The sequence below is a fragment of the Uliginosibacterium sp. sgz301328 genome, from assembly GCF_041807905.1.
In the GTDB taxonomy this organism is placed as follows: Bacteria; Pseudomonadota; Gammaproteobacteria; order Burkholderiales; family Rhodocyclaceae; genus JBGVSA01.
Genome location: NZ_JBGVSA010000008.1, coordinates 1 through 57,671, shown reverse-complemented (window position 1 = coordinate 57,671; position 57,671 = coordinate 1). Strand labels below are relative to the sequence as shown.

At 62.9% G+C, this 57,671-nt stretch carries 46 protein-coding genes, 1 tRNA gene, 1 pseudogene and 1 CRISPR repeat array (1 of these 49 running past the window's edge); of the genes and pseudogenes, 24 read left to right on the top strand and 24 right to left on the bottom strand.

Annotated elements, in window-relative coordinates; all coding sequences use genetic code 11:
• Positions 1-1,225, top strand: the 3' portion of a protein-coding gene (locus tag ACDA63_RS08005) for an amidohydrolase family protein (protein ID WP_373662697.1). 335 nt of this gene lie to the left of the window's left edge; the window shows 1,225 of its 1,560 coding nt (coding positions 336-1,560); the start codon falls outside the window, past its left edge; the stop codon is at positions 1,223-1,225.
• Positions 1,226-1,562: 337 nt separating this feature from the next.
• Here ACDA63_RS08005 and ACDA63_RS08000 read toward each other — a convergent pair.
• The 6 genes from ACDA63_RS08000 to tig form a co-directional block, all read right to left on the bottom strand.
• Positions 1,563-1,638 (bottom strand) — tRNA-Val (locus tag ACDA63_RS08000).
• Between the two features lie 52 nt (positions 1,639-1,690).
• Positions 1,691-1,963 carry an HU family DNA-binding protein gene (locus tag ACDA63_RS07995; protein ID WP_373662696.1) on the bottom strand — a complete coding sequence of 91 codons (273 nt, stop codon included), beginning with the start codon at positions 1,961-1,963 and terminating at the stop codon, positions 1,691-1,693.
• 233 nt (positions 1,964-2,196) lie between these two features.
• Complete coding sequence (gene lon / locus ACDA63_RS07990) at positions 2,197-4,611, bottom strand: endopeptidase La (protein WP_373662695.1); 2,415 nt, start codon at positions 4,609-4,611, stop codon at positions 2,197-2,199.
• Positions 4,612-4,705: 94 nt separating this feature from the next.
• Positions 4,706-5,977 (bottom strand): ATP-dependent Clp protease ATP-binding subunit ClpX, encoded by a 1,272-nt coding sequence (gene clpX / locus ACDA63_RS07985; protein WP_373662694.1) that lies wholly within the window; start codon positions 5,975-5,977, stop codon positions 4,706-4,708.
• A 43-nt stretch (positions 5,978-6,020) separates the two neighbouring features.
• Entirely contained in the window at positions 6,021-6,650 is a 630-nt protein-coding gene (gene clpP, locus ACDA63_RS07980) for an ATP-dependent Clp endopeptidase proteolytic subunit ClpP (protein ID WP_373662693.1), read from the bottom strand.
• Positions 6,651-6,704: 54 nt separating this feature from the next.
• Complete coding sequence (gene tig, locus ACDA63_RS07975; protein WP_373662692.1) at positions 6,705-8,015, bottom strand: trigger factor; 1,311 nt, start codon at positions 8,013-8,015, stop codon at positions 6,705-6,707.
• Between the two features lie 471 nt (positions 8,016-8,486).
• Between tig and ACDA63_RS07970 the strand changes: the two genes are divergently transcribed.
• The 6 genes from ACDA63_RS07970 (at position 8,487) to ACDA63_RS07945 (ending at position 18,625) form a co-directional block, all read left to right on the top strand.
• Positions 8,487-10,409: a PrkA family serine protein kinase gene (locus tag ACDA63_RS07970; RefSeq protein WP_373662691.1), complete on the top strand. Its 1,923-nt coding sequence runs from the start codon at positions 8,487-8,489 to the stop codon at positions 10,407-10,409.
• A gap of 108 nt (positions 10,410-10,517) precedes the next feature.
• Positions 10,518-11,783: a YeaH/YhbH family protein gene (locus ACDA63_RS07965; RefSeq protein WP_373662690.1), complete on the top strand. Its 1,266-nt coding sequence runs from the start codon at positions 10,518-10,520 to the stop codon at positions 11,781-11,783.
• 34 nt (positions 11,784-11,817) lie between these two features.
• Positions 11,818-13,350 (top strand): SpoVR family protein, encoded by a 1,533-nt coding sequence (locus ACDA63_RS07960; RefSeq protein WP_373662689.1) that lies wholly within the window; start codon positions 11,818-11,820, stop codon positions 13,348-13,350.
• Positions 13,351-13,448: 98 nt separating this feature from the next.
• Positions 13,449-14,276 (top strand): S1/P1 nuclease, encoded by an 828-nt coding sequence (locus tag ACDA63_RS07955; protein ID WP_373662688.1) that lies wholly within the window; start codon positions 13,449-13,451, stop codon positions 14,274-14,276.
• Between the two features lie 193 nt (positions 14,277-14,469).
• Complete coding sequence (locus ACDA63_RS07950; RefSeq protein WP_373662687.1) at positions 14,470-16,119, top strand: methyl-accepting chemotaxis protein; 1,650 nt, start codon at positions 14,470-14,472, stop codon at positions 16,117-16,119.
• Positions 16,120-16,201: 82 nt separating this feature from the next.
• Positions 16,202-18,625: a hypothetical protein gene (locus ACDA63_RS07945; RefSeq protein ID WP_373662686.1), complete on the top strand. Its 2,424-nt coding sequence runs from the start codon at positions 16,202-16,204 to the stop codon at positions 18,623-18,625.
• Between the two features lie 53 nt (positions 18,626-18,678).
• Here the strand turns inward: ACDA63_RS07945 and ACDA63_RS07940 are convergent, their stop codons facing one another.
• A complete protein-coding gene (locus ACDA63_RS07940) occupies positions 18,679-19,188 on the bottom strand; it encodes a phasin family protein (protein ID WP_373662685.1) in 510 nt (169 codons plus the stop codon).
• A 238-nt stretch (positions 19,189-19,426) separates the two neighbouring features.
• Between ACDA63_RS07940 and clpB the strand changes: the two genes are divergently transcribed.
• Positions 19,427-22,009, top strand: a complete 2,583-nt coding sequence (gene clpB, locus ACDA63_RS07935) for an ATP-dependent chaperone ClpB (protein WP_373662684.1) — start codon at positions 19,427-19,429, stop codon at positions 22,007-22,009.
• 93 nt (positions 22,010-22,102) lie between these two features.
• Here clpB and ACDA63_RS07930 read toward each other — a convergent pair whose 3' ends face one another.
• Positions 22,103-23,182 carry a LacI family DNA-binding transcriptional regulator gene (locus tag ACDA63_RS07930; RefSeq protein WP_373662683.1) on the bottom strand — a complete coding sequence of 360 codons (1,080 nt, stop codon included), beginning with the start codon at positions 23,180-23,182 and terminating at the stop codon, positions 22,103-22,105.
• A gap of 231 nt (positions 23,183-23,413) precedes the next feature.
• Here ACDA63_RS07930 and ACDA63_RS07925 point away from each other — a divergent pair, with 231 nt between their 5' ends.
• The 4 genes from ACDA63_RS07925 (at position 23,414) to ACDA63_RS07910 (ending at position 28,828) form a co-directional block, all read left to right on the top strand.
• Entirely contained in the window at positions 23,414-24,400 is a 987-nt protein-coding gene (locus tag ACDA63_RS07925) for a TRAP transporter substrate-binding protein (RefSeq protein WP_373662682.1), read from the top strand.
• Between the two features lie 56 nt (positions 24,401-24,456).
• Positions 24,457-24,987, top strand: a complete 531-nt coding sequence (locus ACDA63_RS07920; protein ID WP_373662681.1) for a TRAP transporter small permease — start codon at positions 24,457-24,459, stop codon at positions 24,985-24,987.
• On the top strand, positions 24,984-26,294 hold the full coding sequence (locus ACDA63_RS07915) for a TRAP transporter large permease (RefSeq protein WP_373662680.1): 1,311 nt from the start codon (positions 24,984-24,986) through the stop codon (positions 26,292-26,294). Before ACDA63_RS07920 ends, ACDA63_RS07915 begins: the two co-directional genes overlap by 4 nt.
• Positions 26,295-26,428: 134 nt before the next feature.
• The gene (locus ACDA63_RS07910; RefSeq protein WP_373662679.1) at positions 26,429-28,828 is read left to right on the top strand and encodes a TIM-barrel domain-containing protein; all 2,400 of its coding nucleotides are present in this window, start codon (positions 26,429-26,431) and stop codon (positions 28,826-28,828) included.
• Between the two features lie 89 nt (positions 28,829-28,917).
• Here the strand turns inward: ACDA63_RS07910 and ACDA63_RS07905 are convergent, their stop codons facing one another.
• The 9 genes from ACDA63_RS07905 to gspG are packed head-to-tail and all read right to left on the bottom strand — an operon-like array spanning position 28,918 to position 36,963.
• Positions 28,918-29,319 carry a type II secretion system protein gene (locus ACDA63_RS07905; RefSeq protein ID WP_373662678.1) on the bottom strand — a complete coding sequence of 134 codons (402 nt, stop codon included), beginning with the start codon at positions 29,317-29,319 and terminating at the stop codon, positions 28,918-28,920.
• Entirely contained in the window at positions 29,316-31,139 is a 1,824-nt protein-coding gene (locus ACDA63_RS07900; protein ID WP_373662677.1) for a secretin N-terminal domain-containing protein, read from the bottom strand. The genes ACDA63_RS07905 and ACDA63_RS07900 overlap by 4 nt, the downstream gene beginning before the upstream one ends.
• Before the next feature lie 11 nt (positions 31,140-31,150).
• Entirely contained in the window at positions 31,151-31,675 is a 525-nt protein-coding gene (locus ACDA63_RS07895; protein ID WP_373662676.1) for a hypothetical protein, read from the bottom strand.
• Positions 31,672-32,247: a hypothetical protein gene (locus ACDA63_RS07890; protein WP_373662675.1), complete on the bottom strand. Its 576-nt coding sequence runs from the start codon at positions 32,245-32,247 to the stop codon at positions 31,672-31,674. Before ACDA63_RS07890 ends, ACDA63_RS07895 begins: the two co-directional genes overlap by 4 nt.
• Positions 32,244-32,828 carry a hypothetical protein gene (locus ACDA63_RS07885; RefSeq protein ID WP_373662674.1) on the bottom strand — a complete coding sequence of 195 codons (585 nt, stop codon included), beginning with the start codon at positions 32,826-32,828 and terminating at the stop codon, positions 32,244-32,246. Before ACDA63_RS07885 ends, ACDA63_RS07890 begins: the two co-directional genes overlap by 4 nt.
• Complete coding sequence (locus ACDA63_RS07880; RefSeq protein WP_373662673.1) at positions 32,825-33,646, bottom strand: hypothetical protein; 822 nt, start codon at positions 33,644-33,646, stop codon at positions 32,825-32,827. Before ACDA63_RS07880 ends, ACDA63_RS07885 begins: the two co-directional genes overlap by 4 nt.
• Complete coding sequence (locus tag ACDA63_RS07875; RefSeq protein WP_373662672.1) at positions 33,627-35,321, bottom strand: GspE/PulE family protein; 1,695 nt, start codon at positions 35,319-35,321, stop codon at positions 33,627-33,629. Before ACDA63_RS07875 ends, ACDA63_RS07880 begins: the two co-directional genes overlap by 20 nt.
• A complete protein-coding gene (locus ACDA63_RS07870) occupies positions 35,318-36,505 on the bottom strand; it encodes a type II secretion system F family protein (protein WP_373662671.1) in 1,188 nt (395 codons plus the stop codon). Before ACDA63_RS07870 ends, ACDA63_RS07875 begins: the two co-directional genes overlap by 4 nt.
• Before the next feature lie 20 nt (positions 36,506-36,525).
• The gene (gene gspG, locus ACDA63_RS07865; protein WP_373662670.1) at positions 36,526-36,963 is read right to left on the bottom strand and encodes a type II secretion system major pseudopilin GspG; all 438 of its coding nucleotides are present in this window, start codon (positions 36,961-36,963) and stop codon (positions 36,526-36,528) included.
• Positions 36,964-37,290: 327 nt separating this feature from the next.
• Here gspG and ACDA63_RS07860 point away from each other — a divergent pair, with 327 nt between their 5' ends.
• The 4 genes from ACDA63_RS07860 (at position 37,291) to ACDA63_RS07845 (ending at position 40,783) form a co-directional block, all read left to right on the top strand.
• Positions 37,291-37,896, top strand: a complete 606-nt coding sequence (locus tag ACDA63_RS07860; RefSeq protein WP_373662669.1) for a TIGR00645 family protein — start codon at positions 37,291-37,293, stop codon at positions 37,894-37,896.
• Between the two features lie 12 nt (positions 37,897-37,908).
• The gene (locus tag ACDA63_RS07855) at positions 37,909-39,426 is read left to right on the top strand and encodes a fumarate hydratase (protein WP_373662668.1); all 1,518 of its coding nucleotides are present in this window, start codon (positions 37,909-37,911) and stop codon (positions 39,424-39,426) included.
• 173 nt (positions 39,427-39,599) lie between these two features.
• On the top strand, positions 39,600-40,271 hold the full coding sequence (locus ACDA63_RS07850; RefSeq protein WP_373662667.1) for an MmcQ/YjbR family DNA-binding protein: 672 nt from the start codon (positions 39,600-39,602) through the stop codon (positions 40,269-40,271).
• A gap of 47 nt (positions 40,272-40,318) precedes the next feature.
• Entirely contained in the window at positions 40,319-40,783 is a 465-nt protein-coding gene (locus tag ACDA63_RS07845; RefSeq protein WP_373662666.1) for a DUF1697 domain-containing protein, read from the top strand.
• Between the two features lie 82 nt (positions 40,784-40,865).
• Here ACDA63_RS07845 and ACDA63_RS07840 read toward each other — a convergent pair whose 3' ends face one another.
• From ACDA63_RS07840 to ACDA63_RS07825, 4 genes are all read right to left on the bottom strand, one after another.
• Positions 40,866-41,297 (bottom strand): VOC family protein, encoded by a 432-nt coding sequence (locus ACDA63_RS07840; protein WP_373662665.1) that lies wholly within the window; start codon positions 41,295-41,297, stop codon positions 40,866-40,868.
• A gap of 151 nt (positions 41,298-41,448) precedes the next feature.
• A complete protein-coding gene (gene gltX, locus ACDA63_RS07835) occupies positions 41,449-42,834 on the bottom strand; it encodes a glutamate--tRNA ligase (protein WP_373662664.1) in 1,386 nt (461 codons plus the stop codon).
• Positions 42,835-42,914: 80 nt separating this feature from the next.
• Complete coding sequence (recQ, locus tag ACDA63_RS07830; RefSeq protein ID WP_373662663.1) at positions 42,915-44,732, bottom strand: DNA helicase RecQ; 1,818 nt, start codon at positions 44,730-44,732, stop codon at positions 42,915-42,917.
• Between the two features lie 73 nt (positions 44,733-44,805).
• Positions 44,806-46,077: a threonine/serine exporter ThrE family protein gene (locus ACDA63_RS07825; RefSeq protein WP_373662662.1), complete on the bottom strand. Its 1,272-nt coding sequence runs from the start codon at positions 46,075-46,077 to the stop codon at positions 44,806-44,808.
• A 171-nt stretch (positions 46,078-46,248) separates the two neighbouring features.
• Here ACDA63_RS07825 and ACDA63_RS07820 point away from each other — a divergent pair, with 171 nt between their 5' ends.
• The 5 genes from ACDA63_RS07820 to ACDA63_RS07800 are packed head-to-tail and all read left to right on the top strand — an operon-like array spanning position 46,249 to position 51,641.
• Positions 46,249-47,220, top strand: coding sequence for a lysylphosphatidylglycerol synthase transmembrane domain-containing protein (locus ACDA63_RS07820; protein WP_373662661.1), 972 nt, complete (start codon positions 46,249-46,251; stop codon positions 47,218-47,220).
• Positions 47,217-48,263, top strand: coding sequence for a glycosyltransferase family 2 protein (locus tag ACDA63_RS07815; protein WP_373662660.1), 1,047 nt, complete (start codon positions 47,217-47,219; stop codon positions 48,261-48,263). The genes ACDA63_RS07820 and ACDA63_RS07815 overlap by 4 nt, the downstream gene beginning before the upstream one ends.
• Positions 48,260-49,810 (top strand): ArnT family glycosyltransferase, encoded by a 1,551-nt coding sequence (locus tag ACDA63_RS07810; protein WP_373662659.1) that lies wholly within the window; start codon positions 48,260-48,262, stop codon positions 49,808-49,810. Before ACDA63_RS07815 ends, ACDA63_RS07810 begins: the two co-directional genes overlap by 4 nt.
• On the top strand, positions 49,810-51,297 hold the full coding sequence (locus ACDA63_RS07805) for a glycosyltransferase family 39 protein (protein WP_373662658.1): 1,488 nt from the start codon (positions 49,810-49,812) through the stop codon (positions 51,295-51,297). The genes ACDA63_RS07810 and ACDA63_RS07805 overlap by 1 nt, the downstream gene beginning before the upstream one ends.
• The gene (locus ACDA63_RS07800) at positions 51,294-51,641 is read left to right on the top strand and encodes a nucleotide pyrophosphohydrolase (RefSeq protein WP_373662657.1); all 348 of its coding nucleotides are present in this window, start codon (positions 51,294-51,296) and stop codon (positions 51,639-51,641) included. Before ACDA63_RS07805 ends, ACDA63_RS07800 begins: the two co-directional genes overlap by 4 nt.
• Before the next feature lie 11 nt (positions 51,642-51,652).
• On the opposite strand, the gene ACDA63_RS07795 is transcribed toward ACDA63_RS07800, so the two are convergent.
• Positions 51,653-53,530, bottom strand: a complete 1,878-nt coding sequence (locus ACDA63_RS07795) for a hypothetical protein (protein ID WP_373662656.1) — start codon at positions 53,528-53,530, stop codon at positions 51,653-51,655.
• A 366-nt stretch (positions 53,531-53,896) separates the two neighbouring features.
• On the opposite strand from ACDA63_RS07795, the gene ACDA63_RS07790 reads away from it, so the two are divergent.
• From ACDA63_RS07790 to ACDA63_RS07780, 3 genes are all read left to right on the top strand, one after another.
• Positions 53,897-54,097, top strand: a complete 201-nt coding sequence (locus tag ACDA63_RS07790; protein WP_373662655.1) for a hypothetical protein — start codon at positions 53,897-53,899, stop codon at positions 54,095-54,097.
• 118 nt (positions 54,098-54,215) lie between these two features.
• Positions 54,216-54,737, top strand: a complete 522-nt coding sequence (locus tag ACDA63_RS07785; protein WP_373662654.1) for a nucleoside deaminase — start codon at positions 54,216-54,218, stop codon at positions 54,735-54,737.
• Positions 54,738-54,849: 112 nt separating this feature from the next.
• A complete protein-coding gene (locus ACDA63_RS07780) occupies positions 54,850-55,335 on the top strand; it encodes a hypothetical protein (protein WP_373662653.1) in 486 nt (161 codons plus the stop codon).
• A gap of 227 nt (positions 55,336-55,562) precedes the next feature.
• Here ACDA63_RS07780 and ACDA63_RS07775 read toward each other — a convergent pair whose 3' ends face one another.
• Together ACDA63_RS07775 and ACDA63_RS07770 are read right to left on the bottom strand one after the other, a co-directional pair.
• Positions 55,563-56,048, bottom strand: coding sequence for a GNAT family N-acetyltransferase (locus ACDA63_RS07775; protein WP_373662652.1), 486 nt, complete (start codon positions 56,046-56,048; stop codon positions 55,563-55,565).
• A 109-nt stretch (positions 56,049-56,157) separates the two neighbouring features.
• Positions 56,158-56,430, bottom strand: a pseudogene (locus ACDA63_RS07770) (transposase); the annotation flags it as partial.
• Between the two features lie 38 nt (positions 56,431-56,468).
• Positions 56,469-57,636: a CRISPR direct-repeat array (repeat unit 28 nt; unit sequence TTTCTGAGCTGCCTATACGGCAGTGAAG).
• Positions 57,637-57,671: the final 35 nt, after the last annotated feature.

The following is a 57,671-nucleotide window of genomic DNA, read 5'->3' as shown; positions in this document are numbered from 1 at the left end:
CGGGCAGATATCCGCACCGCGCGACGTACTCGTTCGCGGAAACAAGATCGAACGTATTGCGACCCAGGTTCCAGTCGAGCCAGCCACGCTAGTCATCGACGGAACGAATCGGGTCCTGATGCCGGGTCTGTCGGACGTGCATTGGCACATGATGTTTGCCGCGGTTTCTTTTGCCACGGCCATGAATGGCGACAGGGCCTACCTTGCCCTGGCGGCGGGCGCCGAAGCGACACGTACCCTGATGCGCGGCTTCACCACCGTCCGCGACATGGGTGGTTCCACCTTCGGATTGAAAGAGGCGATCGACCAGGGGCTCTTGCCTGGCCCGCGCGTTTTTCCGTCGGGAGCGATGATCAGCGTCACCGGCGGCCATGGCGACTTTCGCAGCTTCTCGGACTTACCGCGCCAGTACGGAGCTCCGGGCTCTCGTCACGATATCGACGGTGACAGCACGATCGCAGACGGGCCCGACGAAGTGCGCATGCGCGCGCGCGAACAACTCATGCGCGGGGCCTCGCAGATCAAGCTGACCGCAGGAGGTGGCGTTACCTCGCCACATAGTCCGCTGGACGTCGTCACCTTTACAGAGGCGGAGCTCCGGGCAGCCGTCGAAGCAGCAGGAAATTGGGGAACCTATGTGGCCGCCCACGCATTTACCTCCACCGCGGTTGCACAGGCCATATCCGCGGGCGTCAAATGCATCGAACACGGCTTCCTCATGGATGAAGAAACCGCTCAGCTCATGGCACGCAAGGGAATCTGGCTCAGCACCCAGCCCATACCGGAAGAGTTGGCCTATGCCTTCCCGCGCGATTCAGATCAGTGGAACAAGGCACAGGAAGTCTTTACAGGCGTAGACCGTACCTACACGCTGGCGAAGAAGTACAAGCTCAAGACCGCATTTGGTACGGATGTCCTGTTTTCCGCTGCGTTGGCCAGTCAGCAAGGAGGCATTCTGGCCAGTCTCACAAAGTGGTACACCCCGGCCCAGGTGCTCGTGATGGCCACGGGCACCAACGGCGAGTTGCTCGCACTTTCGGGCAAGAGGAGTCCCTACCCCGGAACCATCGGCGTCGTACGCGAGGGCGCGTTGGCCGATCTGCTGCTTGTCAATGGTGATCCGGTCGCCGACATCAGCCTGATCACCAAACCCGATGAGAGCTTCGCTGTCATCATGAAGGATGGCGTCATATACAAGAACCAGCTCTCGCAGCCAAAGCACTGACAGCGAAGGGGGAATTTGCAGCCGAAGATTCCGTTGCAGTGGAGCATTTCCCAGAGAACGGGGCCCGGTCCCAATGGATGCAGACCCAGCCCAGCCGAGAGCACACTGGCCTGACGCCAAGCGCCCCGTATTGGCAACGCTCGTCTGCCCCGCTTCCTGTGATCATTCAACCTTGCCAGCCGAAGCGACGCCCTTTTGGGGGTTCTAGCGGCTGGCAAACGGCTTTTTCGGCTGGTAGACGCCCTGTCTGGCTGTTGTTCCGGCAGACAGCCGCCCAAAGAAAAAGGGCCTAGATTTCTCTAAGCCCTTGTTTCGTCGTTGCTGCAAACCGGGATCGTGGTGGGTGCTGAGGGGCTCGAACCCCCGACATTCGCCTTGTAAGGGCGACGCTCTACCAACTGAGCTAAGCACCCGTTCCCGCCTGGCGCCGCCCTTGAAGAGCATAAGCACCGCAACGTCAGCCCGCTAGTTTACTGCATCTTTCAGCGCTTTGCCAGGGCGGAACTTCGGAACCTTGGCAGCCTTGATCTTGATGGCATCCCCCGTGCGCGGGTTCCGGCCGGTACGCGCTGCACGCTTGCCCACCGAGAAAGTGCCAAAGCCGACCAGTGTCACGTCATTCCCCTTTTTCAGGGACTGTTTGATCGCCGCGACCGCGGCATCCAGCGCTCGCCCGGCGGCTGCCTTTGAAACATCAGCTTGCTTGGCGATTACTTCAATCAATTCAGATTTATTCACGTAATACCCCCTCAGCGTTGATAAGGACAGCGGCTGTAATCAAGCTCTGGTGCGGCTTTCGGCCACGTTTGAATACCCAAAGCCCGCAGCAAGTTATATAACAAGGCAAAAATGAGAATGTCAAGCCGCTATGCACGGCAAGCGCCGCACGGTCGACGTTCGGCTTAATCGGCAAGAAAAAAAGGGAAACACCTTTTGGATGTTTCCCTTTCTACTTTCTGCATCGACCGCGATCAGTGCGTCATGACGTTTCCACTTGTCTCGTCAGTATTGGCGACGGGTCGCGCCTCTTCCGGCACTTGTTCCGGCAAGGCTTCCGGCAAGCGCTCGAGCGTATGTTCGAGCACCTGATCGATCCACTTGACGGGCACGATCTCGATGCGATCCCTGATACCGGGAGGCAGTTCCTGCAGATCCTTGACGTTCTCTTCAGGAATCAGCGCCTTGCGGATACCGCCACGCACCGCTGCGAGCAGCTTTTCTTTCAGCCCACCAATCGGCAGCACTTCGCCGCGCAAGGTGATTTCGCCCGTCATCGCCACGTCAGCACGCACCGGGATACCCGTCAGCACCGACACGAGTGCCGAGCAGATCGCGATACCGGCTGACGGACCGTCCTTGGGTGTCGCGCCTTCGGGCAAGTGAATGTGGATGTCGCTCTTTTGATAGAACTCGTCCTGAATGCCCAACTGGCGCGCGCGCTTGCGCACGACCGACAGCGCCGCCTGGATCGACTCCTGCATCACCTCGCCCAGCTTGCCGGTGGTGGTGATCTTGCCCTTGCCAGGCAATACCACCGCTTCGATCGTCAGCAGTTCGCCGCCAACCTCGGTCCACGCAAGGCCCGTGACCTGCCCCACCTGGTTGTCTTTCTCGGCCACACCGAAGGTAAAGCGACGCACGCCCAGATACTTGTCGAGGTTCTTGGCGTTGACGACGATCTTGCTCGTACGCGAACGCATCACCAGCGACTTGATCACCTTGCGGCAGATCTTCGAGATCTCGCGCTCGAGGCTCCGCACACCGGCTTCACGGGTGTAGTAACGGATGATGTCGCGCAGTGCGTCTTCAGTCACCGTCAATTCCGTCTGCTTCACGCCATTGTTCTTCATCTGCTTGGGCAGCAGATAACGCTGAGCGATGCTGACCTTTTCTTCTTCGGTGTAACCCGAAAGACGAATGATCTCCATCCGGTCGAGCAACGGAGCCGGGATGTTGAGCGAGTTGGCCGTCGCCACGAACATCACATCCGACAAGTCGTATTCGACTTCGATGTAGTGATCGACGAAGGTCGAGTTCTGTTCCGGATCGAGCACTTCAAGCAGCGCCGAACTCGGGTCACCCCGGAAGTCCTGCCCCATCTTGTCGACTTCATCGAGCAGGAACAGCGGGTTGCGGACGGCAACCTTGGTCATGTTCTGCAGGATCTTGCCGGGCATCGAACCGATGTACGTGCGACGGTGACCACGGATTTCGGCCTCGTCGCGCACGCCACCCAGGCTCATCCGCACGAACTTGCGGTTGGTCGCCTTGGCGATCGATTGACCCAGCGAGGTCTTGCCCACGCCAGGAGGACCGACCAGGCACAGGATCGGCGCCTTGAGCTTATCGACACGTTGCTGAACCGCCAGATATTCAAGGATGCGTTCCTTGACTTTTTCCAGGCCGAAGTGATCCTTGTCCAGCACCTTCTGGGCTTCGCCCAGATCCTTGCTGATACGGGATTTCTTCTTCCAGGGCAGGCCCGTCAGCGTCTCGATGTAGTTGCGCACGACGGTCGCTTCCGCCGACATTGGCGACATCAGGCGAAGCTTTTTCATTTCCGCCTGGGCCTTGGCCAAGGCTTCCTTGGTCATGCCGACGGACTTGATCTTCTTGTCGATCTCTTCGAGGTCCGCGCCCTCTTCACCTTCGCCGAGTTCCTTCTGGATCGCCTTGACCTGTTCGTTCAGGTAGTACTCACGCTGCGATTTTTCCATCTGGCGCTTGACGCGGCCACGGATGCGCTTTTCGACCTGCAGGATGTCGAGTTCGGTTTCCAGTTGCGACAGCAGACGCTCAAGGCGCTGACCGACGTCGAACAGTTCGAGTACGGTCTGCTTCTGCTCGAGCTTGAGCGGCAGGTGTGCTGCAATGGTGTCGGCCAGGCGGCCGGCCTCGTCGATCCCCGCCAGCGAAGTCAGAATCTCGGGCGGAATCTTCTTGTTCAGTTTCACGTACTGATCGAACTGGCCAATGATCGCGCGACGCATCGCCTCGATCTCATGCGTGCCCATGTCGTCGCTCGGCACGGGAGTGACGCTGGCCATGAACACGGAGTGCAGATCGCTGACGTGTTCGACTTCGGCGCGTTGAGTGCCCTCGACCAGTACCTTCACCGTGCCGTCGGGCAACTTCAGCATCTGCAGGATATTGGCCACGCAACCCACGCTGTAGAGATCGTCGGCAGACGGCTCGTCCTTGGCGGCGGATTTCTGGGCCACCAGCAGGATGCTCTTGCCGGACTCCATGGACGTCTCAAGCGCCTTGATGGATTTGGGGCGCCCGACGAACAGCGGGATGACCATGTGCGGGAACACCACCACGTCGCGCAAGGGCAACAGCGGGAGTTCGATGGTCTCAGGGGGGAGCTCAGGCTTACTTGACATGTTTGTATCCTTCAAAGGCACCCAATGGATGTTGGGGCACGGGAGTGCAATTCAAGAAGCGATGCGCGGGCAATTTCGCCCGCGCCTGGTGCACTCAGTTGGAACCTGAGACTTTGGGTTGATCAGCGTAGATCAGGATTGGCTTGGCGTTCGACTCGATGGTGTTCTCTTCGATCACCACTTTGCTTACGTTTTCCAGACTCGGCAGTTCGTACATGACGTCCAGCAGCGCCGCCTCGATGATCGAACGCAGACCGCGAGCGCCGGTACGGCGCTTGATTGCGCGGCGGGCAATCGCCTGCAGCGCGGCCGGGCGCACCTCGAGCTCCACGCCCTCCATGGCGAAGAGCTTCTGATACTGCTTGATCAGTGCGTTCTTGGGCTCGATGAGGATCTGGATCAGCGCCTCTTCCGAAAGTTCATGCAGTGTTGCCACGACCGGCAGGCGACCGATGAATTCGGGGATCAGGCCGAACTTGATGAGATCCTCCGGCTCGACCTGCTCGAAGGCCTCGGAGAGGCCCCCTTCGCTGCGGCTCTTGACCTGAGCACCAAAGCCGATGCCGACGTGCTCCGTGCGGTCACGGATGACCTTTTCCAGACCATCGAACGCGCCGCCGCAGATGAACAACATGTTGGTCGTATCGACCTGCACGAAGTCCTGGTTGGGATGCTTGCGGCCACCTTGCGGTGGCACGGCGGCGATGGTGCCCTCGACGATCTTGAGCAGCGCCTGCTGCACGCCTTCGCCCGACACGTCGCGCGTGATCGACGGATTGTCGGACTTGCGCGAAATCTTATCGATTTCGTCAATGTAAACAATGCCCTGTTGCGCACGTTCGACATCGTAGTCGCACTTCTGCAACAGCTTCTGGATGATGTTCTCGACGTCTTCGCCCACGTAACCGGCTTCGGTCAGAGTGGTCGCATCTGCCATCACGAACGGCACGTTCAGCAGGCGGGCCAGCGTCTGGGCTAGCAGCGTCTTGCCCGAGCCTGTCGGTCCGATCAGCAGGATGTTGCTCTTGGAAAGCTCGACATCGTCGGCCGACTTCGACGCGTGCCGCAGACGCTTGTAGTGGTTGTACACCGCCACCGACAGAATGCGCTTGGCGCCCGTCTGGCCAATGACGTATTGATCGAGGATCTCGCCGATCTCGCGCGGGGTGGGCAGATCGGAACGCTCAAGGCGAGCCGTGCCGTCGCTACCCATCTCGTCGCGGATGATGTCGTTGCACAGCTCGATGCACTCGTCGCAGATGAACACCGAAGGACCGGCGATCAGCTTGCGAACTTCGTGCTGGCTCTTGCCGCAGAACGAGCAATAAAGCAGCTTGTCCCCGCTACCGGGTTTCTTGTCGGTCATATCGAGCCTATGTGTTGTTTTCTGTCGTCGCCGGTTCCGGAACTCACGCCACGTCCATGCGGCTGTTCAGGACCCTGTCGACGAGACCGTACTCCGCTGCCTCCGTGGCAGACATGAAATTGTCACGGTCGGTGTCTTTTTCAATACGCTCTACGGGCTGGCCGGTGTGTTCGGACAGCATGTTGTTCAGTTTGGCGCGCAGCGTGAGGATTTCGCGGGCATGGATTTCGATGTCCGAAGCCTGGCCCTGGAAGCCGCCCAGCGGCTGGTGAATCATCACGCGCGAGTTGGGCAGGCAGAAGCGCTTGCCCTTTGCGCCGGCTGCCAGCAGGAAGGCGCCCATGCTGGCCGCCTGCCCCACGCACAGCGTGCTCACCGCCGGCTTGATGAACTGCATGGTGTCGTAGATCGCCATGCCAGCCGTCACCGAACCGCCCGGCGAGTTGATATAGAAGTAGATGTCCTTGTCCGGATTCTCGGACTCAAGGAACAGCAGTTGAGCCACGATCAGGTTGGCCGTCTGGTCGTTGACCGGGCCTACCAGGAACACGACGCGCTCGCGCAGCAGGCGCGAGTAGATGTCGTAGGAGCGCTCACCCCGGCCGCTCTGCTCGACGACGATGGGCACGAGGCCCAGGCCCTGCGGGTCCCAGTCGGATTGCGCGTTTGTCATGGCGTTATGCAGAAACATTCCTTGAGTCCGTTGGTTGAATCAGGAGGGGGCTCGTCAGGCTTGGGGGGCGTTGCCCATCAGCTCTTCGAACGTCACCACTTTATCGCTGGCCTTGGCCTGGCTCAATACCCATTCGACTACGTTGGCCTCAACGACCATGTCTTCGATGCCGCGCAGGTTTTCGGGCTTGGCGTAATACCATTTCACGAATTCGGCCGGCTGTTCGTAGCTCTGGGCCAGCTCTTCGACCTGGGCGCGCACCTGCTCAGGCTTGGCCTGCAACTTGTGCTCGGCTACGACCTCCGCAACGATCAGGCCCAGCTTCACACGACGGGCGGCCTGTTCGGTGAACCACTCGGGCTGCACCGGCACGTTCTTGGGGTCGACGCCACGCTGCACCAGATCCTGCTTGGCCTGTTCGGCCATGCGCTGCGATTCGCCTTCGACCAGCGCGCGCGGCACTTCGAACGAGGTGCTGTCAACGAGAGCTTCCAGAACCTGGTCGCGCGTACGGCCGAACAGGCGACGCTTCACTTCGCGTTCCAGGTTGCCGCGGATTTCGGCGCGCATCTTTTCGATGTCGCCGTCGGCAACGCCCAGCGCCTTGGCAAACGTTGCATCCAGCTCAGGCAGACGCGGCGCTTCGACCGACTTCACGACAATCTCGAACTGCACCGTGGCACCCGCCAGGTTCTTGGCGTGGTAGTCCTCCGGGAAGGTCAGATCGAAGGTCTTGGTGTCGCCGTTCTTGACACCGACCAGTTGGGCGTCGAACTCGGGCAGCATCTGACCGCCGCCGACGAGCACGGGGAAGTCGCTGGCGACGCCGCCTTCGAACACTTCGCCGTCACGGCGGCCGGTGAAGTCCACGACCACGCGGTCGTCCTTTTCGGACGCACGATCGACCGCTTCATACACGGCGCGTTGCTTGCGCAGCACGTCGAGGGTATGGGCGACTTCCGCATCGGTCACCGTGAAGACGGCGCGCTCGATGGGGCGCTCGGACAGATCGCCCAGTTTCACTTCCGGGTACACCTCGAAGGTGGCGGAGAAAGCGACTTCACCTTCGACACCGTCTTCCTTCGGTTCGATGCGGGGATAACCCGCAACGCGCAGATTCTGTTCGCGGACCTTTTCGCCGAAAGCGCGTTCGACGGATTCGCCGAGCACTTCGGAACGGACTTGCGGGCCATATTGCTGGCTCACCAGCTTGAGCGGCACCTTGCCGGGGCGGAAACCGGCCATCTTCACGGTACGCGCCAGACGGGCCAGGCGGGCTTCGACGTCTTTCTCGATGTCGGCCAGCGAAACCGACAGATCAATACGGCGCTCGAGCGGGCTCGGCGTCACTTCGTTCGTTTGCATGCGGAAAAATCCCTGGACAGAAATAAAGCGGGTGCCAGTGCGTGGCCGAACCATGCCCGCACCAAAACGGAGCAGGAGTGCGATTCCACCAGCGCGGAGGCACCCCCGGCTTTTGAGCGCCACGGAAGATGTTCCGGCGCTCGCACTTGAAACGCTAACTTTGGGATTCTAGCACAACGAGCCAGCCGTCCCCGCTGCGCCGCGCGCGCCTTGGCGCTGCCCCATCCTGGCACGGTCCATGCATCGTTTTTTTCGTCATTCGAGCCTGTTGCATCCTGCTCCGGAAGGCGCAGAATTTTCTCACTTCCGGCCACTCCAACGTGGCAGCGGCGATGACTTGTTCGGAAGGCATTCTTCCGGACAGTCGGCGCCAAGCTGGTGCGGCGAAAAGGCCGAAGGACGACTCATCGTCGGCGTGACGATCCGCAAAGCCCTGCGTGTGGCCGCGCCGTCGCTCAAAGGAGGTGTTGCATGAGTATCTTCAGCGCGTATCAAGCCCGCTTCGAAACCAGCAAGGAAGAGGAATACTCGCTGCAGGAATATCTGGAAATCTGCAAGACGGATCCTTCTGCCTACGCCACCGCAGCCGAACGGATGCTGATGGCGATCGGCGAGCCCGAGATGGTCGACACGCGGCTGGACCCGCGCGCCTCGCGCATCTTCTCGAACAAGGTCATCAAGGTGTATCCGGCCTTTCGGGAGTTCTACGGTATGGAAGAGGCCATCGAGAACATCGTGGCGTACTTCCGGCATGCAGCCCAGGGGCTGGAGGAAAAGAAACAGATCCTGTACCTGCTGGGCCCGGTAGGCGGCGGCAAGAGCTCGCTGGCCGAAAAGCTCAAGCAACTCATCGAACACGTCCCCTTCTACGCCATCAAGGATTCGCCGGTCCACGAGTCGCCGCTCGGGCTGTTCGATCCGGGCGAGGACGGCAAGATTCTGTCCGACGACTACGGCATCCCGTCCCGCTATCTCAACAACATCATGTCGCCGTGGGCCGTCAAGCGGCTGCACGAGTACAACGGCGACGTCACGAAATTCCGGGTCGTCAAGCTGCGGCCGTCCACCTTGCGGCAAATCGCGGTGGCCAAGACCGAACCCGGCGACGAGAACAATCAGGACATTTCTTCACTCGTCGGCAAGATCGACATACGCATGCTCGAGCAGTACTCGCAGAACGACCCGGATGCCTACTCATACTCCGGCGGACTGTGCCTGGCCAACCGCGGCCTGCTCGAATTCGTCGAAATGTTCAAGGCACCGATCAAGGTGCTGCACCCACTCCTGACGGCGACGCAGGAGGGCAACTACAAAGGCACGGAAGGCTTCGGCGCGATCCCCTTCGACGGCGTCATCCTGGCCCACTCCAACGAATCAGAATGGCAGCAATTCAAGAACAACAAGAACAACGAGGCTTTCCTCGATCGCATCTTCACCGTCAAGGTGCCCTATTGCCTGCGTGTGTCTGAAGAAATCCGCATCTACGAGAAGCTGCTGATCCACAGCTCGCTCTCGAACGCGCCTTGCGCGCCCGACACGCTGAAGATGCTGGCCCAGTTCGCCGTGCTGTCGCGCCTGAAGGAGCCGGAAAATTCCAGCATCTTCAGCAAGATGCGCGTCTACGACGGTGAAAACCTCAAAGACACCGACCCGAAGGCCAAGAGCTACCAGGAATACCGTGACTACGCGGGCGTCGACGAGGGCATGACGGGGTTGTCCACCCGCTTTGCCTTCAAGGTGTTGTCGCGGGTGTTCAATTTCGACCACCGCGAAGTCGCCGCCAACCCGGTGCACCTGATGTATGTGCTGGAACAACAGATCGAGCAGGAGCAATACCAGCCCGAGGTTGACCAGAAGTACACCGCGTTCATCAAGGAATACCTGGCGCCGCGCTACGCTGAGTTCATCGGCAAGGAGATCCAGACGGCCTATCTCGAATCGTATTCCGAGTACGGCCAGAACATCTTCGACCGCTACGTCACGTACGCCGACTTCTGGATACAGGACCAGGAATACCGTGATCCGAACACGGGAGAGATCTTCGACCGATCGGCCCTGAACGACGAACTCGAAAAGATCGAGAAACCCGCCGGCATCAGCAACCCCAAGGATTTCCGCAACGAAGTCGTCAACTTCGTACTGCGGGCGCGGGCCAAGAACGCCGGCAAGAACCCGAGCTGGACTTCGTATGAAAAGCTGCGAGCGGTGATCGAGAAGAAGATGTTCTCGAACACCGAAGATCTATTGCCGGTGATTTCCTTCTCGCCCAAGGGCAGCGCCGACGAGCAGAAAAAGCATCAGGACTTCGTCAACCGCATGATCACGAAGGGCTATACCGAGAATCAGGTACGTCTGCTGTGCGACTGGTACCTGAGGGTCAGAAAATCATCCTGACCCGTGGCGTATCGCACGCGGCCGACACCGCGTGCGGCGCGCAGGCAGAGCGAGCCCGCCGCCGGCGAGCGGTCGCCCTGCCCGACCCCCAACGATCGAGAGGTTCTCATGGCTCGCATCATCGACAGACGGTTCGACAGCAAGAAGAAAAGCGCTGTGAACCGGCAGCGTTTCATGCGGCGATTCAAGCACCAGATACGCCGCGCCGTGGCCGATGCCATCGACGGCCGCAGCATCCGCGACCTCGACAATGGTGAATCCGTCACCATTCCCGCCCGCGACCTCAACGAACCGCAGTTCCAGCATGGCGAAGGCGGCGAGTGGGAGCAGGTTTATTCAGGCAACGATCAATTCTCGACCGGAGACGAAATCAGCCGCCCGATGGGTGGCGGCGCGGGAGGCGGCGGCAAGGGCGCCAGCAACGAAGGCGAATCGGAGGACGACTTCGTCTTCCAGCTCTCGCGTGAGGAATTCCTCGACATTTTCTTTGACGATCTGGCCCTGCCCAACCTCGTCAAGACGCAACTGGCGCGCATCCCCGAGTACAAGAGCCAACGCGCAGGCTTTTCCAATGACGGCGTGCCGACCAACCTGAACCTCGTGCGGTCGATGCGCGGCGCGCTGGGACGGCGGCTGGCCCTGTCCGCGCCCTATTCCGGCAAGCTGCGCGATCTGCAAAAGGAACTCACCGAACTCGAAGAAGCCGATCCGCAGGACCTGGAAGCCATCACCCGCGTGAAGGCCGATATTGGCGTACTGCGCGCCAAGATCGACGCCATCCCGTTCATCGACACGTTCGACCTGCGCTACAACAACCGCGTGCGCCTGCCCCAGCCATCGACGCAGGCCGTCATGTTCTGCCTGATGGACGTCTCGGGCTCGATGGACGAAGAGAAGAAAGCCACCGCCAAGCGGTTCTTCATGCTGCTGTACCTCTTCCTGACCCGCACCTACGAGCACATCGAAGTGGTCTTCATCCGCCACCACACCGTGGCGAAAGAAGTCGATGAAGAGGACTTTTTCCATTCGCGCGAATCCGGCGGCACGGTCGTATCCAGCGCGCTCGACATGATGCGCGACATCATCCACGAGCGCTTCGCCACCGGCCTGTGGAACATCTACGGCGCGCAAGCTTCCGACGGCGACAACTGGGAGAACGACTCGCCTCACTGCCGCGAATTGCTCGGCAGCGCGATCCTTCCGTACGTGCAGCACTTCGCCTACATCGAGATCACGCCCGGCGAACCACAGAACCTGTGGCGCGAGTACGACAAGCTCGGCGGCCACTACCCCAACTTCGCCATGCAGCGCATCGAGAGCTACGCCGACATCTACCCGGTGTTCCGCGAACTGTTCAAGAAGAATCTCGTATGAACGCGCCCGTCGCCCCCGGCCGAGAGGACAGAGCATGAAGAAACGCGCCAAGAGACACCTTCCCGCCCCATCGGAGTGGACCTTCGACCTGATCGACGAGTACCACGCGGAAATCCGCCGCGTGGCCGAAGGCTATGGCCTGGATACCTACCCCAACCAGATCGAACTGATCACGGCCGAACAGATGATGGACGCCTACGCCTCCGTCGGCATGCCGGTGAACTACCACCACTGGAGCTTCGGCAAGCAGTTCATCTCCACCGAAAAAGGCTACCGTCGCGGCCAGATGGGATTGGCGTACGAAATCGTCATCAACTCCAACCCCTGCATCTCGTATCTCATGGAAGAAAACACCATGACGATGCAGGCCCTGGTGATCGCCCACGCGGCGTACGGACACAATTCGTTCTTCAAGGGCAACTACCTGTTCCGCACGTGGACCAACGCGGACGCAATCATCGACTACCTCGTGTTCGCACGCAATTTCATCGCCGAGTGCGAAGAGCGCCATGGCGAGGAAGAAGTCGAACTCTTGCTCGACTCGTGCCATGCGCTGATGAATGTCGGCGTCGACCGCTACAAGCGGCCGCCGAAGCTGTCGCTCGAAAAAGAAAAAGTCCGCCAGAAGGAGCGCGAGGACTACCTGCAATCTCAGGTCAACGCGCTCTGGCGGACACTGCCGCAGCAGGAATCCAAGGCCGCGGCGCATGCCGAAAAGCGCTTCCCGCCGGAGCCGGAAGAAAACCTGCTGTACTTCATCGAAAAGAACGCCCCGCTGCTCGAACCGTGGCAGCGCGAAGTCGTGCGCATCGTGCGCAAGGTCAGTCAGTATTTCTTCCCGCAACGGCAGACACAGGTCATGAACGAAGGCTGGGCCACGTACTGGCACTACACGCTGCTCAATACGCTCTACGACGAAGGTCTGCTGGCGGACAGCTTCATGATGGAATTCCTGCACTCGCACACCAACGTCGTCATGCAGCCTCCGTACAAGGTGCCGTGGTATCGAGGCATCAACCCGTACGCGCTGGGCTTCGCGATGTGGACCGACATCCGCCGCATCTGCGAAGACCCCACGGATGAAGACCGCCGGTGGTTCCCGGACATTGCCGGCAGCAACTGGCGCGAGACCTTCGACTTCGCGATGCGCAACTTCAAGGACGAGAGCTTCATCGCGCAATACCTGTCCCCACGGTTGATGCGCGAGTTTCGCTTCTTCTCGATCCTGGACGACGACCGAGAGGCCCGGCTCAAGGTCGCAGCCATTCATGACGACGACGGCTACCGCCGCATCCGCGACGTGCTGTCGGAACACTACAACATCGGCTCGCGCGAGCCGAACATCCAGGTGTGGAACGTCGACTTCCGGGGCGATCGCACGCTCACGCTGCGGCACCAGACATTCAAGCGTCGCCCGCTCGGCAATGGCACGGACGAAATGCTGCGTCACGTGGCACGCTTGTGGGGGTTCAACGTGCGGCTCGAAACCGTGGATGAAGCCGGCCATGTCGAACGCGTGCGCGAATGCCGGCACGATCGCCGCGCCTCACTGGAGGCGGCCGTATAACCATTTGCGGATGAAAGGGCGGCGCATTGCCGCCCGTCCTCGGCTAACATCACGGCGCGGCGCGTCCGCCGCGCAAGAACAACACCCGGGGACATTCAATGGCTCGCGCCGCATTCATCCTGCTCGCCGTCGCGGGCATATCCGCCTGGACCACCGATGCATCGGCATGGGGCCGCAAGGGCCACGCGGCTGTCGCCGCACTCGCCCAGGCACACCTGACACCCACCGCACAGGCGCAGGTGGAAGCCCTGTTGCGGGACGATCTGGACCGCGACGGAAAACCATCCGGGCGTACGACGCTGGCCCATATCGCGTCGTGGCCAGACGAAATCCGCGACATTGCACCCAAGGGCGAATATGCCGGATGGCATACGCGTGCCAACCCGGTCTGCAGCGATGCGCTCGGCGCATGCCAGGACGGCCACTGCGTCGACGAGAACATCATCCACTACGCAGCCCTGCTCCGCGACAAGCAGCAGCCCGTTCGCGTGCGCAATGAAGCGCTCAAATGGGTCGTGCATCTGGTGGGCGACCTGCATCAGCCGCTGCACTCCGGTGTCGGCCTGGACAAGGGGCAAGTCAAGGTTGAACTGGAAGGACTCAAGGCCAAGCCCGGCACCACATTGCATCAAGCCTGGGACAGCCAGCTTGCCGAGCTTGCCCTGTCGCGCGGCCCCTTGCAGTGGCATGCCTATTCTCAGGCTCCGATTGCCGCCGAAGCGCCGACGCAGTGGATGCTGGAGACCCGGCAAATCGCACTTCGGGCGGTCTACCAGCCGCTCGAAGGATTTGCCTGCGACGCAAAACTGAAGAGTCCCGTGCTCCTCGACCGTGCCTATCAGGAGCAGGCCGTCCCCGTCATCCGCGAACAGATGGAGCGCGCCGGCTCGCGCCTCGCCCAGTTGCTCAACCAGAGCCTGGACTGACCCTGCCCTTTCGGGCCTGAACGTTATCCACTCAAGGAAACGCAGTTCGGCGTCGATATGCGTGTAGATGCGCAGTGGCGGCCTTGTGCCGCCGCAGCGCTCCCCCAAGAGTCGCCGCCAGCCCGCGCAAGAACGGTCCGCATGCCGCGCGCATCGGCAAGCCACGCGACGCCACGCCAAAGGAACGCTGGACATGAAGAGACTGTTTAGCCTGAGTATCCGCGTCAGGATTCTCGCCATCATCGTGCTGTCGGCCGCCACGGTAGCCATCGCCATCGGCGTTTCGCTGACCGGCATGTCGGTCACCAGAGGCCATACCGAAGCCATCGCCGCCAGCGCCATGCCCAGCGTGCTGCTGATCGACGATCTACGCGCCAACTACCTGACCATGCATCTGCTGGTCACGCAGTACGCCGTGGAAACGGAACTCGACCGCAAGGACAAGATCGGCGAGGCCATCGCCGACAAGCGCAAGGCAGTGCTCGATGGCGCGGCCGCCTACGACAAGCAGTTCGCCGACACGCCGGTCGAAAAGAAACTGGTCGGCGCGCTGCACGAAGACCTCTCCGCGTACCTCGACGTGATGGAGCGCGTGGTGGCCACCGCCCAGAAGAGCGACGTTGTCATGGGCGGAGAGAACCTGGCGCTGCAGCTTCTCTCCACGCAAGGCCGCCCGCTCAACCAGAAGGTTCAGGACGATTTCGTCCAGCTCGCGCGCTACAACTCGGACGCGGCCAAGGGCGAACTCAATGCGATCGACACCGCGTTCTCGACGACGATGTACATCTCCGTCGCCGCCGCAGCGGTATCCGTCGTAGTACTTGCCGTGCTCGGCCTGCTCATCGGCCGCTCCATCACCGGCGCGCTGACGCGCATGCGCGACGAGATCATCTACACGGCTGACCACCTCGACTTCACGCATGCTGTGCCGGTACGCAGCCACGACGAAATCGGCCAGACGCTGTCGGCCTACAACCGGCTGCTCGAACGGCTGCGCACGAGCTTCGGTCAGATCAAGCAAGCTGTCAGCGAAATCAGTGGCGCCGCCGGCGAGATCGACAGCAAGACCGCCGCCATCGCCGATAACTCGCGCGTCCAGTCGGATGCTTCGTCGGGCATGGCGTCGGCAATGGAAGAGGTGACGGTCAGCATCGCGCACATCGCCGATCGCTCGCACGAAGCCAACCGCCAGTCGATGGCATCTGATCAAGTCGCCGAGCGCGGGTCGGAAGTCGTGCTGGCCACGGTGGAAGAAATCAAGAGCATCGCCGAATCCGTGCGCAGTGCATCGGAGCGCATCTCGGCCCTGCGCGCCGACAGCGAGAACATCAATTCGGTGGTCGGGGTCATCAAGGAAGTGGCCGACCAGACCAACCTGCTGGCACTCAACGCCGCCATCGAAGCCGCCCGTGCCGGCGAGCAAGGGCGCGGCTTTGCCGTGGTGGCCGACGAAGTGCGCAAGCTCGCCGAGCGCACCGCCAACTCCACGCAAGAGATCGCCGGACTCATCACGCGCATGCAGACCGGTGCGGAAGAAGCCGTGGAGAGCATGAACGTGGCCGTAGCCAAGGTCGACGAGGGGGCCGCCAATGCCAGCAGCGCGGGCGAGGCGATCCAGAAGATCCGCAGCGAAACCAGCCAGGTCATGAGCATGGTCGACGAGATATCCTCGGCCATCCGCGAGCAGAACACCGCCTGCACCGAGATCTCGCGCCAGGTCGAACAGATAGCACAGATGACCGATGGCAATTTCGGCGCCGTCGCCAACACCGCCACGGCGGTGCAGGCGCTGGTCGAACGCAGCCGCGCCATCGAAGAAACGCTCTCGCAGTACCAGGTCTGACCCAGTGCCGGCCATATGGCCGGCCGACATCGGGGCGCGCTCGGCTATCATGGATGAATAGTCCACGCGCCGGCCGCCTCCGATGACCCGACCTTCGCGCAGTGCCCCCGCCCCGGCTTCCAGCCGGACACTCTCATCGATTCTCCATGCAGCCCTGTCGGTACCCATCGGCGCCGGTCTGATCGCCGGCTGGATATTGCTGTCGCGCCCGGGCTGGTTTGCGTTGCTGGTTCTCCTGCCCGTGGCGTTGTTGCTGTGGCGCCCGCGATACTGGCTCGCGCTCCTGCTCGCGCTCATTCCGATCATCGATCTCACGGCGTGGACGGGCAACGGGTACTTCGCCGAAAGCGACGCACTCATCGGCGCGGCACTCATCGCGCTCGGCCTGCGAGGACTTCACGCCAGCGAACGCGACGAAGCACACCTGCGCTGGAACGCCGGCCCGCTGATCGTCATCACACTACTGTGGGTCAGCTACATCGTCGCCCTGGCTCGCGGCCTGACGCCGCTGCCAGCGATCAACGCGGGCACTTTCGTGCTCTTCGGCGGGAACATGGAGGCGGTTCGCCTGGCTCGCGGACCGTTGCTTGCGCTGTGGTGCCTGCCCTTCCTCACCCGCACCGGATTGCGCGGGCTCGCGGCCGGAGCGGTACTGGCGATGCTTGGCGTCGCCAGCGCGGTTTTGCTGGAGCGCCTGTCCTTCACGTCGCTGACGGACTTCGCCACCGACTACCGCACCACGGGCTCGTTCTGGGAGATGCACGTCGGTGGCGCCGCACTCGACGGCGCACTCGTCCTGACCTGGCCCATCACGGTATGGGCGGCCGTGCGCGGGCGCGGCTGGCTGCGCGTCGGCGCCGGCCTGGCCAGCCTGCTCGGAGCCTACGCCATCCTGGCCGGCTTCACCCGCAGCACTTACGCCGCCGCTGGCGTGTCGCTGCTGGTTCTCCTGACGCTGTCGCTCTGGCAACCCTCCGCACGGCAACGGCGTTCGCAGCCTGTGCGCTGGCCAATCGCCCTGCTCATCACGACGGTGCTGCTGGCGGCTGCGGCGACCTTCGACAGTTCTGGTTATCGCGGACTCGTCGCCCTACTGTGCCTGGCGGTTTGCGGCTGGCTTGCCGCCGGCGCCGCGCCAGACGCCCCGGCGGCTTCGCGCGGACCGGTGCTGGTCGGCCTGGCCTGCGGCATCGTGTTGGCGGGCTTGGCGGCGATGTTGGACGCGCTGCACGAAAAGATGGTGTATCTGCAGTTCATCGGCATCGTGGTGCTGGCCGCGCTCAGCACCCAGCCCGGCCGCCCACGCCGTGCGCTCGGCACGGTGGGCGCATTCGCGGCCCTGGCATGGAGCGCCATTGGCGCAGTGCGCGTCGCCGATCACTGGGGCGGGGGCGAGGCCGGCACGCTGATGGCGGTGGCCGCTCTCGTGCTGGCGGCGCTGACCTCGGTGCCCGCATTGGCCGGGCGCGTTGCCTGGCGAATCAAACGGCGCCACATCGTGCCATTGCTCGTCGCGCTGGGCTGCACGGGCATGACCATCGCCGTCGCCAACAGCTACTATGCCGGCGCCCGCTTCTCCACCATCGGCGCCGACCTCAACACTCGCATCAACAACTGGCGCCAGGTCGTCACGCTGGTCGACAGCCCCTCGTACGCACTACTCGGCCTGGGCGCGGGGCAGTTCCCGCTGGCCTATCGCTGGAAGGTCATCGATTCGCTGTTTTCGGGCGATGTACACCTGAACTCGGATGGACAAACGACGTGGGCCACGCTCGATGCCCCGCGCCACATCCAGGGCGGCGAGGAAGTGTTCCGCCTGACACAGCGCGTCCGCGGCAACGAAGTCGTGCTGCCGGCGCGCCTGCAGTTCCGCGGTCGCGCGCGAACCGATGCCGTCATCGGCATGGAGTTGTGCCGCAAGCACCTGATCTACCCGGCGGTCTGCATCGGCCGGAACATGACGATTCCCGGCGATGGCCAATGGCACCTGCTGACCTGGGACGCGGCGGCGGATACGAATCTCGACGGCGGGCCGTGGTATGCCTATCGCCCGCTGACCTTCGCCTTCTCGCCGCAAGCCACGCAGGCTTTCGACGTCACCGGCATTTCGCTCATTGACGCCACCGGCACGGAACGTATCGACAACGGCAATTTCGCGTTCGATGGCTGGCGCTGGTTCTCCGCTTCCGATCGTCAGCACTTGCCCTGGCATGCCAAGAACGTGTTCCTCCACATGCTCGTGGAGAACGGCGCGCTTGGCGTCGTGGCGCTAGGACTGGCCTTCATCGTGGCGTTGGTCCGCCTCGTCGGATGGCCGGGCAATATGCATCCAATGGCTGCACCGATGGCGGCGAGCCTAGCGGGCTTCCTCGTGGCAGGCACGTTCGACAGCATCATCGACGCTCCGCGCGTGGCATTCATGCTGTTCCTGTGGCTGGGCATTGCACTCGGCCTGACAGGCGCCACCGCCGCCGGCAACGCGAACAGCACGCCATCATCGGGGTGAGCGTCGCAGCGCACTGCACTGCATTGCGCTGTGCGCACTCACCCGACACAGTCTTATTTGCGCGGTTTGCGCGCGCCCTGTCCGGTTGCCGCGCCGAAGGCGGCGGACGACGCCTGCACGACTTGTTCGAGCGTGCGGCGAGCGGTATCGAAACTGTCCTGCAAGGCTTTCGTCGCCGCGTCATTGCTCAGCGGTGTGTTCTTGAACATGCCCTGCATGCTGGCAATCACGTCGCTGCCGCTTTCGGCAAACTGCTGACTCACCAGCCGACCCATTTCGATCTGCAGTTCCGTGGCCACCTGTGCGATGCCGCGACTGCATGCCAGCATCTTCTCGGTGGTCTCCTGCGCATAGCGGCTGCGCAGTTGCAGGGCTTCCTGCGGCGTGCTGGCCTGTGCAACGGCCCGCGCGCTGGACACGCCGCTTTCGAATATGTCGCGGGCGGCCTGCATTTGCAGTTCGAGAATGCGTTGTGAGTTTTCGATCGACAGTTGCGCCAGTTCCATCGCGGCGTCGAGATTCTTCTTCTGTAATGCGCCAAGCGCTTCTTGGTTGCTCGCCATGACACCTACCTCCATATGGTTGGTCGAAAACGGCAGTCAGCCCGACAGTGCACCGGCCGGTTCGCGGCGCACATTCTCTCAAGCTAGCATTTGGAGAGCCGGTTCGCAGATGAAAGCGCCACGTGCCACTATCAAAGAGGCGACCGCAGCCTTTATCAATGTAGTGAGCGCATGCCTTGAAAGCGATGCGCGCAACCCCATTTGTTGAGCAATTCCAGTATTTCAGGGGGTGACCCATATGCGATTCGACAAACTGACGACCAAATTCCAGCAAGCGCTGTCCGAAGCGCAGAGCATCGCTGTCGGCAATGAGAACCAATACATCGAGCCACAGCACCTCATGCTGGCCATGCTCGATGACGATGACAGCGGCACCGGCTCGCTGCTCGCCCGCGCAGGCGTTAACGTGCCGCCGCTGCGCACCGCGCTCGATCGTGGTCTGGCGCGCCTGCCGCAAGTACAAGGCACGGGCGGCGAGGTCCAGGTCGGCCGCGACCTGAGCAACCTGCTCAACGTGACTGACCGCGAAGCGCAAAAGCGCGGCGATCAATTCATCGCCACCGAGATGTTCCTGCTCGCCGTCGTCGATGACAAAGGCGAAACCGGCCGTCTGCTGCGCGAACACGGCGCCAACCGCAAAGCGCTGGAAGCGGCCATCGAAGCGGTACGCGGCGGCGCCTCGGTCGGCAGCCAGGACGCTGAATCGCAACGCGAGGCGCTGAAGAAATACTGCCTCGACCTGACCGAACGCGCCCGTTCGGGCAAGCTCGACCCCGTCATCGGCCGCGACGACGAGATCCGCCGCGCCATCCAGATCCTGCAACGCCGCACCAAGAACAACCCGGTGCTGATCGGCGAGCCCGGCGTGGGCAAGACCGCCATCGTCGAAGGGCTGGCGCAACGCATCATTAACGATGAGGTGCCCGAAACCCTCAAGGGCAAGCGCGTTCTTTCGCTCGACATGGCCTCGCTGCTGGCAGGCGCCAAGTATCGTGGCGAGTTCGAAGAGCGCCTGAAGGCCGTGCTGGCCGACATCGCCAAGGAAGAAGGCCGCATCATCGTCTTCATCGATGAAATCCACACCATGGTCGGTGCCGGCAAGGCCGAAGGCGCCATCGATGCCGGCAACATGCTCAAGCCCGCGCTGGCGCGCGGCGAGCTGCACTGCATTGGCGCGACCACGCTGGATGAATACCGCAAGTACATCGAAAAAGACGCCGCGCTCGAACGCCGCTTCCAGAAAGTGCTGGTGGACGAGCCTTCGGTGGAGTCGACCATCGCCATCCTGCGCGGCTTGCAGGAGAAGTACGAACTCCACCACGGCGTGGACATCACCGACCCGGCCATCGTGGCGGCGGCGGAACTGTCGCACCGCTACATCACCGATCGTTTCCTGCCGGACAAGGCCATCGACCTGATCGACGAAGCAGCCGCGCGCATCAAGATGGAAATCGACTCCAAGCCGGAGTCGATGGACCGGCTCGACCGTCGCATCATCCAGCTCAAGATCGAGCGCGAAGCCGTCAAGAAAGAAAAGGACGAAGCCTCGCAGCGCCGCCTTGGCCTGATCGAAGAAGAGATCACCAAGCTCGAACGCGAATACGCCGACCTCGATGAAATCTGGAAGGCCGAAAAGGCACAGGTCGCCGGCAGCCAGCACATCAAGGAAGCCATCGAAAAGGTGCGCGTGCAGATGGAAGAAGCCAAGCGCCGCGGCGACTGGCAAAAGATGAGCGAGCTGCAATACGGCGAGCTGCCCAAGCTCGAGGCGCAACTCAAGGCAGCCGAAGCCGGCGGCAGCGAAAAGAAGGCCAACAAGCTGCTGCGCACGCAGGTCGGCGCGGAAGAAATCGCCGAGGTCGTTTCGCGCGCCACGGGCATTCCCGTGTCGAAGATGATGCAGGGCGAACGCGACAAGCTGCTCAAGATGGAAGAGCACCTGCATACGCGCGTGGTCGGTCAGGATGAGGCCGTGCGCCTCGTGTCGGACGCGATCCGCCGTTCACGCGCCGGACTCGCCGACGAGAACCGTCCGTACGGATCGTTCCTGTTCCTCGGGCCGACCGGGGTGGGCAAGACCGAACTGTGCAAGACGCTGGCCGAATTCCTGTTCGACTCGGAGGACCACCTCATCCGCATCGACATGAGCGAATTCATGGAGAAGCACTCCGTGGCGCGCCTGATCGGTGCGCCGCCGGGATACGTGGGCTACGAAGAAGGCGGCTATCTCACCGAACAGGTTCGCCGCAAGCCGTACTCGGTGATCCTCTTCGATGAGGTCGAAAAGGCGCACCCGGACGTGTTCAACGTGCTGCTGCAGGTGCTCGATGACGGCCGCATGACAGACGGACAGGGGCGCACGGTCGACTTCAAGAACACGGTGATCGTGATGACCTCGAACCTGGGCAGCCAGATGATCCAGTCGATGAGCCACGAACCGTATGACGTCATCAAGGCTGCGGTCATGAGCGAGGTGAAGACCTTCTTCCGCCCCGAGTTCATCAACCGCATCGACGAGGTCGTGGTGTTCCACGCGCTGGCGAACGAACATATCCAGTCGATTGCCCGCATTCAGCTGGAATACCTGCAGAAGCGGCTGGCACGATTGGAGATCGGCCTGATGGTGTCCGACCCGGCGTTGCTCGAAATCTCCAAGTCGGGCTTTGACCCGGTCTATGGGGCTCGACCGCTCAAGCGGGCGATCCAGGAGCACATCGAGAACCCGCTGGCGAAGGAAATCCTCGAAGGGCGCTTCGGTGCCAAGGACACCGTGGTGGTCGACGCCGAGGGCGGCGAAATCCACTTCCGCAAGCCCTCCTGAGCGTCAGCGCTACGCCGTCGAGAGAGCCACCCACGGGTGGCTCTCTTTTTGCGTTTTCCAACGGTGGCATGTCGCCGGCTTCCCGCCCGGCCCTCAATTGCCATACAGGCTGTAATCCTGCTGCGCCCCGCGCGCCTGTTCCGTGCGCCGCCCCAGGCGACGCACGGAGTCACGCACTATCAGTCGACCGTTGAGTAGCAAGGTACCGAACGGCGCCTCCGGGCGCGTGAGGCGCTGCTGAAGAATGCGGATCGCCTCGAACCCCAGCTCGCTTCGCGGTACATGCATCGATGTCAGCGCGACGTCGTCGATCTGCGCGAGATTGAAGCCGTCCATGCTCATCACCGAAATGTCTCGCGGCACCGACAGATTCAGTTCCCGCACGGCTTTCATCGCACCGGCCGCCATGAAATCCCCGCCCGCGAGAATGGCGGTCGGGTAGCGGTTCCTCGGCAGATGGGCGAAGTGGCCCAGCACTGCCTGCCGCGCCTCTTCAGCACCGAAGCCTCCCGTCGTGACCAGATTGTGTTCGTCCACGAAAGGCACGTTGGCTGCCGCGAAAGCATCGCGAATCCCGGCAAGGCGCCGTTCCATCGTCGCACGGCGCAGGCACTGCACGACAAGAATGTCGTGGTGTCCCTGCTGGATGAGCCAATCGGCACCGAACTGGCCGATCAATTGGTGATCGGGCAACACGGCGTCGAGTCGCAAGGTGGTGTCGCGACAATTGACCAGTACGCACGGCTTGCCCATGTCGGCGGCCATTTCGTGGACCAGAGGGTCGTCGATGCCAATCAAGATGGCGGCTTCGACCGACGGGTCGGCGATCTTCTTGAGGAACAACGCGACGTCGCAGTCCCGCTCTTCGAGCGGACTGTATGTCACTCGTGTGTCATAGGGGGAGACGGCCTCCCGCACCCCTTCGATCACCTTGAAATAGAAGATGTCCATGCGGACATCGAACGCCCTTGGCGGCGCAAAGATCGTGACCGTGCGGAACAACAGCCGCCCTGAAGAAAGGTCATGCAGAACGCCCTGCGTGCGGGCGCAGGCGAGCACCTTTTCCTTGGCGCGCGCGCTGACGTTGCCCTTGCCGGCCAGCACGCGCGAGACCGTGCTGATCGACAGGCCCGTCTGCTCGGCCAGTTGTCGAATCCTCAACTTACCCGGCAAGGGGAAACCCTCATGAAAATTTTTTCATACTCAACAATTATAGGCACTGCGGAGCATAGACCTCCATCAGCACCTTCCCTTGCACAGTCTCTGCAACTTTTTTCAGTAAAACCCTTTGCCTGCAATTCGGCGGGATTGCTAGCTTCCCGCCGTCGGCACATCTCGTTCCAGTGCCCGCCCCGGCCGCGATGACATCACGTGGCAAAAGATCACGCATAACAGGAGACAACCATGACCAACACGCTGAAGCGCGCGGCGCGCGGACTGCTTTCCACTTCGTTCGCCCTGGCGTTTGCCTGCGGTACGGCACAGGCAGCCGACAAGATGCGCCTGGCGCACGGCCTGCCGGAAGACAACCCCGTGCACATCGCAATGAAGCACTTTGCCGATGTGGTCAAGCAAAAGACCAATGGCGAAATCGAGATCACAGTGTTCCCCAACGGCCAGCTCGGGCAGGAACGCGAACTGCTCGAACAAGTGCAGAACGGCGTACTGGAAATGACCAAGGCCAACGCCGCGCCGCTGGAGACCTTCGTCCCCGAGTACAAAGTCTTCAACCTGCCGTATGTGTTCCGCGACAAGGACCATTTCTTCAAGGTCGTGCAGGGACCGATCGGCGAGTCGATCCTGGCGGCCTCCAAGAACAAGGGATTCGTGGGACTGACCTTTTACGATTCGGGCTCGCGCAGCTTCTACGCCAAGAAGCCGATCAACACGCCCGATGATCTCAAGGGCATGAAAATCCGCATCCAGCAAAGCCCGACGACGATCAAGATGATCCAGGCGCTGGGCGCCTCGCCGACCCCGATGCCTTGGGGCGAGGTCTATTCCGCCCTGCAAATGGGCGTGGTCGACGGTGCCGAAAACAACGTCACCGCTCTGACCAGCGGCCGCCACGGCGAAGTCACCAAGTTCTTCTCCGCAGACGAGCACCAGATCGTGCCGGATGTGCTGGTGATCTCCACCACCAAATGGGATTCGTTGAAGAAGCCGCAGCAGGACATCATCCGCGCCGCCGCCAGGGAATCGTTCGAACTCCAGAAAAAGTTGTGGGCCGAATTCGAGCAGACCGAACGCGCCAAGGCCGAAAAAATGGGCGTGAAGTTCATCACTCCCAACAAAGCGCCCTTCGTCGCCAAGGTCAAACCCATGATCGACGCCGAGCGCAAAAACGCCAAGATCGCATCCCTCCTCGACCAGATCGCCGCCGTCAAGTAAGTCACGCTGGTACCGTCGGCCCGCCCCGCGCGCGCCGACGGACAAGGAGCCATCTCATGCTGTTCACAATCAAGGCCGCGCTCGACCGCGTGCTGCAGGCGGCGCTCATCGTCTGCTTTTCGACGCTGTCGCTATGCGTACTGTGGCAGGTCATCAGTCGATACCTGCTCAACGACCCCTCGACTTTCACCGAAGAGTATTCGCGCTTCGCCGTCATCTGGCTGAGCCTGCTCGGCACCGCATACGCCTGCGGACGCATCGAGCACATGGCCTACACCATGCTCGAAGAAAAACTCACCGGCGCGGCGCTGCATGCGCACATGCGGGCGGTCGCGGTGATCGTGCTGGCCTTTGCCCTCGCGGTGCTCATCTACGGCGGCGGAAAGCTCGTGCTGCGGGCGTTCGAAGTGGAGCAACTCTCGGCGACGCTCGAAGTGCCCATGGGATACGTCTACCTGTGCATTCCCATCGCCGGCGTGGCGGCCGCTTTCTATCAGATCGTCATCATCGTGGCGCCCGGCCACGCCAGGCCGGCCGACGAGGTCGAGCAAGCCATCGAACACGTCGAAAAGGAGCTGCAGTCATGAGCACCGCCCTGTGGATCCTAACGATCGTCTTCATCGGCCTGTTGATGTTCGGCGTGCCGGTGAGCTTTTGCATCGGCATCGGCACGCTGCTGGCGTTGTTCACCGTCACGCCCACCGTCGACGCCGCGCTCATCGTCTCGGCCCAGCGCATCGCGTCGAGCCTGGACAGCTTCACGCTCGTCGCAATCCCATTGTTCATTCTTGCCGGCAGCATCATGAATACCGGCGGCATCGCGGCGCGCCTCATTGATCTGGCCAAGGTGCTGGTCGGCTGGATGCCGGGTTCGCTCGCGCAGATCACCGTGGTGGCGAATGCGCTGTTCGGTGCCATTTCGGGCTCTGCCGTGGCAAGCGCCGCGGCGGTCGGCTCGGTCATGTCGCCGTTGCAGCGCAAGGCCGGCTACAATATGCCCATCTGCGCTGCCGCCAACGTGGCCGCATCGCCCTGCGGCCTGCTGATTCCGCCGTCCGGCGCGCTCATCGTGTACTCGTTGATTTCGGGTGGAACCCCGGTCGACGTACTGTTCGTGGCCGGCTACATCCCGGGCATCCTGATGGCGCTGTCCGTCATGATCTGGCTGTGGATCGTGGCGATGCGCGGCGACCTGCCGCGCGAAGTCCATCGCTATTCGATGGGCGAATCGATGACGATCTTTCTGCGCGCCCTGCCCGCACTGGCGATGATCGTGATCGTCATGGGCGGCATCGTCGCCGGCATCTTTACGGCGACCGAGGCGGCGGGCGTCGCAGCGTTCTACACGTTCGTCCTCGGCAAGTTCTTCTACCGCAGCCTGTCGTGGCAGACGCTGGCACGCAGCATCCTCGATGCCTCCGTAGGCACCGCTGTCGTCATGCTGATGGTCGGCGTGTCGATGACAATGTCGTGGCTGCTCGCCAGCACGGGCTCGGTCCAGGCCATCGCCAACGCAATCATCGCCATCTCGGACAACCCGTACACGCTGTTGCTGATGTTCAACGTGCTGATGCTGCTGCTCGGCACCTTCCTCGACATCACGCCGGGGCTGCTGATCTTCACGCCGATCTTCCTTCCGGTGGCGGTGAAACTGGGCATATCGCCGGTGCACTTCGGCATCATCATCGTGTTCAACCTGTGTATCGGCATTGCTACGCCCCCGGTCGGCAGCACCCTGTTCGTCGCCGCACGCGTCTCGCGCGTCAGCCTCACCGAGCTGACCCGTCCGCTGCTTCCGATGTTCGCCTTCGAAATCGCCGCCCTGATGCTGGTGACCTACATCCCCGCGCTGTCGCTGTGGTTGCCCGAGGTACTGCTCGGCAAGGTCAGTTGATGCCGCGCGTCCACTCCGCCTGACCACGCCGGGCGTGCCACGCACGCCCGGCCCCGCAAAGACTCCGCAGGCGCCGATCCGGCCGCGGGCAAGACGCCTGCCGCCCCACGCTCGACGCCCCTTAGGAAAGAACCATGAACACCAATCCGCAGTTTTCGCTTCACTCCAGATCCGGCAATCACGTCACGCTGAACTCGCCGGAAGGACACGTCGCCCACATTTTCGTGCTCGAAGAGGACATCGTCCGCGTCCTGGTTCTACCGCACGGCAAGCTCAATCTGTCGCAGACGTGGGCCATCGCGCCCGGTCTGGAAGACGTTGCCGCCGAAGGCCGCGACCGCATGGATACGAGCGGCTTCTCGCTGCCCGCGTACGCGCTGGAGACGACGCGGGAATCCATCGTCGTGCAGACAGGCAAGGTCCGCCTGACCATCCGCTTCGACGGTCTGCAATGCGCGTGGGAAACGAATCGCGGTGGTCAGTGGCTACCCGCCGCGGCCGATCGCCCCACGCAGAGCTACAATTTCGGATGGTGGGACGAGCGCGTCTATCACTACCTGCGCCGGGAGCGCGACGACATGTACTTCGGACTGGGCGAGCGCGCGGGCGAAGCCAACCGGCACGGTCACAGCTATCGCATGTGCAATCTCGACCCGATGGGATATGACGCACGGCGCACCGATCCGCTGTACAAGCACATCCCCTTCTATCTGACCTACAAGCCAGGCACGGGCGCGGCCTACGGCCTGTTCTACGACACGCTGTCCGACTGCACCTTCGACATGGGACGCGAGCTGGACAACTACCACGGCCACTATCGCTACTTCGTGGCCGACCACGGCGACCTGGATCTCTACTTCATCGCCGGCGACACGCTGGCCGACGTTACGCTGCGCTACACATGGCTCACGGGACGGCCGGCCTTCACGCCACGATGGGGGCTGGGCTATTCCGGCTCGACCATGACGTACACCGATGCCCCGAATGCGCAGGAACGCATGAACGAATTCCTCGAAGGCTGCGCCGAGCACGACATCCTGTGCGATTCGTTCCACCTGTCGTCGGGCTACACCTCGATCGATGGCAAGCGCTACGTCTTTAACTGGAACCACGACAAGTTCCCGGACATCAGGCGCTTCGTACAGGACTATCTCGACAAGGGTCTCAAGCTCTGCCCGAACATCAAGCCGTGTCTCCTGCAGGACCATCCACGCTTTGCCGAAGCGCGCGATGCGGGCTTGTTCGTCCATGATCTGGACGGTGCGCCGACGGCCGTGCAATTCTGGGACGAAACCGGCGCTTACCTCGACTTCACCAATCCGGCGACCATTGCGTGGTGGAAGGCCCGCGTCACCGATGCCCTGCTCGAATACGGCATCGCCGCCACCTGGAACGACAACAACGAATTCGAAATCTGGAGCGATACGGCGCTCATCCATGGCTTTGGCGCGCCACGCCCGGCGCGCGAGTTGCGTCCGCTGCAGACGCTGCTGATGCTCAAGAGCTCGCGCGCCGCACAATCGGAGTATTCGCCCGGCAAGCGCCCCTTCCTGGTTTCGCGCTCGGGCGCGGCCGGCATGCAGCGCTATGTGCAGACATGGTCGGGCGACAACTACACGAGCTGGGACACCCTGCGCTACAACATCAAGATGGCATTGGGCCTGGCGATGTCCGGCGTCTCCAACACCGGGCACGACATCGGCGGCTTCGCCGGCCCGGCGCCATCGCCTGAACTGCTCGTGCGATGGGTGCAACATGGCATCTTTCTGCCGCGCTTCTCCATCCATTCATGGAACGATGACGGCAGCGTCAATGAGCCGTGGATGTACCCGGAGGCCACGCACCACATCCGCGAACTGATCCGCTTCCGCTACCAGCTCATCCCGTATCTGTACGACCTGCTATGGCGCTCGCACCAGCGCTATGAACCGATCCTGCGTCCCACGTTCTATGAATTCCCGGACGATGCGCGCTGCTACGTCGACAGGGACGACACCATGCTGGGCGATCGTCTGCTGGTGGCCTCCGTCGTCGAACCCGATCAGCGTGAGCGCCGCGTGTACCTGCCTGCCGGCGCAGGCTGGTACGACTTCTGGACGAAGGAACGCTATGGCGGCGGGCAGGACATCGTCCTGCCGGCGCCCATGGATCGCCCGCCCCTGCTCGTGCGCGAGGGCGCGATCCTGCCGCTGAACATCGCCGAACAACACTTCGCGCAGCCGGCGGACGAACGCGCTTTCGCGCTCTTTCCGGCGCAAGGTGTCGGCCGGCATGTCGAAACCTGCTTCGAGGACGACGGCGAAAGCGAAGCCTATCGCCAGGGACAGTACGGCGGCTGGAAAGTGACGGTGGACACGGCGAACGAACGGATCGCCGTCGAAGTCGTCGCCACGGGCGCATGCCCGCCAGCCCAGCGCGAAGTGGCGCTGTTGCTGCCGCCGCATGAAGTACGACCGATCGAAGCCGTGGCCGCGCGCATCCTGAGCGACCGCATCGAACGCGACTGGCGGCGTGTCCGCCTGGCGCTCGACTGAACCCGTCGCGCACATACCGTTCATACGCAGTCCCGGCCTCTCCCCGGGACCTTCAACGGCCGCTGCGCCATCGGTGCGGCGGCCTTTTTTTACATCGACGAGTACGCTTTCCCCTGCTTCGTGCCGCCGCGCGCGCCGCTCTTGATGTCATAGACCTGCCCGCGATACGGCGACTCGGGCGAGATGATCACCCAGGTCTGCGTGCTATCGGTGATGGGGTCGTACGGGAGGCTGCGCAGATATTTGAGCGTGACCAGTTCGCTCAGCGAGTCGGGATAACGCCCCTGATCGGCGTAGAACTTGTCGATGGTCTCGCGCGTGGTGCGCAGATTTTCCGCCAGGATGCTCTCCTTGGAGCGATCGAGGCTATTGAAGTAGCGCGGGACGGCCAGCGTGAGCAGCAACGCGATGATCGCCATGACCACCAGCAGCTCCACCAGCGTGAAGCCGCGCGATTGCATACGAACAACCAGGCGTTGCCTCAGGCTCATGGCTCGTCGCGATTGGTGCGCATGCCGCCTTGCTGCGACGAACTGTTGAAGCCGTTGTTCTGGTTATTCTGGTTGTACTGGTTGCCTTGCTGGCGTTGCGCGTTACTGTTGCCGCCTTCGTTCTCCGGCGTGGTGGTCACCACGTCCTGCCCCGTGCCGGTTTCGTTTTCTGCGCGATGGCCGCGAATGCCCGTGACCGTGCCGGCGTCGAACTGGGCCGACGCGGCCGACGGCCGATTGATGGCGCGGATCAGGTGGGGCGTGATCGAGAGCACGATTTCGGTCTTCTTCTTTTCGTCGTGCTGGCTACCGAACAAGCGTCCCAGAATCGGAATGTCACCGAGTGCGGGCACCTTGGACATCGACTTGCTGTCTTCGTCCTGGATCAGGCCGGCGAGGATCTGGTTTTCGCCATCCTTGAGCCGCAGCACCGTCGACGCGTTGCGGGTGCCGATGCGATAGGCCAGCGTTCCGCTTTTCGTCTGCGTGGTGTCGAGGATGTTGCTCACCTCCAGCGCCAGCTTGATGACGACCTGGTTGTCCGGATACACCTGCGGCTCGACGTCGAGCTTGAGGCCGACATCCACGTAGTTGATGTTCTCGCTGACAAAGCCTGTCGACGTCGCCGTCGAACTGATATTGGGCACGCGCTCGCCGATCAGGATCTTGGCCTTCTCTTTGTTCTTGGCGCGGATGCGCGGGTTTGCCAGCAGGCTGACATCGCCATCGGTGGCATGCGCGTTGATGCTCATCGGCCCCACTGTGGCGCCGATGCGTCCGGGCGTGAGCTGCATCAGGTCGCGCAAGGTGAGCGGCACCGTCGAATCAAAACTCGATCCGCTCTGTAACTGGAACGGCAGCGCATTGAGCTGCAACTGGGACGGCCATTCGACGCCGAGATCCTGCAACAGCGAACGGCTGACTTCGAGGATTTCGACGTCCAGCATCACTTCGGGCTCGGGCACGTCGTGCATGGCGACGAGTTTCTCAGCCATGCGGATGGCCTCAGGCGTGTCGCGCATGACGATCATGTTCAGCTTGTCGTCGACCACCACGTCGCGGAAGCGCAGCACCGTTTTCAAGCTGTTGGCCACAGCCTTGGCGTCGGCGTTGCCCAGGTGGAAGCTCTTCACCACCAGTTGCTGGTAGTCCTGCTGCTTGGTCGGCTGGTCCGGATATACGAGCAGCGTGTTGTCATCGAACTGGCGCGTGGCCAGTTGCGAAGTCATCACGATCTTCTTGATGGCGCTCTCGACCGTCGTGTTGTTGAGGAAAACCGTGGTCTTCAATCCGGGCGGCACATCGCGGTCGACGATGATGTTCAAGCCCGATGTCTTCGACAGCACATCGAAGATCGACCGGATCGAGGCATCGCGGAACTGCAGCGACACGCGCTTCTGCATCGCTTCGACAAACGGGTCGACCGGTGCCGGCGGCGGCACGGGCTTGGGCTTTGAAGCATCGATGGCGGCCTGCAGGCTACGCATGCGCACCAGCGCCCGATCGCCGAATCCGCTGATGACGCTGGCCTGTCCGTACAGGCTCTCGGCGTCCGCCCAACGCTGCTGGCCCATGGCCTCATCGCCGCGCGTCAGCAACGCGGTGCCCAGGCGTTCGCGTGCCGACAGGAACGCCGCGCGTACCTCGGCATTGTTGGGCGCTTGCTCGTACACGCCCTTGAGCGTGTTGTAGGCGTCCTGGTAGCGCCCCTGGTCCATGTACGTCTTGCCCTGCTCCAGTTCGGAGCGCAAAGGCTGCATGGCACAGGCGGCGAGCAGTACCAGCATCAGGCCCAGAACGGGCACATGCAAACGCTGCAAGAATCCACATCTCATTGTTGTACACCCTCTGTCGGGATGATGTGCGTCACTCGGTTCTGCTGATCGGTCACGACCACTTCGTTGTCACGGATCGCGTCGACACGGTACTCATCGAGTGTCGTCCCTTCGCGTCCAACCAGTACTTGTCCATCCCTTTCGAAGAACGCCGTCCACTTGCCGTCCGCCAGTTGTTTGCCAATGAAACTCAGCTTCAACACAGGCGGCGGTGGCGCCTGTTGCGGAGGCGGAGGCGGCGGTGGCGGCGGTTTCGGCACGAACTCCGGCGCGAACAGGTCCGACTCTTCCGCCGTCGCAGGCGCGGCGACGACCGCACTGCGCGGAACGGGTTGTTCGATCGTCGTCGCCGCATCGCCGGCCGGCGCGGTGTCGTTCGCAGCCACCGGAGGCGCGGCGGGCGCGGCACGCGCCACGGGCTCGGCGACCGTGGCGGACGGCGTTTTGTCGCCGAAGATGGCCAGCCATGCGGCCACCAGCAGCAAGGCGCCCAATATCAATAGCCGTCGATTGGCCTTCACGGGGCGTTCTCCGGCGTGCGTTCCCAGATGCTCAGGTAGAGCTGCCCGTCCACCACGTTGGACGTGGCGAACTGCCGCTTGAGTGTCATCTGGTCGATCGAAAGCGCGGGCACCTCGGTCAGCATGCCCAGCGCAAATCGCTTGATCGCCGCGTACTGCCCACGCACGGGCAGCGCAATCTGCAACTGCGCCACTGGCAGGCGGCTACCATCGGCGCTGCGATTGACGACGCGACGGTAATCGGCCTGCGACACCGACACGCCATGCTCGGCGGCCAGCGCAAAAATCCGCCGCAATGCCTGGCTGGTCTTGGCGGGATCGGACAGCCGCGTCTGGAACGCCTGGGCCGGCGGCAACACGGGGCGAGCCTCGGCCGGCTGCGTCTGCACGCGAGCCAGGCGATCCTGTTGCTGGGCAAGTTCGTGCGATGCGCGCGGCACCGACACGCCCCAGGCGAAAAGGCCGGCGACCATCGCCAGGACGGCAAGGAAAGGCAGCAAACCTTCGCGCCGCCAGGTGATCTCCAGCCACAGGCGCGCACGCGCGCCGTCGATGCGGGGTATGCGCTTCATCGAGCCACCTCCCCGCGCGGTGTCGCGGCAGGCGCGGCGGTCGGCGCTTCCAGCGTAAAGCGCATGGCTGTCACGTTGTCGCCGAGGTTGACGACCTCCTGCTTGACGAGGGTGATCTGGGCAAACATCGGGTCGTGCCGGATGCCGTCGACATACGGAATCGCATGATCGATGTCCGGTGCGTCGATGACCATCTTCACGCTTTGCCGCGCCACGCCGAGTTCGATGGAAATCATCGATACGCCCGGTGTCAGCGAGCGTTCGAGATTGCTCATGATATTGGCCCACGGATAGTTGAGCCCGGCCACCGCGCCCGCCACAAGTTCGGCGTCGTCGGGCGACAACTGCACGGCTTGCGCAGTGGCGGCCGGATCAGCGGCATCGCGGGCAGCCTGCAGACGAGCGACGGTGTCATTCACCTGCGCGGTCCTCTGCGCGAGCCTCCACGCCACCGCCGCGCCAGAAGCCAGCATCACCACGCCGATAACCAGAAAGGCGGCGGCGATGCGGTGAGCGGTGCGATGCGAATCGAGCGCCAGCGCACGCGAACGGCCGGAGAAGTCGATACGCGTCGGCGTCATGCGCGCGCGCCTTCCACCGCCAGCGCCGCACCCGGCATATTGCCGCCGGCCGCGCTGGCCAGCCCGCGCTCCAGCACCACCGCCTGCCAGTCGCTGTGCGGATCGGGCTCCACGGCAAACGGCAGCGCACCAGCGAACACTACCTTGACAGGCATCGCGTACCCGCCGCGCAGGCACTCGGTCTCCAGCCGCGACACAAGGTCGTGTGCCACATGCCCTGCCTCGTGCCGCAACTGGCGCACGAACATCGGCGCGCCACCGCTGAGCAGGATGGCGAGGTAATGGTCATGACCGAACACGACCAACCATGCCTCGTCTGGTATGCGCGCGGCATTGCGGTTCAGGGTGCGCACCGCAGCGGGCACCACGGAATCGAGCTTCCAGCCAGCGCGCGCGGCGCACGTACTCAACGCCAGCGTGAGCGACCGCGGCACGGCGGCCGCCAGGATGCGCCCCGAGGCACGCCAGTCGGCTTCGATGTGCCACTGGCTGGCGACTTCGCCAAAAAGCGCCTCGAAGCGGCCGGCGGCCAGCGCGTGGAGCTCGTTCAGGCTTGAAATGCCTGCCGGCACATCCACCAGCCAATAACGCGCCAACGCATCGGCCAGCGTCACGTTCAGCACGCCGCGCCGCACCTTGCTCTGCGCCATGGCCGCGGACAGTGCCGTTACCCAATCGAGGCCGACCGCCGTGGCACCCAGGTCATGGTCGAAAGGCAGTTGCGCCGCGGATTGCCAGCCGCCTTCGCGCCACGCGCAGATGGCGATGCCGTCGGCATCGATCCCCATGGTGAGCCGTTCAGGACGCCAGCGTGACACGCCGCACCTCCTCCAGGCTCGTCTCGCCACGCGCCACCAGCGCCAGCGCTTCTTCAAACAGACTGCGCGTGCCGCCTCGGCGTGCGGCTTCCATGATCTGCCGCACCGAACGACGCTCCACGATCAGCTCGGCGATCTCGGGATTCATCATCAGCACTTCGGCAATCGCCTTGCGGCCCCGGTAGCCGGTGCCGCGGCAATCGCCGCAACCGCGCCCGCGCATGAATCGATATCCCGTGACAGCCGAGCGTACGAGCTGTGCAGCCGCCAGTTCTTCGTCGTCCGGCTCGTACGGCGTGGCGCAGTGGCGGCAATTCAGCCGCACCAGGCGTTGCGCGGTGACGCCATTGAGCGCGGACACGAACGAGTACAGATCGACACCGATGTGGTGAAAGCGGCCGAACACGTCATAGACGTTGTTGGCGTGCACCGTCGACAGCACGAGGTGCCCGGTGAGCGCCGACTGCACGGCGATCTCGGCGGTCTCCTTGTCGCGGATCTCGCCGACCATGATCTTGTCCGGGTCGTGCCGCAGGATCGAACGCAGTCCGCGCGCGAAGGTCAGCCCCTTTTTGTCGTTGACCGGAATCTGCAGGATGCCGGGCAATTGGTACTCGACCGGATCTTCGATGGTGATGATCTTGTCGCGGCCACTGTTGATTTCGGATAGCGCGCCGTAGAGCGTGGTGGTCTTGCCCGAACCCGTCGGGCCCGTCACCAGCACCATGCCGTAGGGCTCCTGCACGAGTCGACGCAGGATGGTCAGCGTGCGGGCATCCATGCCCGTGGCATCCAGCGACAGCGAGCCGTACTGCTCCACCATGGCGCGCTTGTCGAGGATACGGATCACGGCGTCTTCGCCGTGAATGCTCGGCATGATCGACACGCGCAGGTCGATCTCGCGCCCGCGCGCCTCGACACGGAAGCTGCCGTCCTGCGGCACGCGGCGCTCGGCGATGTCCAGCTCGGACAGCACCTTGATGCGCGAGATGATCTGCTCGGCCAGCGCTACGCCCGGAATCTTGGCGATCTCGTCGAGCACGCCGTCGATGCGGTACTTCGACACCATGCCGCTTGCCGTCGATTCGAGGTGGATATCGCTCGCGCCGATCTTGAGCGCGTCGTACAGCGTGGAATTGACCAGCTTGACGGCCGGGCTGGTGGCGTCGGACACCGACGCGAAGGACAAGCTCTCCAGCGCCTTGCCGTCACGCCGGTCGGTATCGGCATCGGCGAGCAGGCTGTCCATGGCGCGCATGGATTCTTCCTGCTTCGACAGGTACGCGAGGATGTCACCCTCGAGCGCGAGCCGGTATTCAAGCGATCGATGGGCGATGCTCTCCAGCCAGACTTGCAGATCGGCGTCGAAGGGGTCCGAGATGGCCGCGATCATGGCTTCGCCCTGGCGCAGCAAGACGCAGTGGCGTTGCTGTGCGCGGGCCAACGGCAGCACGTCGAAGGCCGGCACGCAATCGAGCATGTCGGCGGTTTCGATCACCGCATAGCGCAGGCGCGTGGCCACGGCTCGCAACAGGTCGCGCGACGGCAGGCCGGTCAGGGTTTCGAGTTCGCTCATGGCACTGCGCCCGCTCGCCTGCGCAGCGGCGCGCCCACGCGCCAGGATAGCGATGTCGAGCATGGCGGCCGGGTCCGGATCGTTGAGCGGCGCGTTCATTGCAGCGACCCCGCCAGATCGAAGATCGGCATGTACAGCAACACGACGATCAGCCCGATGACGATACCGATGAAAGCCATCAGCGCCGGCTCGAACACCTTGGAGAAGCGTTCGATCCAGCGCGCGCTTTCGCCTTCGTAGAACAATGCGGAGCGCGTCAGCATGGCGCCCAGTTGGCCGGAACGCTCGCCCACGCGCAGCATGCGCAACGCGATGGGTGTCGACAGGCCATGCAGTTCGAACGCCCTGGATACCGGCTCGCCATTGGCGATCTCCCCGCGCGCGGCCACCAGCCTGGCGCGCGAATCGGGCGCCACGGTGCCGCCCACCATGTCGAGCGCGGTCAGGATCGTGATACCGCCTTCGAGCAGCATGCCCAGCGTGAGGTACATGCGCGAGAGTTCCAGGATTCGCGCGCGTTCAGCGATGCCCGGCACGCGAGCGGCCAGTTGCGACCAGCGTCCCTCACGCGTAATGCGGCGCAGCGTGTAGACAATGAGCACGATGATCGACGCCACGACAACGCCGACCGACGCCGCGTGCGCGGAAAGGAAATCGCCCCAGCCGAGCAACAGCTTGGACATCCATGGCAGATCGCGGCCGCTGTCTTTGTACACCGATGCGAACTTGGGCACGACGTACGCCATGAGGAACAGCGCCACCATGCCGCCAACCGAGAACAGCACGCAGGGATAGATCAGTGCGCTGACGATGCGGCTACGCACCTGTTCGACGCGCGTCTGGTAGTCCACGTAGCGCGCCAGGGCCTGCGGCAGATCGCTGGTGCGCTCGGCCGCTTTGACGATGCCGATGAACAGCGGCGGAAAATGCTCGGGCTGCTGGGCCACCGCGTCGGAAAAGCGCAGCCCCTCGCGCATGCGGGTAATGAGCGCAGCCATGATGGCGCGCGAGGATTCGTTGCTTTCTTTCTCGATGAGCGCTTCGAGACCTTCGACCAGGGACAGGCCGGCTTCAAGCAGGGCGAGCAGTTCCTGGCTGAACATCACCAGCGAGAAAGCCCCACGCCCGCGCCGCCGCGCCCGGCCCTGCCCCAGCGCCTTGACGGTGACCGGGGTCAGCCGCTGTGCCTCGGCCGCGCGGTGGGCGGCAGCGGCGTCTTCGGCTTCCAGCCGCACCGTCTGCATTTGCCCACCTGAGCCGAGCGCGCGAATTTCGAACTGCATGATTGCAGTCGACCGGCGGCTCAGTTGGTAATGTCGGCCGCGGTATCAGTCCCGCCGGGCTGACCGTCGCTACCGTACGAGAGAATGTCGAAATCCTTGCCGCGCGTGCCCGGGCTTTTGTAGCTGTAAGCCTTGCCCCACGGATCGAGCGGCACGTCTTTCTGAAGATAGGGTCCGTTCCAGCGATTGGCGCTGGCCGGTTTGTTGAGAAGCGCCGCCAGCCCTTCCGAGGTGGTGGGATAGCGTCCGACGTCGAGCCGGTAGGTATCCAATGCCTTGGCAAAGGCTTCGATCTGCGCCTTGGCGACGCTCTGCTCGGATTTGCCGAGCTGAGAAAAATACTTGGGACCGACATAGGCGGCCAATAGGCCGATGATCGCTACGACAACCAGCAGTTCAAGCAGGGTGAAACCGGAACGACGACCCCCTGCCCACGTGAATCTCGTGTTGGCATGCATCTGTCCACATCCTTTGGTCATTCTGCGAGACCCGTGCGCCTTGGCTGCCGGGCCTGCTAGTTATTCGGGCATCCCAGTAGGAAAGCTCCGGCAGTATGCTGCCATAAACCTGAAGGAAGTCCAACGCCGCAATGACGACCGTCCATCGGCCGGAAAGCCGCGCCACCTCGTCGTTTCGACGGATTTCCCAGCGTTTACGACAACCGGTAACATGCCACTTTTTTCATGGTGCAACGCCGCAGACCGAGTCCGGCCTTCATTGAGCCGCCTGATATACTCACGCGGTTTTCCATAACGATGCGAGCGGCAACATAGCCGCCGGAAACCATGCAACCCAACAAGCCCATGCGGCCCCTGCCGCAACTCATCTTTGCCAGCCGATGGCTGCAACTGCCCCTCTACATGGGGCTGATCCTCGCCCAGTGTGTGTACGTCGTGCACTTCTGGGTCGAACTCGTCGACCTCATCGGCGCCGCCATGGGCCACCAGGCGTCGCTCGACCACATCACCCAAGCGGTGGGCTATGGCGCGGACGCCGGCAAGCTCACCGAGACAACCATCATGCTGGTCGTGCTGGGCCTGATCGACGTGGTGATGATCTCCAACCTGCTGATCATGGTGATCGTCGGCGGCTACGAGACCTTTGTGTCGCGATTGCACATCGAAGGCCACCCGGATCAGCCGGAATGGCTCTCGCACGTGAATGCCTCGGTGCTCAAGGTCAAACTGGCCACGGCCATCATCGGTATTTCGTCGATCCACCTGCTCAAGACGTTCATCAATGCCGACGCGCACAGTGAGAAGACCCTGATTGCGCAAACGGTCATCCACGTCGTATTCCTGCTCAGCGCCATGGCCATCGCGGCAACCGACCGCCTGATGGCCCCTGCCCTGCAAGAAGACGAAACCGCCAGCAAAAAAGCCAGCCACTAAAGGTCCGATCCCATGAGTACGATTCGCCAGGCCGACCTGATCGACAGCGTCGCCAACGCACTGCAGTACATCAGCTATTACCACCCGGTCGACTACATCAAGAACCTCGCCCGCGCCTACGAGCTGGAACAGAGCCCGGCCGCCAAGGACGCGATGGCGCAGATCCTGATCAACTCGCGCATGTGCGCCGAAGGCCATCGCCCGCTGTGCCAGGACACCGGCATCGTCACCATTTTCGTCAAGGTCGGCATGGACGTGCGCTGGGAAGGCTTCAGCGGTTCGCTCGACGACGCCATCAACGAAGGCGTGCGCCGCGCCTACAACGACCCGGACAACAAGCTGCGCGCCTCGATCCTGCTGGACCCGGCCGGCGCCCGCAAGAACAGCCGCGACAACACGCCGGCCGTCATCCATTACGAAGTCGTACCCGGCGACAAGGTGGACATCACCGTGGCGGCCAAGGGTGGCGGCTCCGAGAACAAATCCAAGTTCGTCATGCTCAATCCGTCCGACTCGATCGTGGACTGGGTGCTCAAGACGGTGCCGACGATGGGTGCGGGCTGGTGCCCGCCGGGCATGCTCGGCATCGGCATCGGCGGCACGGCCGAAAAGGCCATGGTGTTGGCCAAGGAATCGCTGATGGACCCGATCGACATGCCGGAACTCATCGCGCGCGGCCCGTCGAACCGCATCCAAGAGCTGCGCATCGAACTGTGGGAAAAGGTCAACGCGCTCGGTATCGGCGCGCAGGGGCTGGGCGGCCTCACCACGGTGCTGGACGTCAAGATCCTGGATTACCCGACGCACGCCGCCAGCCTGCCGGTCGCGATGATCCCCAACTGCGCGGCCACGCGTCACGCCCACTTCACGCTGGATGGTTCTGGCCCCGTGGCGCTCGAGGCGCCCTCGCTGGATGACTGGCCCTCGCTGACCTATGACAGCTCCAAGGGTAAGCGTGTGAATCTCGACACCGTCACGCGCGAAGAAGTCGCTTCGTGGCAACCGGGCGACGTGCTGCTGCTCAACGGCAAGATGCTCACCGGCCGCGACGCCGCGCACAAGCGCATCGTCGACATGCTCAACAAGGGCGAACAACTGCCGGTCGACTTCCGCGGCCGCTTCATCTACTACGTCGGCCCGGTCGACCCGGTGCGCGACGAAGTCGTCGGCCCCGCCGGCCCCACCACTGCAACGCGCATGGACAAGTTCACCGAGCAGGTGCTGTCGCAGACCGGTTTGCTCGGCATGATCGGCAAATCCGAACGCGGCCCGGCGGCCATCGAAGCCATCAAGAAGCACAAGTCTGTGTACCTGATGGCGGTGGGCGGCGCGGCCTACCTGGTGTCCAAGGCCATCAAGAGCTCGAAGGTGCTCGGCTTTGCCGACCTCGGCATGGAAGCCATCTACGAGTTCGAGGTGAAGGACATGCCCGTCACCGTCGCGGTCGATTCCGCCGGCACTTCGGTCCACCAGACCGGCCCCAAGGAATGGCAGGCCCGGATCGGCAAGATTCCAGTCGTCACGCAGTAAACTCCACGGCGGAATCACCCGACCTTAAAAAACGCGGCAATGCCGCGTTTTTTATGCCCTGAACACCAATCTCCCTGAAGTGTTGCCAGCCATCAAGAACACGCCCGGATCTGGCCCGCCCGCCGAATACGGTGCTAGAAAATAGGGGACTGACTGTTTTCAGGGCGGCGGCAATGGATATCGAAAAATTATTTGCCAATCGAGAAGCAGACGAGGAAAAACTGCTCGCTTTCGGCTTCGTAGAAAACGATGACCGCTACACATATTCGGCCGAAATACTGAAGGGACAGTTCGAAACGCAGATTTCCGTCCTCAAAAACGGCAAGATCATTGCCGACGTTGTCGATGCCAGCAACAACGAAATATACGTTCCCTTCAAGATCGCGGGCGCCTCCGGACCGTTTGTTGGCGCTGTCCGAGCAGAGTGCGAGGAGTTGCTGACAACGATCGCCAGGCAGTGCTTTTACCTAGATGTCTTCAAGAGCAGCCAGGCAAGAGAGATCATCCGTTACGCAAAGGACCGATACGGCAGTGACCTCGAATTCCTATGGCCGAAATCCCCCAGGAACGCGATCCTCCGCAGGGGGGACAATGCCAAATGGTATGCCGCCCTCCTCACGCTCCCCCGGCACAAGATTGGACTGGCTGGCGACGAGATGGTGGAGATCATCGATTTGAGAATCGACCCATTGATCATTGATGCAACCGTCGATGGGAAGAAGTACTTCCCCGGCTACCACATGAACAAGCGCAACTGGTTCACCATCTGTCTGGATGGGTCGGTCCCGGCAAGCGAAATCTTCGGCTGGATCGATGCCAGCTACGGTCTGGCAAGAAAATCATGACTCGCTATGTGGCCTTCCTTCGCGGCGTCAGCCCGATGAATTGCAGGATGCCTGAACTGAAGCGCTGCTTCGAGGCCGCCGGTTTTTCCGACGTAAAGACCATCCTGTCGAGCGGAAACGTCGCGTTTTCCGCAGAGCCGGACATCGTCACCAAACTCGAAAGCACGGCTGAAGCAGCCATGAAAGATCACCTGGGCCGGGTCTTTTTGACCATCGTTCGGCCTTCGGCGTTTCTGCAATCCCTCATCGAACCGAACCCGTTTTCGGTATACGGACTGCCTGCCAGCGCGAAGGCCGTCATCACATTCCTGCGCAGGCCTTTCGAGGCACGCATTGGGCTTCCCATTGAACAGGAGCAGGCAAGCATCCTGAGACTCGACGGGACCGAGGTATTTTCTGCCTACGTCCCCAACGAAAAGGGGCCGGTGTTCATGGCCTTGCTGGAACGGACCTTCGGCAAGGAGATCACCACGCGGACGCTCGATACCGTACGCAAGTGCGCGCGGGCATAGCGCTACGAAATATGGGCAGGAGGGGCGCACCCTCCTGCCTCATTTGAAGCCGCGGCTCCACACACCTCGAATCGGGCAAACATCAGGCGCAGTGGTGCGGGTCCTTGGAAAGATCCCAATACATCGCCTCGATCTTGTGACCGTCCAGGTCACGTACGAAGCAGCCGTAGTAGGCCTCGCTGTAATGCGCCCGACCGCCGGGGTCGCCCTCGGCACTTGCCCCCGCCGCCAATGCGGCCGCGAAAAACGCGTCAACGGCTTCCTTCGTCGGCGCGATGAAGCCGAAGTGCGTACCGTTGCCAACGTTGGCGGGCTTGCCGTCGATGGGCGATTGCACCCAGAACTCGGGGAACTGCTTGCCGTAGGCGACGGCATTGAAGCCGGGGACCTCAAAAACGCGCCGCGCACCGATGGTCGCAAGCACGGCATCATAGAAAGCGATCGCGTCGGCAAAGCGATTGGTGCCGACAGAAACGTGCGACATGATTGCAGGAATGTCATCCATCTCGGCCATGCTTTTCTCCTCGTCAAAGTCCTGTTGATCGGCCGTCGCGCAAGCCTGCAGCAGCGTTGCATCGACGGCATGAGGACGAGCATAGAACAAAGCCTCCATTTCGGAGGCTTTGTTTTGTCATGCCACGGCGCCTATGCAGGGGCCTTTCGCATTACCTCAGGCGCGCCAGCACGCGCTCACGGCCCATGACTTCGAGCACGGCATCGATCGACGGCGTTTGCGGCACGCCAAGCAGCTTGACGCGCAGCGGAATCGCCACTTGCGGCATCTTCAGCCCGTGCTCGGTGCAGGTGTCCTTGATCGCTTGATTGAGCGCAGCACGTTCCCAGCTTGCATCCTTCAGGCGTGCGGCGAGCGACGCCAGCGCAGCGCGCGCCGTATCGGTCAGGTGTTGCGCGACCAACTCTTCGGACGGCGCCGGCGCCGTGTAATACGCAGCCGCCGCATCGGCCAGTTCAACCAACGTCGATACGCGCTCGCGATACAGCGTCACCACCTGCGCCAGATCGGGGCCGCCGTCGACCGACACGCCACGCGCGGCGAGGCGCTCGGCGCAATCGCGGGCCAACTCGGCCGGATCGGTCTGCTTGATGTAATGCGCGTTCAGCCACTTGAGTTTTTCGGTGTTGAACTGCGCGGCGGACGGCGTGATGTGGTCCAGATCGAACCACTCGACGAATTGCTCGCGCGAGAAGACTTCATCGTCGCCGTGGCTCCAGCCCAGGCGGCCGAGATAGTTGATGACGGCGTCCTTGAGATAGCCGTCTTCGTGATACTGCATGACGCTCACCGCGCCATGGCGCTTGGACAGCTTGGTGCCGTCGTCGCCGAGGATCATCGACAGGTGCGCATACTGCGGCAGCGTGGCGCCCAGTGCCTGCAGGATGTTGATCTGGCGCGGCGTGTTGTTGACGTGGTCGTCACCCCGGATGACGTGGGTGATGCCCATGTCCCAATCGTCGACCACCACGCAGAAGTTGTACGTGGGCGTGCCGTCCGGGCGCGCGATGATCAGGTCGTCCAGCTCGGTGTTGGAGATCTCGATGCGGCCCTTGACGAGGTCGTCCCACGCCACCGCGCCCGCGGTCGGATTCTTGAAACGCACCACCGGCTTCACGCCTTCGGGCACGGCAGGCAGCGTCTTGCCCGGCTCGGGGCGCCAGCGACCGTCATAGCGCGGCTTTTCACCGCGGGCGCGCTGCGCTTCGCGGATGGCGTCGAGTTCTTCCGGGGTGGTGTAGCAGTAATAGGCGGTGCCAGCGTCGAGCATCTGCGCGAGGACTTCCTTGTACCGCTCCATCCGCTGCATCTGGTAGAACGGGCCTTCGTCCCAGCCCAGGTCGAGCCAGCTCATGCCGTCGAGGATCGCCTGCACGGCGGCCGGCGTGGAGCGCTCAAGATCGGTGTCCTCGATGCGCAGCACGAACTGGCCCTTGTGATGGCGGGCAAAGGCCCACGAAAACAGCGCGGTGCGTGCGCCGCCGATATGCAGGTAACCGGTCGGGCTGGGAGCGAAACGAGTGCGGACGGTAGTCATGCTGGAGCGATCTTGAATGCGACAAAGACCGCTATTGTAGGCGATTGCGCCACGCGGCGCCCCGCGCATGCCCTGCCCGTTCAGCCGTGCTGGCGCTGGTGCGACTGGATCACTTCGAGAAAAGCCATACCGTAGGCTTCGAGCTTGCGGTCGCCGACGCCAGAGAGTTGATACATCGCATCGAGGCTCATCGGCCGTTTTTCCAGCATCAGCTTGAGCGTGGCGTCGCCGAAGATCATGTAGGCAGGCACTTCCTGCTCTTCGGCCAGCGAGCGGCGGCACTGGCGCAAGGCGGCCCAGAGGGTGCGCGCCTCATCGGATTCGAATTCGATCTCGCGCCGCACGCTGGAAGCGCCGCTCGGCGCGGATTCGCGCACACGGCGCGCCTGGAACGCCGCCTCGCCGCGCAACACCGGACGGCACTCTTCCTGCAACAGCAGTCCGCCATGTTCCGACACGCCGACCAGCCCCTGCGCCACCATCTGGCGCAGCAGCGCACTCCATTGCGTGGCGGAAATATCCTTGCCGATGCCGAACGTCGATAGATTCTCATGACCGCGCTCGGTCACCTTCGGCGTGGCCTTGCCGGTGAGGATGTCGACCAGATGGCCCGCGCCGTAGCGCTGGCCGCTGCGGTAGATGGTCGACAGCGCCTGTTGCGCGGCCACGGAGGCGTCCCAGGTCTGCGGCGGATTCAGGCACATGTCGCAGTTGCCGCAGGGTTCGGACTCCTCGCCAAAGTAGCGCAGCAATACCTGCCGCCGGCACGCCGCGGCTTCGCAGTAGCCCAGCAGCGATTCGAGCTTGCGGCGCTCGACGCGCTTGATTTCGTCCGGCGCCTGCGATTGTTCGATCATCTCCCGTTGCAGCACCATGTCCTGCAGGCCATAGGCCATCCACGCGTTCGACGGCAGCCCGTCGCGGCCCGCGCGGCCGGTTTCCTGGTAATAGGCCTCGAGGCTCTTGGGCAGGTCCATGTGCGCCACGAAACGCACATCCGGCTTGTCGATGCCCATGCCGAAAGCGATGGTCGCCACCATGACGATGCCATCGCCGCGCACGAACTGCGTCTGATGCGATTCGCGCGTACTGGCGTCGAGCCCGGCGTGGTAATGCAATGCGCGCATGCCCTCGCCGCGCAACCACGCCGCGGTTTCCTCGACCTTCTTGCGCGACAGGCAATACACGATGCCCGAGTCGCCGTCGTGGTTGGCGCGGATGAAGCGCAGCAACTGCTTGCGCGGGTTGTCCTTCTCGACCACGGTGTAGCGGATGTTCGGGCGATCGAAACTGGCCAGGAAAACGCGGGCATCCGCCAGCGCCAGGCGCTGGATGATCTCCTGCCGCGTAGCGTCGTCTGCGGTGGCGGTGAGCGCAATGCGCGGAATCTCCGGGAACCGCTCGTGCAGCACCGACAACTGGATGTACTCGGGGCGGAAGTCGTGCCCCCACTGCGACACGCAGTGCGCCTCGTCGATGGCGAACAGCGCGATATGGGCGTGGTCGAGCAGATTCTGGAAGCGCCCGGTCATCAGCCGTTCTGGCGCCACGTACAGCAGATCGAGCTCACCGCCGACGAGCGCGCGCTCGACGGCGGCGGCTTCGTCATTGCTTTGCGTGGAATTGAGGTACGCGGCCTTCACGCCCAATTGGGTGAGCGCCTGGACCTGGTCCTGCATCAGTGCGATCAGCGGCGACACCACCACGCCGCAGCCGGGCCGCAGCAACGCCGGCACCTGGTAGCACAGCGATTTGCCGCCGCCCGTGGGCATCAGCACCAGCGCATCGCCGCCTTCGGCCACATGCTCGACGATGGCCGCCTGTTCGCCGCGGAAGGCGTCGTAACCGAAGACGTGGCGGAGCGTTTCGAGCGCCCGGGAAGATGCGGCCGGATTCATAGGGGCGCAATTTTACACGGGACGGGGCCGGCGACCCGCCGCCCCTCGATCAAGCGAAGGCTCACGCGGCGATTCAATGTGCCGGTCCGCGCAGGAGTCTCGTGATGCGCTCCCCGAGCACCAGCCCGATGGCCATCGCCCCGACGACGAAAGATGCCTTGACTATGTTGTAACTGGTGAAATCGACCAACTGCGCCGTAGCGTTCCCGTGCGACAGGGCAATCTGCATCGCGCCGCCAATGCCCTGGTACATGAGCACGCCGGGCATCATCGGCACCGCGCCGGCAAAGGCCACGGCCGCGAATTGCACGCGCAGGCGCTTGACCATCACGCTGGAAATGATGCCGATCGTGAAGCAGGCGAGCAGCGTGGAGGTTTCCAGCGGCATGCCGTGCTGCAGGCACACATAGCGGATGCCGTGGCCGACCATGCCGGCGATGATCGACGTCCACAGCACATGCCAGGGCGCATTGTAGAAAGCCCCGAAACCGCAGGCGGCCACGCCGGCCAACAGCATGTCGGCCCACAACTGGATGGTCACGCCGGAGCTTCCCGCCGGGACCGTGGTCCAGCCCAGCGTCAGCCAGCCGCCCAGGAACACCCCGCTCGCCGCCGCCAGCAGGATGCCGGCCGCCAGCCCCAGCCGGGGCAAGGCGGTGTGCATGTCGTTTTCGATGGCGTCGTAGAGTGTGTTGATGAGGTGCGGCCCCGGCACCAGCATCAGCGCCGGCACGATCAGGCACATGCCGGGGGTGGCAGTCCAGCCGGCATTGATGACGATGCCGCCAAGGATCGAGCCGATGAGCGCGGCGGTAAACGGCAGCGCGAAGAGCATCACGTGGCGCTTGGCCAGTTCCTGCCGCGCCAGCAGGCCGAGGGCCGAAGACAGCGCCACCGTCAGCGTCGCGCCCAGGTCTGCCGACAGCAGGATGGCCAGCGCGGCCGCCGCGGCGCCGAAGATCCCGGCCAGCAGCCAGCGATTGTGGCGCGGCGTGGTCTTTTCGACGGTATCGAGGCGCGCCAGCGCGGTCTTGATGTCGATATGGCCGGCGATGACGTCGTCCACGACTCGCATCACAGCGGCGTTGAGCCCCACGTTGATGCGTAATTCATGCGCGTGGTGATGCAGGCTGCCGCGCGGCGTGTGCAGCGAGATCGAGCAATATCCCGTATCGACGAACAGCGGGATGCCGAGGAACTCGGCCAGCTCGTGCATGCGACGGCGCAGCAGGCCCGTGCGCAGGTTGTATTCCAGCAACAGGCTGCCTGCACGGTGCAATAGCCGCAACGCATCCTCGTCGATGGGCGGGCTCGCGGACGAGCGGTCGAACATGAGTATTGCCATGGGTCGTAACGGACGATCGAATGACGGGTTGGCGACGGCTCGCAAGGATACTTGAACGATGCCTCGCCACGGCGAACGGCATCAATCGGGACGATCCGAGCGACAGGCCCGGAAAGTCGCTCCCGCAATGGTAAACTGCGCGGCTCGCCTTTTTGAACCGCCCCGCGCGCCTTGACCCATCCTTCGCCCACCGAACCCAGCCGCAAGCCGTCCACGCTCTCGACGTGGCTGAGCAGGCTCGTTGCGCTCGTATTCACCGCAGCGTTGATGGTGTGGTTCGTGCAGGGCGCACACTGGCAAGGCGTCGGAGCCCGGCTGGCCCAGATCCACATCTGGCAGCTGGCGGTGGCGGTGGCGGCTTTTGCCGTCACGTATCTGCTGCGCGCCGGTCGTGTCTACGACGAATTCCGTCGCACGACCGAAGTCAGCTACGCCGGCATCCTGCGCATCACCCTCGTTCACAACGCTTCGGTCAACATCCTGCCCTTCCGCAGTGGCGAAGCGGCTTTCCCGTTGCTACTGTCACGCTGGTTCGGCGTGGCGCCCACCCGCGCCGTGGCGGCCCTGCTGTGGCTGCGCATCCAGGATGCCTTCGTCGTGCTGGCGCTGGCGTCGCTGGTCTGGCCGGATCTGCCCGTCTGGCTGCGCTTGCTGTGGATCGGCGCGGTGGCTGCGGCGGCGTGGGCGATTCCCGCCTGGGCACGCAACCATCCGGAAGTCCTCGACAGCCACGGCAAGCTGCAGAAGATCACCATCAAGCTGCGCGCTGCACTCGCGGAATCCACGCGCGGCTCCATGCGGAGCTGGTTGTGGACGGTCGCAAACTGGTCGGTGAAGCTTGCCGCCCAGGCCTGGCTGCTCAGCGCCGTGCTCGGCAGCACGCTGGCCACCGGCATGGCCGGTGCGATGGGCGTGGAACTGGCCGCCATCCTGCCGATCCAGGGCGTAGCAGGCTTTGGCACCTATGAGGCCGGCGGCGCCGCGCTGATGCGTCCGCACGGCATAATGCTGGCCGACGGACTGCAAGCCGCGCTGGCGCTGCATCTTTTCGTGATCAGTTGCGCCCTGGTCGGCGGCGGCCTTGCCGCCGTACTGTTGCCGGGCGCACGCACAACGACAAATTCGATATCCGACACACCATGACGACCGAACTCCCCGTCGCAGTTCCGCAGACCGACCTGGCGCTGGAAACGCTGCCGCCCCACCGCCTGTCGGTGGTGGTGCCCATGTACAACGAAAAGGACAACGTGGCGCCGATGGTGGCGCGCGTCCATGAAGGGCTGGCGCACTACCCCTGGCCGTGGGAACTGATTCTCGTCGACGACGGCAGCTCGGACGACACGCCGCTCGAGCTGCAGCGCGCCGTCAAGCAATACGGTCCGCACGTGCGCGTGCTGGAACTGATGCGCAACTTCCGTCAGACCGCGGCCATGCAGGCCGGTCTGGATGCCGCGCGCGGCGACGTGGTCGTCACGCTCGATGGCGATCTGCAGAACGATCCGGTCGACATCCCGCGCATGGTGTCGCGCCTGCTGCGCGAAGACCTCGACCTCGTGGCCGGCTGGCGCAAGAACCGGCAGGATGGCCTCTTCCTGCGCAAGATTCCGTCACGCATCGCCAACCGCCTGATCGCCCGCATCACGGGCGTGCGCCTGAACGACTACGGCTGCAGCCTGAAAGTGTTCCGCGCATCGGTCATCAAGAACGTGCGCCTGTACGGCGAAATGCACCGCTTCATCCCGGCATGGCTGGCGACGGTGACCACGCCGCGCCGCATCCGCGAAGAAGTGGTCACGCACCATCCGCGCATCCACGGCGAATCCAAGTACGGCATCTCGCGCACCTTCCGCGTGATTCTGGACCTCGTGTCGGTGTTCTATTTCATGCGCTACCGCACGCGCCCCGGCCACTTCTTCGGCGGAGTCGGGCTGGTGTTGGGAGGCCTCGGCTCGCTGATCCTGCTCTACATGGCGTTCGTCAAGCTCGTGCTCGGCCAATCGATCGGCACGCGGCCGCTGCTGTTCGTGGGTTTCTTCTCGATCATCATGGGCGTGCAGTTCGTGCTGTCGGGCGTGATCGCCGAAACGCTGGCACGCATCTACTTTGAGTCGGGCGCGGCCAAGCAGTACCAGATCCGCGATCCGCACGTACCGGCCGACGCCGAAGACTGGCATCAAGCGCAATGAGCCTGTTCGCACCCGAGGGCCTGTCACCGCGCGCCCGCCTGCTGCTCCTGCTGTTGCCGCTGTTTGTCTTTACGCTGAATCTGGCGGGCGCACCGCTGTTCGATGTCGACGAAGGCGCGTTCTCCGCCGCCACGCGCGAGATGTTCGTGCGCCACGATTTCATCTCCACGTGGCTCAACGGCTCGCCGCGCTTTGACAAGCCGATCCTGATCTACTGGTGCCAGGCTTTCTTCATGTGGCTGTTCGGCCCGAGCGAGTGGTCATTCCGCCTGCCCTCGGCCATCGCTACCGCCGTGTGGTGTCATGCCGCCGGCCTGTTCGCCGCCCAGCGCGCGGGCAAGGATGCCGGCTGGATGGCGACCATCGTCGGCATGACCAGCATCGGTGTCTTCGCCATCGGCCGCGCCGCCACCGCCGATGCGCTGCTCAACATGCTGCTGGCGCTGACTCTGTTCGACGCCTGGCGGCACCTGGAAACCGGCGCGCGCGCGCCGCTGCTGCGCAGCTATCTGTGGATCGCACTGGGCGTGCTGACCAAGGGACCGATCGCGCTGTTGGTGCCGGGCGCCACCACGATGCTGTATTGCCTATTTTCGGGCCGGCTCGGCGACTGGCTGCGCAGCGTGTTCAACCCGCTGGGCTGGGTGATCCTGATCGCCGTGGCGCTGCCGTGGTACGCCGCTGAATACCACGTGCACGGGCAGGACTTCATCGACGGTTTCTTCCTCAAGCACAACGTCGAGCGTTTCTCGGGCCCGCTCGAAGGGCATTCGGGCAGCGCCTTCTATTACGTGCTGATGGTGCCGGTGCTGCTGCTGCCCTGGCTGTCCTGGCTGGTGGCGGCCGTCGGTCATCTGGCGAGCGACCTGCGCGATCCGTTGCGCCGCTTTCTGTGGACGTGGTGCCTGTTCGTCGTGGTGTTTTTCTCGTTGTCCGGCACCAAGCTGCCGCACTACGCGCTGTATGGCTGCACGCCGCTCTTCGTGCTGATCGCCCTGCACCGCGAGACGATTCGCCGCGCCTGGGTGGGCGCATTGCCGGGGCTCGCGCTGCTGGCCTTGCTCGCCGCCTTGCCCGCCTTGTTGCAACACGCACTGGCGGCAGGCTGGATCAGGGATCAGTACTATGCGATGCAACTGGGCCGGGTGGTCAATCTCAACCTGGCGCCCTACTACAGCGTGCTGGGCGTGGCGATCTGCGTGGCGCTGTTCGTCACCATCGCCCCGCGCATCGAGGTGTGGCGCCGCCAGTGTGTCATTGCGATATTCACCGCGCTGGCGCTTGCGCTTGCCGTGACGCCCCTGGTGGGCGAACTTCTGCAGGGGCCGATCAAGCGCACCGCCATCGCGTCGCGCGACATTCCCGGCGATGCGGTGACGTGGAACTTCAATGTGCCGAGCTTCTCGGTCTATCGCGAGCAGATCACGCCCGCGCGCCAGCCGGTGTCGGGCCAGCTCGCCATCACCCGTGCCGACCGCCTGCCCCCGGACGCACCCGTCGACGTCCTGCGCCGCGAAGGCGGCGTGGTCCTGGTGCGCGTGCACTGATGCTGCCGAACACGAACAACGCAACACAACGCGCTGACGGCCTGCCGCAAGGCACGCTGCTGCTGACGTGGCTGCTGCTGCTCACGGCCTACCGCCTGTGGGTGATCCCGCGGCAGGGGATCACGCTCTACGTCGACGAGGCACAGTACTGGACCTGGGCGCAGCAACTCGATTGGGGCTACTACTCCAAACCGCCCGTCATCGCTTGGCTCATCGGCCTGACGACGGCGGTATTCGGCGACGGTCCGCTCGCCGTCAAGCTGCCCTCGCTGATCCTGTACCCGGCAACCTCGTGGCTGATCTTCCGGCTGGGCACGCGCCTGTTCGATGCGCGCATCGGTTTCCGCGCCGGCATCGCATTCTCGTTGCTGCCCATTGTGTCGGCGCTGGGCCTGTTCGTATCGACCGATGCGCCGCTGATGTTCTTCTGGGCGCTGTCCATGGCGGCCTTCGTGCGCGCGCTGGACAAGAATCGCTGGCGCGACTGGCTGTTGCTGGGCGCCGCCGTCGGGCTGGGCATCATGTCGAAGTACACGATGGCCGCCTTCGGCGCTTCGGCGCTTCTCTACGTGCTGATCGAACCTTCACGCCGCCGCACGCTGGGCAACCCGCGTCTGTGGGCCGCCGTGGCGCTGGCCGCGCTGATCGTCGCGCCCAATATCCTGTGGAATTGGTCACACGATTTCCCGACGCTGCGCCACACCGCCGACATCACGCACGTCGAGGGGCTCAACGACAAGAGCGGCAATCCGGGAGAATTCCTGCTCGCGCAGGTTGGTTCGCTCGGGCCGGGCCTGGCCGTTGCATTCGTCTGCGCACTGGTCGCGGCATGGCGCCATCGCCGCGAAGACCGCGTGCGATTGCTGGCATGCTTCTCCCTGCCCCTGCTGGCGCTGGTATTTGCGCAAGCGGCGCGTTCGGAGGCCAACGGCAACTGGGCCGCCCCCGCACTGTACGCGGCCACCCTGCTGGCCGTGGCATGGCTGTCCCGCCTACGCGCGCGCTGGTGGACCATCGCCATCGGCATCAACATCGTCCTGATGCTGGGCGTCTATCACCTTGCCGACGTGTTGCACGTGGCGGGCAAGCCGATGACGGCGAAGGTCGATCCGTACAAGCGCATGCGCGGCTGGGATTCGCTGGCGCACGCCCTGCGTCCGTATCTGGCCGAGAACCCGCACGCCATCCTGCTGGCGGACAACCGCACATTGTTGGCCCACATGCTGTACGAATTGCGCGATATCCAGCCGGACTACGTCGCCTGGGCGCCGAGCGCACATCCGCAGGACCACTACCAGTTGATCCAGCCGCTGCGCAACGAAGCACAGGGCCGGCCGATCCTGTTGTTGTCGCAGGATGATCCAACACCGATCACCTCGCGCTTCACCAGCGCCCGCCTGATCGGCCGCATCGCCGTGGAGGTCGAACCGGGTCTGCGACGCGAGCTGGATGTGATCCTGCTCGAAGGCTTCAAGGGCTACCAATGAGCGATCGCCTGATCGATACGCGAGCGCTTGAAGCCGCATTGGCCGAGTTCGCGCGCGAGCGCGACTGGGATCGTTTTCACAATCCACGCAATCTGCTGCTGGCATTGACGGGCGAAGTCGGCGAGCTGGCCGAAATTTTCCAGTGGAAGACTGACGCCGAGGCCGAAGGCGTCATGGGTACCAATGAAGCGGAGCACGTGCGGCAAGAAGTCGCCGATGTGCTGCTCTATCTCGTGCGCATCGCCATGGTGCTCGGTATCGACATCGACGCCGCCGTGCGCAACAAGATCGCCATGAACGCGCGCAAGTATCCGCCTTTGCGCGACACCGGCGACCAGACCTAACGCACGGCGCCCTATGCGGGCCCGGCTGCCAGACTCGCCTGCACGCGCTGCACGACGTCCGACCAATCACCGATGCGCGCCTGCCGGATGACGCGTACCGAGTCGTACCACGTGCGCTCGCCCTCTTCCACGCCCCACAGGTAAGCGTTGCCGCGATCGACCATCAGCAAGGTTGGCACGCCCAGCGAGCCCGCCAGATGAACCACCGACGTATCCACGCTGACCAGTTGGTCGAGCACGCATAGCAGCGACGCCGTTGCGTCGAAGTCGGGCAGCGCGTCGCTCCAGTCGACGACGTCGCAGCCGGCGGCACGCAACGCGGCGGCCTCTGCGTTGGAGGCGGGGTTGATCGAATGGAAACGCACGTTCGGCATGTCGCACAGCCGCGCGACAACGTCGACAGGCATCGAGCGCCAGTAGTCGCGCCGATGGAACCGGCTGCCGCGCCAGACCAGCCCGACTTCGCGCCGGCCCGGCCGTCGTTCGAGGCGGGCTGCCCATGCATCCACCGCCCGGCAATCGACCGGCATGTAGGGCAGAATCGGCACGGTGGCGTCGGTAAAACCGAACGCCCTGCAGCAACTCATCATGGGCAAGTGGAACCCGTCGAGTTCCTCCGCCGACTGCAAATCCAGCACCTGTATCGAGTGGTACTCGGCGCAACGCGTGAGCAGCCTGCCGTACTCGTTGCGCCAGCCGGCGAACATCACCTGGCCGCCCAATGCCTTCACGTGCTCCGCCACGGCCGGCAGGTATCGCGCCAGCCAGATACCGTCGCCGAGCTGAAGCTCCTGCCACACGAACAGCGTTTTTCCGGCCAGCGACTGACCTTGCCACAGCGGCACGCCGAGTACGTCTTCGATCCGCTGGCGGCCGGCGGGCCACCCCGGTTGCCGCCACAAGGCTTCCATGTTGGCCCAACCCGCCGCCCAGTCGCCCCGGCGCAGTTGCCCCTCGCCCAGCATCAATTGCGTCATGACGTCGTCCGCCATGCGCCGATGCTGATCTTCGAGCAGCGCCACGGATTCGTCATGACGACCACAGTCCCATAGCGCATCGGCCAGCAGGACACCGAGTTCCGCACGCGCTCCGTTGGCATGGCGATAAGCGGCATCGGCAATGGCGACGGCCTGTTCCGGCTGGTGGAAATAGCGCAGCGCCTCGGCCTGCGCGAGAGCGCGGTCCGGGTCGGTGGAATCACCTTCCATCAAGAGCTGATACGTCGCCCGCGCCTCATCGTAAAGCCCTTCGAACAGCTCGCGCTTGAGAAGGCCGAGCAACAGATAGTGATCGTCGGGATAGCGCTCGACCACCCGGCGCAGCGCGTCCAGCACCTCGGGGCTTCGCTCGGCGTGCTCGATGACCCGGCTGAGGTTGCGGCGGACGACCTCGTCGGGCGACACGTTTGCGGCCCTGAGCATCAGCCAGAACGCGTCGTTCCCTTGGTTCTGGTCCATCCAGGCGACGGCCAGATTGTTGAGTTCACTTGCCGTGCCGGCGCCGCACGGCAATACGCTCGGAAAGACATCTTCGGCCTCGGCGTATCGACCACGCTCGCGCAAGGATTTTTCCAGTTCGACACAGGCCATGAGCTCGACGCTGGCACCAAGCTGCCGCGCGCGGCGAAAGGCGCGGGCGATTTCCGGGTGACCGGCGTCCCTGCATTGCAGCGCGCGACCATAGGCGTACCAGACCCGCCCGTCATCTGTGAAACGCTCCGTGAGCCGGCGCGCCAGTGCCGCCGCAACCTGCGCGCGGTCTGGCGAGGCGCGATATTCGTCCAGCAGCGACAGCGACTGCTCGATGGTCAGCCCCTCAGCCCTCGCAACGATCGCTCGTTCGGCGGGGCCGAGTGCGTCACCAGCGCCGACAATGTCATCCGAAGTCATGATTTGCGCAGATCCTGTTCCGTAACCGGCCAAGCACAAGAGGCCAGCGCCGTGAGGCGGCGACTGTAGCAATGCGAACGCATATGCCGTCTGCTTTCGAGCAATGCATCCGTCGCCGCGCGCCACTGCGTCGGACGCCGTCGCGGCCGTATCGAAATCACCATAATCAAGGTGCGATCCATCATCGTCGCGACAAATGCTGACAATAGCCTGTCCCTTTCGGGTGGGGCCGTTTGAATTAACGCACAATAGGCTACATTTTGAATATACGGCGCCCGCGAGGCGTCGTTACCGGCCGCGTAAGGGCGATGCAAAGCGTCCGTGTCCGGTAGCGCAAATGAAACGTTCGACCCGTAGGACCTTGCCATGACCCCGCCCCGACTCCTGCTCGCACTGACGAGCACATTGCCGGCATTGCCCGCCCGGGCTGCCGCGCAGCAGATTCCCGATGGCGCATCGCTGTCGCTGATCCCCTTCGATGAACCCGGCGCCCTGTGGTTGCTGCTGCTCGGTGTGATCGCCTACCTGTTTGCGGTCTCCGGCCACAATCGCCACAACAAACACTGACGATCGGCCGGACGCGTGACATGCGGTGGCGGCATAGTGCTTATCCATGCCGCCGTGTCGGCGCACGGCACCGCATCGATAGAATGGCCCGCATCGCCATCACCCTGCCCAAGCGACCATGATCACGGCTCCTGAATCGGCCTTTCCCGCACAAGGTCTCGTCCCGACGCGCGAACAGATCATCCGGCACCTGCGTCGCTCCAACGACGTCGCGCGTCGTGCGATGGCGCTGGGCCATCATCCGTTCGGCGCGATCCTGGTGGGCCCGGACCAGGAAACCGTGCTGCTCGAACAGTGCAATATCGATACCGTGAATCACGCGGAATCGACGCTTGCGCGCGTGGCGGCAAGCAACTTCACGCCTGACTTTCTGTGGAGCTGCACGCTCTACACGGCCGTCGAGCCGTGCTGCATGTGCGCCGGCACCGCGTACTGGGCAAACATCGGCCGCGTGGTATTCGGCATGACCGAGCATCACCTGCTGGCACTGACCGGCGCCCACGACGAAAACCCGACCATGAGCGTATCCTCGCGCTACGTGTTCGACCACTGCCAGAAGCCGGTGGAACTGATCGGCCCGATCCCGGAACTGGTCGAGGAAACCGCCGCGATGCAGCAGGCATTCTGGGCGGCGCGCTGAACGCACGTGGCGCGGCGCAGCCCGATGCGCGCCGATCAGCGATCGTAATGGGGCGTTGTGGCATCATTCTGCATCGGCGAGCACCTCGCCACCTCGACGCCGGAGACATCCCATGTCCATTCGCAGCCTGCTGCTGGTTGTCCTGATCGTACTCATCGCGCTGTTCGCCGCCATCAACTGGACGGCATTCGTCGCGCCCACGCAGCTCTCGCTGATCTTCACCACCATCACCGCGCCCCTTGGCATCATCATGCTTGCGTTGATGGTGCTGCTGGCGGTGCTGTTCCTCGCTTTCGCGCTGTACATGCAGACGTCGATCCTCATCGAGTCACGTCGCCATGCCAAGGAAATCACCGCCCAACGCGAGCTGGCCGACCAGGCCGAAGCGTCGCGCTTCACCGAGCTGCGCAACTACCTCGCGGCAGAACTCGAAGCGCTGCGCGCACAAGCCGTCAATCGCGACACCGCCGTGCTGACACGCATCGACCGGCTAGAGCAGGACGTGCGCGCGCATGTCGATCAAACAGGCAATACCCTCTCCGCCTACATCGGAGAAGTGGAAGACCGATTCGAAAGAAGAATTCCGAACCGGGAGTGACTGGTTTGTGAGCTGCCTATAGGGCAGCAGGTCACTCCAGGTTTGCGCTTGATGATGGGATTTTTGGTATGAAGCATGAGAGTTACCTCGTGTTTTGTATGAGGATTCGACCCCCATATCAAAACCGGTAGCTCTTGGCTTTTCGATGCCAGATGTCAGATTAAGTCGCGATTAATACACGCAAACGTACGGCCATCCCATTTATCAGCCAGTTCCGCCAAGCTTCATTAGAGGCTGGGATGTGATTTTTCCCGCATATCTTTTGTAAAGATCACTTTGTCTTCATTGATAGCATAGTAATTACGTATTCTCGCCTCACTGACGAAACCCTGCTTGCCATAGAACGCCCGAGCCGCGCTGAAATCGATAAGGCTCGATGTCTCGACCAACAATAGTCTGGCATTTTTCTTTCTCAATTCTTTTTCGATCTGATTGATCAAGGCGTTGCCGATTCCCTGACGCTGCCGGGAAGGACTGACCCATAGCATCAACAAGTTCCAGACATTATTGGTCATGACTTCAGGGGCGCAATATGCAATACCCGCGAGCCCCTCTTGTTCGGCACTAAACCATAACTCATCGAATTCGCCGGAGAAATAATTTTTTAGAGTCTCCCGTACATGCAATAACCCCTCATCGTCAAACTGACCACTTTTTTTCAGCATGTCGAGCAATGGTTCTACATCGGAAGGTTCGACTGAACGAATAATCATAGAATTCCTTTTTAATCAGGTGTATTGATGCAGCGAAATCTGCTCAGGTTATGCAGCTAAAGCAAGAGCTTACGCCAGGGTCCTCATTCCCAGCGCCTGATGTGGGATGCGCCATGGCCAGCCGCTGTTTCGGTGTGAATCCGCCCAGAGCCATATGTGGGCGTTCGTGATTGTAAGACCACATCCAGCGCGTGGCGTGTTCCTGCACGTGCTCGAGGTTTTCCCACTCGTACTGCGACAGCCATTCGTATCTGGCCGTCCGGTTGAACCGCTCGATATAGGCGTTTTGCTGCGGCTTGCCGGGCTGGACGAAATCGAGCCTGATGCCCCGCTGTTGCGCCCAGGCCAATAACGTTGAACCGGCGTATTCCGGTCCGCTGTCATGAAGACATCCCAAAGCTGCTCTTCAATTCATGCGTGTTTCTGAGCTGCCTATACGGCAGTGAAGTTCGGCGACTACGCGAAATATTGGCCTTTGCATTTCTGAGCTGCCCATACGGCAGTGAAGGATCAAGCCGAGTTTGAGCCGATCCACGAAGCTTTCTGAACTGCCTATACGGCAGTGAAGAGGATGTTGCGCTGGACCCCGTGTCCCGATTCTTTCTGAGCTGCCTATACGGCAGTGAAGGCTGGTATGCATCTCATTGAGGGCGCCGCGCATTTCTGAGCTGCCTATACGGCAGTGAAGCTTCGGCATGCCGACATCCGGCCCCATCTCTTTTTCTGAGCTGCCTATACGGCAGTGAAGAGAACGTCAGGCGATGTACCTGCGTGCGTGCATTTCTGAGCTGCCTATACGGCAGTGAAGGATTGGGCCTGGGCGGCGGCAGACTGATAGTTTTTCTGAGCTGCCTATACGGCAGTGAAGGGGATGTGACGGCGCTCTCGTCCGAGCTGAGATTTCTGAGCTGCCTATACGGCAGTGAAGCGATTCGTTGCTGATCAGAACGACTTTGACCATTTCTGAGCTGCCTATACGGCAGTGAAGACGATCAGCAAAGGCCAGTTCAAGGGCTTGCTTTTCTGAGCTGCCTATACGGCAGTGAAGTTCGTCGCCGGCCACAACTGCTTCACGATCAATTTCTGAGCTGCCTATACGGCAGTGAAGCCAGGCCCGCGGAGGTGCCGGCGTTTGGTCAATTTCTGAGCTGCCTATACGGCAGTGAAGATCAGCGCCCACGCAAGGCGCATGAAGGTGCTTTTCTGAGCTGCCTATACGGCAGTGAAGAGTCTGAAGCTCGATGCTGGCGGCTACGTGTCTTTCTGAGCTACCTATACGGCAGTGAAGGTGGCGGCCGCCGTCATCGGCCTTCTGTTGCTTTTCTGAGCTGCCTATACGGCAGTGAAGGTCTGAACGCAAGGCCCGAGGTTTATCTGAGTTTTCTGAGCTGCCTATACGGCAGTGAAGGAGTTCTTCACCAGCTTCGCCGAGTTCGAAGATTTCTGAGCTGCCTATACGGCAGTGAAGTCAAAGGGCAGCAGTTCGACAGCAGCATCGACTTTCTGAGCTGCCTATACGGCAGTGAAGGGCAGCGGTTTTGTCCACCCGCCGCAACCTCTTTTCTGAGCTGCCTATACGGCAGTGAAGACGAGGGAGACATGCCGCGCAGGCTGCGCGAATTT

Excerpts from the sequence above, each read along its gene's own strand:
- lon (WP_373662695.1), bottom strand. The coding sequence starts at position 4,611 with ATGTCAAGTAAGCCTGAGCTCCCCCCTGAGACCATCGAACTCCCGCTG.
- clpX (WP_373662694.1), bottom strand. The coding sequence starts at position 5,977 with ATGACCGACAAGAAACCCGGTAGCGGGGACAAGCTGCTTTATTGCTCG.
- clpP (WP_373662693.1), bottom strand. The coding sequence starts at position 6,650 with ATGACAAACGCGCAATCCGACTGGGACCCGCAGGGCCTGGGCCTCGTG.
- tig (WP_373662692.1), bottom strand. The coding sequence starts at position 8,015 with ATGCAAACGAACGAAGTGACGCCGAGCCCGCTCGAGCGCCGTATTGAT.
- ACDA63_RS07970 (WP_373662691.1), top strand. The coding sequence starts at position 8,487 with ATGAGTATCTTCAGCGCGTATCAAGCCCGCTTCGAAACCAGCAAGGAA.
- ACDA63_RS07965 (WP_373662690.1), top strand. The coding sequence starts at position 10,518 with ATGGCTCGCATCATCGACAGACGGTTCGACAGCAAGAAGAAAAGCGCT.
- ACDA63_RS07960 (WP_373662689.1), top strand. The coding sequence starts at position 11,818 with ATGAAGAAACGCGCCAAGAGACACCTTCCCGCCCCATCGGAGTGGACC.
- ACDA63_RS07955 (WP_373662688.1), top strand. The coding sequence starts at position 13,449 with ATGGCTCGCGCCGCATTCATCCTGCTCGCCGTCGCGGGCATATCCGCC.
- ACDA63_RS07950 (WP_373662687.1), top strand. The coding sequence starts at position 14,470 with ATGAAGAGACTGTTTAGCCTGAGTATCCGCGTCAGGATTCTCGCCATC.
- ACDA63_RS07945 (WP_373662686.1), top strand. The coding sequence starts at position 16,202 with ATGACCCGACCTTCGCGCAGTGCCCCCGCCCCGGCTTCCAGCCGGACA.
- ACDA63_RS07940 (WP_373662685.1), bottom strand. The coding sequence starts at position 19,188 with ATGGCGAGCAACCAAGAAGCGCTTGGCGCATTACAGAAGAAGAATCTC.
- clpB (WP_373662684.1), top strand. The coding sequence starts at position 19,427 with ATGCGATTCGACAAACTGACGACCAAATTCCAGCAAGCGCTGTCCGAA.
- ACDA63_RS07925 (WP_373662682.1), top strand. The coding sequence starts at position 23,414 with ATGACCAACACGCTGAAGCGCGCGGCGCGCGGACTGCTTTCCACTTCG.
- ACDA63_RS07920 (WP_373662681.1), top strand. The coding sequence starts at position 24,457 with ATGCTGTTCACAATCAAGGCCGCGCTCGACCGCGTGCTGCAGGCGGCG.
- ACDA63_RS07915 (WP_373662680.1), top strand. The coding sequence starts at position 24,984 with ATGAGCACCGCCCTGTGGATCCTAACGATCGTCTTCATCGGCCTGTTG.
- ACDA63_RS07910 (WP_373662679.1), top strand. The coding sequence starts at position 26,429 with ATGAACACCAATCCGCAGTTTTCGCTTCACTCCAGATCCGGCAATCAC.
- ACDA63_RS07905 (WP_373662678.1), bottom strand. The coding sequence starts at position 29,319 with ATGAGCCTGAGGCAACGCCTGGTTGTTCGTATGCAATCGCGCGGCTTC.
- ACDA63_RS07890 (WP_373662675.1), bottom strand. The coding sequence starts at position 32,247 with ATGAAGCGCATACCCCGCATCGACGGCGCGCGTGCGCGCCTGTGGCTG.
- ACDA63_RS07885 (WP_373662674.1), bottom strand. The coding sequence starts at position 32,828 with ATGACGCCGACGCGTATCGACTTCTCCGGCCGTTCGCGTGCGCTGGCG.
- ACDA63_RS07875 (WP_373662672.1), bottom strand. The coding sequence starts at position 35,321 with ATGAACGCGCCGCTCAACGATCCGGACCCGGCCGCCATGCTCGACATC.
- ACDA63_RS07870 (WP_373662671.1), bottom strand. The coding sequence starts at position 36,505 with ATGCAGTTCGAAATTCGCGCGCTCGGCTCAGGTGGGCAAATGCAGACG.
- gspG (WP_373662670.1), bottom strand. The coding sequence starts at position 36,963 with ATGCATGCCAACACGAGATTCACGTGGGCAGGGGGTCGTCGTTCCGGT.
- ACDA63_RS07860 (WP_373662669.1), top strand. The coding sequence starts at position 37,291 with ATGCAACCCAACAAGCCCATGCGGCCCCTGCCGCAACTCATCTTTGCC.
- ACDA63_RS07855 (WP_373662668.1), top strand. The coding sequence starts at position 37,909 with ATGAGTACGATTCGCCAGGCCGACCTGATCGACAGCGTCGCCAACGCA.
- ACDA63_RS07850 (WP_373662667.1), top strand. The coding sequence starts at position 39,600 with ATGGATATCGAAAAATTATTTGCCAATCGAGAAGCAGACGAGGAAAAA.
- ACDA63_RS07845 (WP_373662666.1), top strand. The coding sequence starts at position 40,319 with ATGCCTGAACTGAAGCGCTGCTTCGAGGCCGCCGGTTTTTCCGACGTA.
- ACDA63_RS07840 (WP_373662665.1), bottom strand. The coding sequence starts at position 41,297 with ATGGCCGAGATGGATGACATTCCTGCAATCATGTCGCACGTTTCTGTC.
- gltX (WP_373662664.1), bottom strand. The coding sequence starts at position 42,834 with ATGACTACCGTCCGCACTCGTTTCGCTCCCAGCCCGACCGGTTACCTG.
- recQ (WP_373662663.1), bottom strand. The coding sequence starts at position 44,732 with ATGAATCCGGCCGCATCTTCCCGGGCGCTCGAAACGCTCCGCCACGTC.
- ACDA63_RS07825 (WP_373662662.1), bottom strand. The coding sequence starts at position 46,077 with ATGGCAATACTCATGTTCGACCGCTCGTCCGCGAGCCCGCCCATCGAC.
- ACDA63_RS07815 (WP_373662660.1), top strand. The coding sequence starts at position 47,217 with ATGACGACCGAACTCCCCGTCGCAGTTCCGCAGACCGACCTGGCGCTG.
- ACDA63_RS07810 (WP_373662659.1), top strand. The coding sequence starts at position 48,260 with ATGAGCCTGTTCGCACCCGAGGGCCTGTCACCGCGCGCCCGCCTGCTG.
- ACDA63_RS07805 (WP_373662658.1), top strand. The coding sequence starts at position 49,810 with ATGCTGCCGAACACGAACAACGCAACACAACGCGCTGACGGCCTGCCG.
- ACDA63_RS07800 (WP_373662657.1), top strand. The coding sequence starts at position 51,294 with ATGAGCGATCGCCTGATCGATACGCGAGCGCTTGAAGCCGCATTGGCC.
- ACDA63_RS07795 (WP_373662656.1), bottom strand. The coding sequence starts at position 53,530 with ATGACTTCGGATGACATTGTCGGCGCTGGTGACGCACTCGGCCCCGCC.
- ACDA63_RS07790 (WP_373662655.1), top strand. The coding sequence starts at position 53,897 with ATGACCCCGCCCCGACTCCTGCTCGCACTGACGAGCACATTGCCGGCA.
- ACDA63_RS07785 (WP_373662654.1), top strand. The coding sequence starts at position 54,216 with ATGATCACGGCTCCTGAATCGGCCTTTCCCGCACAAGGTCTCGTCCCG.
- ACDA63_RS07780 (WP_373662653.1), top strand. The coding sequence starts at position 54,850 with ATGTCCATTCGCAGCCTGCTGCTGGTTGTCCTGATCGTACTCATCGCG.
- ACDA63_RS07775 (WP_373662652.1), bottom strand. The coding sequence starts at position 56,048 with ATGATTATTCGTTCAGTCGAACCTTCCGATGTAGAACCATTGCTCGAC.